The organism is Chitinophaga qingshengii (genome assembly GCF_014529935.1).
Taxonomy (GTDB): domain Bacteria; phylum Bacteroidota; class Bacteroidia; order Chitinophagales; family Chitinophagaceae; genus Chitinophaga; species Chitinophaga qingshengii.
The window spans coordinates 344394-402064 of the sequence record NZ_JACVFC010000006.1 but is presented as its reverse complement, the minus strand read 5'-3'; the positions used below and the strand labels follow the sequence as shown (position 1 = coordinate 402064).

Annotated in this window: 47 protein-coding genes (2 of these 47 cut by a window edge); 29 read left to right on the top strand and 18 right to left on the bottom strand. The window is 48.3% G+C overall.

The features are described from left to right. A protein-coding gene (locus ICL07_RS31100) for a WGR domain-containing protein (RefSeq protein WP_188091950.1) crosses the window boundary here: on the bottom strand, positions 1–3886 show its 5' portion. The gene continues 464 nt to the left of window position 1, outside the view; 3886 of the gene's 4350 nt are visible here — the first part of the coding sequence; it begins with the start codon at positions 3884–3886; its stop codon lies beyond the left edge, outside the window. A 561-nt stretch (positions 3887–4447) separates the two neighbouring features. Between ICL07_RS31100 and ICL07_RS31095 the strand changes: the two genes are divergently transcribed. From ICL07_RS31095 to ICL07_RS31075, 5 genes are all read left to right on the top strand, one after another. Then, positions 4448–7063, top strand: a complete 2616-nt coding sequence (locus ICL07_RS31095; RefSeq protein WP_188091949.1) for a zinc-dependent metalloprotease — start codon at positions 4448–4450, stop codon at positions 7061–7063. A 33-nt stretch (positions 7064–7096) separates the two neighbouring features. Further along, complete coding sequence (locus tag ICL07_RS31090) at positions 7097–10468, top strand: SusC/RagA family TonB-linked outer membrane protein (protein ID WP_188091948.1); 3372 nt, start codon at positions 7097–7099, stop codon at positions 10466–10468. Between the two features lie 11 nt (positions 10469–10479). After that, the gene (locus ICL07_RS31085; protein ID WP_188091947.1) at positions 10480–11814 is read left to right on the top strand and encodes a RagB/SusD family nutrient uptake outer membrane protein; all 1335 of its coding nucleotides are present in this window, start codon (positions 10480–10482) and stop codon (positions 11812–11814) included. Between the two features lie 89 nt (positions 11815–11903). After that, positions 11904–12770, top strand: coding sequence for an AraC family transcriptional regulator (locus ICL07_RS31080; protein WP_188091946.1), 867 nt, complete (start codon positions 11904–11906; stop codon positions 12768–12770). Positions 12771–12832: 62 nt separating this feature from the next. Continuing rightward, positions 12833–13435: a short chain dehydrogenase gene (locus ICL07_RS31075; protein ID WP_188091945.1), complete on the top strand. Its 603-nt coding sequence runs from the start codon at positions 12833–12835 to the stop codon at positions 13433–13435. 4 nt (positions 13436–13439) lie between these two features. On the opposite strand, the gene ICL07_RS31070 is transcribed toward ICL07_RS31075, so the two are convergent. After that, entirely contained in the window at positions 13440–14141 is a 702-nt protein-coding gene (locus ICL07_RS31070; RefSeq protein WP_188091944.1) for a metallophosphoesterase, read from the bottom strand. A 93-nt stretch (positions 14142–14234) separates the two neighbouring features. On the opposite strand from ICL07_RS31070, the gene ICL07_RS31065 reads away from it, so the two are divergent. The 4 genes from ICL07_RS31065 to ICL07_RS31050 all read left to right on the top strand — a co-directional run bounded on the left by ICL07_RS31065 (position 14235) and on the right by ICL07_RS31050 (position 15978). Beyond that, positions 14235–14504 carry a hypothetical protein gene (locus ICL07_RS31065; RefSeq protein ID WP_188091943.1) on the top strand — a complete coding sequence of 90 codons (270 nt, stop codon included), beginning with the start codon at positions 14235–14237 and terminating at the stop codon, positions 14502–14504. Then, a complete protein-coding gene (locus ICL07_RS31060; protein ID WP_188091942.1) occupies positions 14501–15082 on the top strand; it encodes a Crp/Fnr family transcriptional regulator in 582 nt (193 codons plus the stop codon). Before ICL07_RS31065 ends, ICL07_RS31060 begins: the two co-directional genes overlap by 4 nt. 65 nt (positions 15083–15147) lie before the next feature. After that, entirely contained in the window at positions 15148–15600 is a 453-nt protein-coding gene (locus ICL07_RS31055) for a DoxX family protein (protein ID WP_188091941.1), read from the top strand. A 3-nt stretch (positions 15601–15603) separates the two neighbouring features. Beyond that, positions 15604–15978, top strand: a complete 375-nt coding sequence (locus ICL07_RS31050) for a DUF4188 domain-containing protein (protein ID WP_188091940.1) — start codon at positions 15604–15606, stop codon at positions 15976–15978. Here the strand turns inward: ICL07_RS31050 and ICL07_RS31045 are convergent. Further along, the gene (locus ICL07_RS31045; RefSeq protein WP_188091939.1) at positions 15973–16701 is read right to left on the bottom strand and encodes a DUF4262 domain-containing protein; all 729 of its coding nucleotides are present in this window, start codon (positions 16699–16701) and stop codon (positions 15973–15975) included. The two genes, ICL07_RS31050 and ICL07_RS31045, sit on opposite strands and share 6 nt — an antisense overlap. A 19-nt stretch (positions 16702–16720) precedes the next feature. Beyond that, entirely contained in the window at positions 16721–16963 is a 243-nt protein-coding gene (locus ICL07_RS31040) for a hypothetical protein (RefSeq protein ID WP_188091938.1), read from the bottom strand. Between the two features lie 81 nt (positions 16964–17044). Here ICL07_RS31040 and ICL07_RS31035 point away from each other — a divergent pair, with 81 nt between their 5' ends. Together ICL07_RS31035 and ICL07_RS31030 are read left to right on the top strand one after the other, a co-directional pair. Further along, entirely contained in the window at positions 17045–17272 is a 228-nt protein-coding gene (locus tag ICL07_RS31035; protein WP_188091937.1) for a helix-turn-helix domain-containing protein, read from the top strand. A 106-nt stretch (positions 17273–17378) separates the two neighbouring features. Continuing rightward, positions 17379–18404, top strand: coding sequence for an endonuclease/exonuclease/phosphatase family protein (locus tag ICL07_RS31030; RefSeq protein WP_188091936.1), 1026 nt, complete (start codon positions 17379–17381; stop codon positions 18402–18404). On the opposite strand, the gene ICL07_RS31025 is transcribed toward ICL07_RS31030, so the two are convergent. Next, positions 18385–19008, bottom strand: a complete 624-nt coding sequence (locus ICL07_RS31025; RefSeq protein WP_188091935.1) for a Pr6Pr family membrane protein — start codon at positions 19006–19008, stop codon at positions 18385–18387. The genes ICL07_RS31030 and ICL07_RS31025 overlap by 20 nt on opposite strands. A 163-nt stretch (positions 19009–19171) precedes the next feature. Between ICL07_RS31025 and ICL07_RS31020 the strand changes: the two genes are divergently transcribed. The 5 genes from ICL07_RS31020 (at position 19172) to ICL07_RS31000 (ending at position 27093) form a co-directional block, all read left to right on the top strand. After that, positions 19172–19747 carry an RNA polymerase sigma factor gene (locus ICL07_RS31020; protein WP_188091934.1) on the top strand — a complete coding sequence of 192 codons (576 nt, stop codon included), beginning with the start codon at positions 19172–19174 and terminating at the stop codon, positions 19745–19747. Between the two features lie 84 nt (positions 19748–19831). Next, entirely contained in the window at positions 19832–20794 is a 963-nt protein-coding gene (locus ICL07_RS31015; RefSeq protein WP_188091933.1) for a FecR family protein, read from the top strand. A gap of 70 nt (positions 20795–20864) precedes the next feature. After that, positions 20865–24245 (top strand): SusC/RagA family TonB-linked outer membrane protein, encoded by a 3381-nt coding sequence (locus ICL07_RS31010; RefSeq protein ID WP_188091932.1) that lies wholly within the window; start codon positions 20865–20867, stop codon positions 24243–24245. An 11-nt stretch (positions 24246–24256) separates the two neighbouring features. After that, entirely contained in the window at positions 24257–26113 is a 1857-nt protein-coding gene (locus ICL07_RS31005; RefSeq protein ID WP_188091931.1) for a RagB/SusD family nutrient uptake outer membrane protein, read from the top strand. 182 nt (positions 26114–26295) lie between these two features. After that, a complete protein-coding gene (locus tag ICL07_RS31000) occupies positions 26296–27093 on the top strand; it encodes a M48 family metallopeptidase (protein WP_188091930.1) in 798 nt (265 codons plus the stop codon). Positions 27094–27170: 77 nt separating this feature from the next. On the opposite strand, the gene ICL07_RS30995 is transcribed toward ICL07_RS31000, so the two are convergent. The 3 genes from ICL07_RS30995 to ICL07_RS30985 all read right to left on the bottom strand — a co-directional run bounded on the left by ICL07_RS30995 (position 27171) and on the right by ICL07_RS30985 (position 29615). Next, positions 27171–27812, bottom strand: a complete 642-nt coding sequence (locus ICL07_RS30995) for a DUF5710 domain-containing protein (protein WP_188091929.1) — start codon at positions 27810–27812, stop codon at positions 27171–27173. A 103-nt stretch (positions 27813–27915) separates the two neighbouring features. Further along, on the bottom strand, positions 27916–28371 hold the full coding sequence (locus ICL07_RS30990) for a VOC family protein (protein WP_223152151.1): 456 nt from the start codon (positions 28369–28371) through the stop codon (positions 27916–27918). 161 nt (positions 28372–28532) lie between these two features. Continuing rightward, complete coding sequence (locus ICL07_RS30985) at positions 28533–29615, bottom strand: hypothetical protein (RefSeq protein ID WP_188091928.1); 1083 nt, start codon at positions 29613–29615, stop codon at positions 28533–28535. A 205-nt stretch (positions 29616–29820) separates the two neighbouring features. On the opposite strand from ICL07_RS30985, the gene ICL07_RS30980 reads away from it, so the two are divergent. Continuing rightward, a complete protein-coding gene (locus tag ICL07_RS30980) occupies positions 29821–31518 on the top strand; it encodes a TPM domain-containing protein (protein ID WP_188091927.1) in 1698 nt (565 codons plus the stop codon). Between the two features lie 58 nt (positions 31519–31576). Here the strand turns inward: ICL07_RS30980 and ICL07_RS30975 are convergent, their stop codons facing one another. The 3 genes from ICL07_RS30975 to ICL07_RS30965 form a co-directional block, all read right to left on the bottom strand. Beyond that, positions 31577–32428, bottom strand: a complete 852-nt coding sequence (locus ICL07_RS30975) for a DUF6515 family protein (protein ID WP_188091926.1) — start codon at positions 32426–32428, stop codon at positions 31577–31579. A 53-nt stretch (positions 32429–32481) separates the two neighbouring features. Beyond that, positions 32482–33435 carry an ADP-ribosylglycohydrolase family protein gene (locus ICL07_RS30970; protein WP_188091925.1) on the bottom strand — a complete coding sequence of 318 codons (954 nt, stop codon included), beginning with the start codon at positions 33433–33435 and terminating at the stop codon, positions 32482–32484. A gap of 125 nt (positions 33436–33560) precedes the next feature. After that, positions 33561–33761: a hypothetical protein gene (locus ICL07_RS30965; RefSeq protein WP_188091924.1), complete on the bottom strand. Its 201-nt coding sequence runs from the start codon at positions 33759–33761 to the stop codon at positions 33561–33563. An 812-nt stretch (positions 33762–34573) separates the two neighbouring features. Here ICL07_RS30965 and ICL07_RS30960 point away from each other — a divergent pair. Together ICL07_RS30960 and ICL07_RS30955 are read left to right on the top strand one after the other, a co-directional pair. Next, entirely contained in the window at positions 34574–35470 is an 897-nt protein-coding gene (locus ICL07_RS30960) for an aldo/keto reductase (RefSeq protein ID WP_188091923.1), read from the top strand. Positions 35471–35520: 50 nt separating this feature from the next. Beyond that, entirely contained in the window at positions 35521–36225 is a 705-nt protein-coding gene (locus ICL07_RS30955) for a DJ-1/PfpI family protein (protein ID WP_188091922.1), read from the top strand. On the opposite strand, the gene ICL07_RS30950 is transcribed toward ICL07_RS30955, so the two are convergent. Continuing rightward, positions 36173–37201 (bottom strand): fatty acid desaturase family protein, encoded by a 1029-nt coding sequence (locus ICL07_RS30950; RefSeq protein WP_188091921.1) that lies wholly within the window; start codon positions 37199–37201, stop codon positions 36173–36175. The genes ICL07_RS30955 and ICL07_RS30950 overlap by 53 nt on opposite strands. A gap of 34 nt (positions 37202–37235) precedes the next feature. Next, a complete protein-coding gene (locus ICL07_RS30945; protein ID WP_246485213.1) occupies positions 37236–38120 on the bottom strand; it encodes a lysophospholipid acyltransferase family protein in 885 nt (294 codons plus the stop codon). A gap of 141 nt (positions 38121–38261) precedes the next feature. Here ICL07_RS30945 and ICL07_RS30940 point away from each other — a divergent pair, with 141 nt between their 5' ends. From ICL07_RS30940 to ICL07_RS30895, 10 genes are all read left to right on the top strand, one after another. Continuing rightward, positions 38262–39092: an N-acetylmuramoyl-L-alanine amidase gene (locus ICL07_RS30940; RefSeq protein ID WP_188091919.1), complete on the top strand. Its 831-nt coding sequence runs from the start codon at positions 38262–38264 to the stop codon at positions 39090–39092. 201 nt (positions 39093–39293) lie between these two features. Beyond that, entirely contained in the window at positions 39294–39683 is a 390-nt protein-coding gene (locus ICL07_RS30935) for a hypothetical protein (protein ID WP_188091918.1), read from the top strand. Positions 39684–39947: 264 nt separating this feature from the next. After that, positions 39948–41747 carry a type VI secretion system Vgr family protein gene (locus tag ICL07_RS30930; protein WP_188091917.1) on the top strand — a complete coding sequence of 600 codons (1800 nt, stop codon included), beginning with the start codon at positions 39948–39950 and terminating at the stop codon, positions 41745–41747. Between the two features lie 11 nt (positions 41748–41758). Further along, positions 41759–43618: a hypothetical protein gene (locus ICL07_RS30925; protein WP_188091916.1), complete on the top strand. Its 1860-nt coding sequence runs from the start codon at positions 41759–41761 to the stop codon at positions 43616–43618. A gap of 1 nt (position 43619) precedes the next feature. Continuing rightward, on the top strand, positions 43620–44699 hold the full coding sequence (locus ICL07_RS30920; RefSeq protein WP_188091915.1) for a hypothetical protein: 1080 nt from the start codon (positions 43620–43622) through the stop codon (positions 44697–44699). Positions 44700–44744: 45 nt separating this feature from the next. Next, positions 44745–46970: a PAAR-like protein gene (locus ICL07_RS30915; protein ID WP_188091914.1), complete on the top strand. Its 2226-nt coding sequence runs from the start codon at positions 44745–44747 to the stop codon at positions 46968–46970. A 6-nt stretch (positions 46971–46976) separates the two neighbouring features. Next, positions 46977–47522 carry a hypothetical protein gene (locus ICL07_RS30910; protein ID WP_188091913.1) on the top strand — a complete coding sequence of 182 codons (546 nt, stop codon included), beginning with the start codon at positions 46977–46979 and terminating at the stop codon, positions 47520–47522. 326 nt (positions 47523–47848) lie between these two features. Continuing rightward, positions 47849–51031 carry a SusC/RagA family TonB-linked outer membrane protein gene (locus ICL07_RS30905; RefSeq protein ID WP_188091912.1) on the top strand — a complete coding sequence of 1061 codons (3183 nt, stop codon included), beginning with the start codon at positions 47849–47851 and terminating at the stop codon, positions 51029–51031. Positions 51032–51044: 13 nt separating this feature from the next. Beyond that, on the top strand, positions 51045–52463 hold the full coding sequence (locus tag ICL07_RS30900) for a SusD/RagB family nutrient-binding outer membrane lipoprotein (RefSeq protein ID WP_188091911.1): 1419 nt from the start codon (positions 51045–51047) through the stop codon (positions 52461–52463). Between the two features lie 145 nt (positions 52464–52608). Next, positions 52609–53226 carry a hypothetical protein gene (locus ICL07_RS30895; RefSeq protein WP_188091910.1) on the top strand — a complete coding sequence of 206 codons (618 nt, stop codon included), beginning with the start codon at positions 52609–52611 and terminating at the stop codon, positions 53224–53226. Here ICL07_RS30895 and ICL07_RS30890 read toward each other — a convergent pair. The 5 genes from ICL07_RS30890 to ICL07_RS30870 form a co-directional block, all read right to left on the bottom strand. After that, entirely contained in the window at positions 53223–53813 is a 591-nt protein-coding gene (locus ICL07_RS30890; protein ID WP_188091909.1) for a LutC/YkgG family protein, read from the bottom strand. The two genes, ICL07_RS30895 and ICL07_RS30890, sit on opposite strands and share 4 nt — an antisense overlap. Continuing rightward, positions 53803–55209, bottom strand: coding sequence for a lactate utilization protein B (locus tag ICL07_RS30885; RefSeq protein ID WP_188091908.1), 1407 nt, complete (start codon positions 55207–55209; stop codon positions 53803–53805). Before ICL07_RS30885 ends, ICL07_RS30890 begins: the two co-directional genes overlap by 11 nt. Before the next feature lie 8 nt (positions 55210–55217). Next, a complete protein-coding gene (locus tag ICL07_RS30880) occupies positions 55218–55961 on the bottom strand; it encodes a (Fe-S)-binding protein (protein ID WP_188091907.1) in 744 nt (247 codons plus the stop codon). Between the two features lie 45 nt (positions 55962–56006). Next, a complete protein-coding gene (locus tag ICL07_RS30875) occupies positions 56007–56792 on the bottom strand; it encodes an SDR family oxidoreductase (protein WP_188091906.1) in 786 nt (261 codons plus the stop codon). Positions 56793–56870: 78 nt separating this feature from the next. Then, positions 56871–57671 carry the 3' portion of an acyltransferase family protein gene (locus tag ICL07_RS30870; RefSeq protein WP_188091905.1) on the bottom strand. Its footprint extends 321 nt past the window's final position, so the window shows 801 of its 1122 coding nt (coding positions 322–1122); its start codon lies off the right edge, out of view; its stop codon occupies positions 56871–56873.

Here is a 57671-nt window from a genome sequence, read left to right as displayed (position 1 = left end):
GGGCGTCCTGTAGCTGTTTCTCCGCCTGTTCCAGCGTTTCCAGCGCCTGCGGGTAGTGATGGCTGTCGATCAGCAGACCGGCTTCGCGCATACGATCGTTAAAATCATCGCGGCTGAATTCATATACATCTCCTACCGGCGGCAGCTGGAAGTTATCGTAGGGGTATGTGAGCCAATATTCCTTTTCTATCTTTTGTGTTTTAGCCAGGTCCTGCGCCTGGCGCCAGTATTCATTGGCTTGTTTAGGGTCGCCTTCCAGATGATGACTCCAGCCAATATAGTAGAGCGCCTGATGCCGGTAATGGTCCCGCACTTCCGCTGCTTTTTCCACTGCCAGCAATTGTTGGCGGGCATTAGTGTATTGTTGTTGCAGTATCAGGCCCAATGCGAGATTTACCAGCATCATATCTTCGTATAGCTGGCTGGTATGATTTTTTAATAAAACAGGGAAAATAGCAGGATAAAGTTCATAAGGAACATATTTCAGATAAGTGGTGTTGCTGAGTATTGCCTGCCGGCAACGTTGTTCCGTACGCAGGGCCAGCGGTAAAAACCGGATATTCTCCGCATCGCGGGTCATGGCTAGTTGACAAACTTTTTCCGTGCGCATCGCCAGCGGCACATATTCAAGGGCAGAACCATAGTCCTGTGAACAGGCGATTTCACACATCGCTGGGTGGACAAACTGCTTCGGTACGAACTGAAAATCGTAGGAGTTACGGCTGACAGCAATATCGCAGATCTGCTGTGTAAGATACTGTGGTGGCAAGCCATAGATCCGTTCACTGGCATTGGGCTCATGGGCAGTCAGGGCGCTGATGATAAATGCTTCATCCCAGAAACATGCCCATACTTTATTGAAGGTGTCGTAATCAAATTCCTGCGGCTGGTCGTAGGTAAATTGTTTGCGTGTGTCCCAGGCATGTTGTTTTACCTGTTCGTGGAAGCCCGGTTGATCGCCCAGGTATTTTTCGATGTAGGCATAACGTTGCTTGTCAATGCTTTCCAGGTTGTAATATTTAAATACATCCATACCATAAGTCAGGATCGCTTTACCGGTTTCTTCTACATCATAGCGGGAGCCGTAGCGCCAGCGCTCGCGGTTAAACCGATCCACGATAAAAGGCCATTCCGGTTGTTGGCCGTATTTGCCGGCCGCATAGGTATATATTGTTTTATCCACGAACTTTGCCGGGATGCGTTCTATCACATGTATATCCAGATCGATAGCTTGCAGGATGTATTCGCTGGTATAATACATGGATGGCAGCACTTTGCCGGAAGTATTACCCAGCACGCCACCCGCAATGAGCGCGACGTTCATCCGCTCGTCCCTGAAAGCAACCGGTACCCGCTCATAGTTATACTGATTGCTGCTTACCGCCAGGAAACAAAGGTCGTAGGTTTTTCTTTCTTCCGGAACATAAGTCAGGTCAATACTCCTGGGATTCGCCTTAAAAACGGCATCTGTGAGCAGCGCGGCGGGAATATACTCATAATGACAGGGTGATTCCCGGCTAACAGCCGACAAGGCTATTTCCGGAGTGATCAGATCTGCACGGAAGTACTGTAATATACTACCTTCTACATCATACACGCCCAGATACTGATGTTGCATCAGGGTAGACAACATGCTGCCGGTGCGGTAAGTGTCGGGTATGGTACTGATTTTATGCGTTAGCCATTGGGAGGGGAATAAACCGGTCCTTTTATACAGATCGGGCCCATACTGTTGCATAGCATCAGAGAAGAACTGCTCCCAGTAAGCCTGATCTTTTACGGCAGGAGTGGGGCGCTGGGTATCCCAATTCAGGGTAACGGGTTCCCCGTATATGTAAGAGAGGTTGTTGTGTTCCTGGTATGGCCTTGCTTTCTGGTTTTTCTCATAGGCAAGCCGGTAATAGGAATCGGCTTGTTGTTCATCTCCCTGCAGGTGATAAATTAAGCCCAGCAACCAGTTGTTGGAGAAGATAGGTTTAATGGCAATAGATTTTTCCAGGTAATCCTTTGCTTCGTGTAGCCGTTGCTGATATATCAGCACTTCGGCGATGATTCTTAGGGAGAAGTGTGCCGAAGAAGACTTTTTTACGGCCATTTCAGCCCATTCCAGGGCCTTATCGTAAGCGCCGGTGATCACTGCACAGAAAGCTGCTTCCTGCATACAGCCATACTCATATTCGAGTTTTTCCGGTGTATGGGGAATCCCTTTTGCAAAGAATTCCATAGCCTGGGCGTATGCGTTCTGGTCGCTGAGTACTTTTCCGGCCATGAAATAGGCGTCGTAGTAAGCCGGTGCTGCGGCTATCGCTTCTTTAAAACACTGGTAGGCGCCCCCGAAATCTTCCTGTCGCTTCAGGCTAAGTCCCTGGCTTACCAGCCGTATGCCTTTGAGCGTAACGCCGTCCAGCAGTACGGGTTGATTGTTCCGGAGCGTTTCATAAAGTTTCCCGTAGGAGATGCCCATGTGGTCGTGCCAGCGTTCACTGACAGTAGAATAAAACTCCGGCCGGAAAGCATAGGCATATTCATGCCATGCCAGCAGCGTGTTATCGGTGATATAGGCAGAGAGGTCTTCTTCATTGTACATGGCAGTGATCAGCGTTTGCGGATCAAAGTCAAAACAATGCAGGTTATAAAACCAGGAGAAGAAGTAAGGTGCGTTTATTTTCCGGTGAGGCATGGTATGTACCACCTCATCGTCCTGGCCCATGGCCAGCGCTATGTAACGCACGTTTTCCGTTCCGGCGGTTTTCTGGAACCAGTCCAGGTGGAGAAAATCGATGTTGCTGTTGCCGGCCACATAGTAAGGTGTACTGGAAGGTACCTGGCCGCGGATGGTCATATTGCCTTTTACCACAAGGAGGTCCCAGTAATCGTTGGGGAGTCTCAGATCGCCGTCAATATCGAGGTCGCCGTCGCGGAAATAGATGCGGTCCTGTGCTTCAAAATAATCGTGCTCTGATTCAAATTCATCGATATTCCAATGTCTGTCTTCTTCGTTGTCCCAGTAGTCAAAAAAATTATCGACTCCCAGTCTGTCCAGCGCTTCCTGGTAAGTGACCTTTTCCAGCCGGTATTGTTGCAGAAAGTCCTGGGTTTTGGTGTCCGGTCCGTCACTTTCATTATCCGTTGTTTCGGCTTCTTCCGGTTCTTCCGCCATTTCCGGGAGTTGGAAACTCTCTTTCAGTGCGGTCAGTGGGGCAAAGGCTGCCGCCAGTATATCATCATTTACTTCTATAAAAGAGGGTTGGATATATACCCGGTGTATTTGTCCGGCAGGATCACAGAAGAAGAACCATTTTTCTTCATCGTTCATAATCATACCCAGCATCCAGCAGTGGGACAGGAGATTTTTCTCCCGTGCGAACCACTCGCTTTTGCATCTGTAGATATTCAGGAATACCTGCAGCAGGTTATACAGGGTGGTGGCGTTTTCAGCATTATCGTTATAAGCGTATACAGCGCAGAGGAAATCACCTTTTTCAAAGTAGAAATAGCCTTTTTTCTGCCAGAAGTCTTTGAATGCTGCGGGGAGTGTAAATCCGGCTACAGCTTCCATTCGCTGGATATGTGCTTCGGAAGCGGCGTGTAGTTCCACCACCTGTTCCGGCCAATGAGCTTCGAGGTAGGCGGCCATGGCCAGGATATCGTCGTAGAGCGGTTGTGGCAGGGTGAAGTCACTTACCGGCTGATAACCTTTTTTTGTTTTCTCAGCGATGAGTTTCTCCGCTGCTTTTTGGCATTCGGCTGCGGTGGCAAAGGTCTTTACCTGTGTTTGGCCTTGTGTGCCGGCTTTACCAAAAGTAACAGTAATGTCGGTACCGTTGACATCAATATCCCAGAATTTATGCGATTTTTCGTCCTGATAGATAAATTGTTGTTTCATGAGGTGTTTCTTTTTTCGTTGTGGCAGTTCCCTTGGTCACAACTGTAGTGGGGTAGGGGTACTGAGCTACAGGGCCGGGTTTACAGCGGCGTTAAAGATAATACAAGAATTTATACATTCGGACCGTCCTCCAAAAGATAAAACCGGGCCCGCGTTAAAGTTAGTATCTACCAGGAGAGACAATTTTCTTTCTATCATTTTTTAAAAAATGTTATGAACGGCGATGCCCGTCCCTAGCTTGTTTTCCGACGATTTTTTCATCGTAAATTAAATCTTGTCCCATAAAAAACGTTTTCAAGCATACTTTTCAATAATTTTGCGCCCTCAAGGTTAAAAAAATGTTAACCTGGAAACCATTTTTGCTTGTGTAAAGAGAATGTTAGTGATCAATTGAAAAAAATTGCACCCAAACCTTTGTAGCAAGTCCGTTATTCGTCCTTTGTAGCCCGGCCCCCTGCTGGGCTTCGCTGTGGCGTTTCATCTCCTCAGTCGTACCTGTAGCAGCGGGCCGGATGGTTGTTCCCTGAAGTATTGTCTGTACAATCTTAACAATTCCTATTTATGCACGCTAACTACAGGAAACTGTTATGGCTACTGCCATGCGTAGCCCTTTTTACATCCGTTGATGTAATGGCCCAATCGAAGAAAAAACATGGCTGGCTTTTCGGCAAAAAAACGCCTGCTGTAGCCGCTGACACGACTACCAAAAAGAAACCCGATACCAAAGGTATGAAACCTTACAAAGAGGTGATTACTGCGGATGCGGTGACTGTTGATGGGCTGTTTAAAGTACACCGCGTAAAAACGGAGTACTACTTCGAGATTCCGCTGAAGCTGGCTGGCAGACAAATTTTGGTGGTTAACAAGCTGTCAAAGGTTCCCGAACAGCTCAACGATGCAGGTGTCAATAAAGGCATGAACTATGCGAACATGGTCATCACCTTTGAAAGGGACACCCTGCTGAATAAAATTTTCCTGCGTAAGCAAAATCCTTTCCTGGAAGTTCCCGCCAACAACGCCATTGCCCAGTCAGTGGCCGACAACTTCATTCCATCCCTGATCGACCAGCTGAAGATAGAAGCCTATAATAAAGACACCACTGCTTTTGTAGTGAATGTGTCTAAACTGTTCGACGGTTCCAATAACAGCATCAACAACGTATTTGAGTCACTGGGACTGCCAGGTTCTCCTATTAAGGACCTGTCCCGTATCCGTGGTATCAAATCCTTCCAGGATAACGTAGTGGCCAAATCGGAGCTCACCGCCAAAATCACCGGCGTGGAAGTATCCATAGAAACAACCACCAACCTGGTATTACTCAGCGAACAACCCATGAAGCCCCGCTTCGCCGACAGAAGGGTAGGCCTCTTCACTACGCCCCGCTGGTATTTCAGCGATGCGCAGCATAAGCTGGAACAACGGGAACTGATTACCCGCTGGAGACTGGAGCCTAAGCCGGAAGATATGCAACGGTATATGAACGGTGAACTGGTGGAACCCAAAAAACAGATCATCTATTATATCGATGCCAGTACGCCTGCACAATGGCGTCCTTACATCAAAGCCGGTATTGAAGACTGGCAAAAGGCCTTTGAAGCGGCCGGGTTTAAAAATGCCATTATTGCGAAAGATGCACCCACCGACGACCCTGACTTTGACGCCGACGATGCCCGTTACTCCGTGGTGACCTATGCTGCATCAGCGAAAGCCAATGCGATGGGACCCTCTGTTCTGGACCCCCGTTCCGGTGAGATCCTCGAAGCGGACATTATCTGGTGGCACAACGTGATGAGCACCCTGCATTCCTGGATACGTATCCAGACAGGCGCCATCGATCCGAGAGCCCGGGGCAACCACTTCAGCGATTCGCTGATGGGCCACGCCATCCGTTTTGTATCCAGCCATGAAGTGGGCCATACTTTAGGGTTGCAGCATAATATGGGAAGCTCTTACGCCTTTGATGTGGACTCGCTGCGTTCTCCGGAGTTTACTTCCCGCATGGGTGGTACGGCGCCGTCTATCATGGACTATGCCCGCTTTAACTATGTAGCGCAACCGGGCGATAACGTTACCCAGATCACACCTGCCATTGGCGTGTACGATAAGTTCGCTATCGGTTGGGCTTATCGTTATACCGGTAAAAACCCGCATGAGGAACTGCCGGAACTGAACAAACAGTTACGCGCACACGAAAATGACCCGCTTTACGCTTTCGGCGAACAACAGGATATTCGTGATGCCATTGATCCGCGCGCCCAGATAGAAGACCTGGGTAACGACGCGGTGAAAGCCAGCCGCTATGGCCTGCAAAACCTGAAACGTATTGTACCACAGATCCTCAACTGGACCCGTGAAGAAGGCCATACCTACGATGAAGCTGGTAAAATGCTCAACAGCGCTATCGGTCAGTGGAATCAGTATGGTTACCATGTAATGGCCAATGTAGGGGGTATCTATGTAACGCCGACTGTATTCGGTCAAAAACAAAACAGCTACGTACATGTACCGAAGAAGAAACAGCAGGATGCGGTGAAATACCTGCTGGAAGAAGTGTTTAACACCCCGGCATGGCTGTTTAAGAACGAGATCTACGCTAAAAGTTATCCGATTAAGGAGAGCCCTGTCGGTAATATGGAATACGGCGCCCTTGTATATGCGAAAGGGTTACAGTCCTATTTCTTCTACGACCTGCTGCGCGACGAACGCCTGTCCCGTATGATGGAAAATGAAGCGGCCAACGGTGCCGACGCCTATACAGTATCCGATCTGATGCGTGACATGCACAACGGTATTTTCGCCAAAACCATCAAAGGCCAGCCGCTGGACATCTTCGAGCGTAACAGCCAGAAAGGTTTTGTAGATGCGCTGATTGTAAGTGTCGATAAATCTGCTGCCCGTCCGGATGCTAAAAAATTACAGGACGAGTTTGCAGCACCTGTCAGCAGCAACTTCTGTTCTTTTGCCCTGCAACCGCAACCACAGTCAACAGAACGCGCTTCCCGCAACCTGAATTATTTTTCCATTCATCGTGTATCTGACGCCGTTAGTGCCAAACGTGGGGAGATGATACGTTTGCTGCAACTGCTCAATAGCCGCAAAAACAGCAGCGACCGTGCCACCGCTGATCACTACAACGATCTGATCATCCGTATACAACAAGCTTTGAACAATAAATAAAAAATCAATTATCAACCTGTACATCTGTCAACAATGAAAAAAAATCAGTTACTGGCGAAAGTGTTTTGCCTGCTGCTGGCAGCGTGTCTTTCCCCCTGGTGGGCGCAGGCGCAAACCGCGCAGCGTATCGTCAAGGGAAAGGTCGTGGATGCTACATCCGGCGAAGCCTTGCCGGGCGTGTCTGTGTATGCCAGCAATAAAACCATCGGTACCGCTACCGGTATGGAGAATGTAATCGAAAACATCAGCATCGGTGCGATCACTAATGAACAGGGTGAGTTTTCCCTGAAACTGCCCGATTCCCTGTCGGTAAAACAACTCACGATCGGGTATATGGGGTACGAAACCAAACTGCTGAACCTTACTGCCAGCAATAACTACAAGGTGGCGCTGTCTTCCGCGGGTAAAAACCTGAATGAGTTTGTGTTTACCGGTTATCAGACCATTAAAAAGAATAAATCCACTGGCGCGGTCGATAAGATCAGCATGGATAAAGTGGAAGTTGCCGGTGTGATGAGCGTAGAGCAGATGTTGCAAGGCCAGCTTTCCGGTGTGGCTATCACGCCGCAGTCCGGCGCTCCGGGTCAGGCTGCGAAGATCCGTATCCGTGGTACATCTTCCCTGCAAGGTACACAGGATCCACTGTGGGTCATCGACGGATTGCCCATTGAAGGTACCAACCTGCCAACCGCCGATGATGCCAAATCTATCGATCAGTTGTATACTACTGCTATCGCCGGTTACAGCCCTGCTGATATCGAAAGCATCACAGTGCTGAAAGATGCGGCAGCGACGGCTATCTACGGCGCCCGCGCGGCCAACGGCGTAATCGTGATCACCACTAAGTCCGGTAGGAAAAGTGAGCGGCTGAGTGTGAACTATCGCAATAACTTCACCTTCACGCAAAAGCCTGATCTCGGTCGTTTAAACCTGATGAACAGCGATCAGAAAGTAAACCTGGAGCTGGACCTGTTTACATCCGACTTTTCTTTCGGCGCCAATAACGGCGGCGTGTCCCGTATCCTGCGCAAATACAATATAACAGCGGAAGAGCTGTCCACTAAAGGGTTTGATGGTATCGATGCGGCCGCCCGCAACGAAATTAATGCACTGAGAGGGATCAACACCAACTGGAACGACCTGATTTACCGCAGCGCCTTCACACAGGAACACAGTGTAAGCGTGTCCGGTGGCGGTGATAAATCCGCCTATTATTTCAGCGGTGGTTACTACGACGAAAAAGGCGCTACCATTGGTACCGGCGCTAACCGTTATAACATCACGCTGAAAACAGATTATGACCTTACCGATAAACTGAAATTCTCTGCCGGTATCTTCGCTAATCAACGCAGCCAGACTTCCTATAATGCTAACCGTGCCGGCAACACCAACCCCGGTAAATATTCCCGCCTGGCGAATCCTTATTTGCCGGTGCTGGACGATAATGGTAATTATGTGTATGATAGAAATATCGGTGGTGACAGGAACGTGGTGGACTTTAACCTGCTGGAAGAACGTAAGAATACAAGCAATACACTGAAGACACAATCCGTGAATACCAACTTCAAGCTGGACTACGAGCTGATACCACGTTTGCGTATCAGCTCCCAGCTGGGTATTCAGTCGGATGTATCTACCGGCGAAATGTATGCCCTGGAAAATACCTATCTGACCCGCCTGCTGAAGGACCAGAATGTGCGCCGCGACCCGGTGACAGGTATACAGAGCACGTTTCTGCCAAAAGGTGGTGTGATCACCAATACCAACCAGCATATGCAGCAGTATACCCTCAAAACCATGGCGGAATACAGCTTTAACTTGAATAAACGGCATGAATTCAACTTCATGGCAGGTAATGAACTGAGAAGAGTAAAGACCAAAAGAACAGAGGTGACAGGTTATGGATTTGATGAGAAGACGCTGACTACACAGCCTGTTAAATTCCAGAGCGATAACGAAGCGAGGGAACTGTATCAGAACAAAAACCTTTATGCCGAGAATGCGTTTGTATCATTCTTTGGTACCGGTAGCTATACTTTAAACAATCGTTATACCCTGGGCGCCAGTATCCGTTTCGATGGTTCCGATCTGTTTGGTGTAGATCCGAAATACAAATACCTGCCCCTGTGGTCTGTGAGCGGTTTATGGCGGGTGATGGAAGAACCTTTCATGCGTAACGTAGGATTTATCAACAACCTGAATGTGCGTGCTTCTTATGGTTTACAGGGTAACGTAGATAAAAATACGTCGCCTTTCGTAATGGGTAACTACTATAATGTAAACATTCTGCCGGGTGATCCTATGCAGGTCATCAAGATAGGGACGCCTCCCAATGCCAAGCTGCGCTGGGAAAAAACCATCAACAAAAACATCGGTATCGACCTGAGCTTCCTGAAAAACAGGATCAGTATCACAGCCGATTACTATGATCGTCATGGTAAAGACCTGATCAACGTATATGCGTTGGCATTGGAAACCGGTTTCCAGAATATGGCTGTTAACTGGGCCGAAATGCGTAACTCCGGCGTGGAAGTCAGTGTAAGCACCCGGAATATCACCCGTAAAGACTTCCGCTGGACGACCGATTTTAATTTCTCCTATAACAAAAACACCGTATTGCGGGAAACGCTGGCGGATAATGCCTATTTCCCTTCCAGGGAAGGCCATCCTACCGGCACTATCTGGGGTATTGACTATGCCGGCATTAACGAGCATGGTATGATTCTCGTGAACCACAATGGTAAAGTAGAAACCTTATCCGAACTGCTGAAGCTGAAAGATGATTTCGCCGGAGATCCGGACCTGGGTGGTCTGTTCCCGTATTCAGAATTGTCCAATGAGGAACAGCGGGCCTTGTTCCGCAACATGGGTAACTCAGATCCGCTGTATACCGGTGGTCTGACCAATAGCTTCACCTACAAACGGTTTGATCTGTCTATAGGCCTGCTGTTTAACCTGGGGCAGAAAGTAGTGGCGCAACCGCCATTCGATCCGTTCTTTTTCGATCGTGGCGCCAATACCACTACGGACATACTGGATCGCTGGACACCTTCCCACACCCAGGCAAAATACCCGGGCCTGTTTGGCGACGGCCCTCAAACACCGGAAGATGTGCGGTTGCTGGGACACTGGCTGCAGGACAAGAGTTATCAGTACGGCCGTCTGGGTATGTGGATCCGCGACGCAGGATATGTGCGTGTACGGAATATCACCCTGGGTTACCGTCTGCCGGAAGATGTATGCAACCGTATCCGTCTGAAAGGGCTGAAAGTAACCGGTGAAGTACGCAATCCGTTTGTATTTGGACCTGACTATAGCGGCTATATGGACCCGGAAACAATGGGTAACATCTATGCACAGCCTATCCCCAAAACATTTACCATTGGCTTGAATGCTACCTTCTAAAACAGTAACTCATGCGTAAAGTAATATATACCACCGGACTGATCGCAGCCATGACTGCTTTCTCCTCCTGTAAAAAATACCTGGATATTGTACCGGTAGGAAGAGTGGTTCCTACTACGGTGGACGATTTCCGTAAGGAACTGGATGCCGCCTATCTGATCACTACCCTTGACAAAGGACTGGCCTCTTACCGTGGCGATGAAATAAAAATGAATGAAAGCCGTTCCGGCGATGTGAATCAATTGAAACCCAATTATTTCTGGAATGAAAATAGCGGCACTGTCACTTCCACCTATAACTGGCGGGCAAATTATGAGCAGATATTTTATGCCAATCATATCATTGATGCCGTAGGCGGCGCCAGCGAGGGGAGCCAGGAACAGAAGAACCAGTTGGCCGGAGAAGCATTCTTCATCAGGGCATATGCCCACTTCAACCTGGTGAACCTGTACGGTAAGCCATACAACGAAGCAACAGCCGCTATCGATAAAGCGGTGCCGGTTATTACGAAAGTAGATCTGGAAAAGGCCGGTCCGCGCAATACCGTCAAAGAAACCTTTGATCAGATTATTGCCGATATAGAAGCCGGTCAGGCGTTGATCAATGTGGAGCAGTTTGAAACGATCACCTCTTTCCGGTTTACGAAGCTGGCCGGCCAGGCGTTTGCCGCACGGGTGTATCTCTACACCCACCAATGGGAAAAATCGCTGGCTAACGCTAAAGCAGTACTGGAAAAGAAGTCTACCCTGATAGACTTCAACAAATCCACCAGCTTGCCAACGATGTATAATTCCCCGGAGTCTATCCAGGCGTTTGAGCAAGCCTACAGCACTACTGCTTTCCAGGGCGCCCTGGTATCAGATCAGCTGTATGCAATGTACAATCCCACCGGCGATCTGCGACTGAAAATTTTCTACGGGAAAGACAGTAAGCAAAACAATATCATTCTTAAAACTTCCGGCAATAACAACTTCCGGCAATCATTCCGGGTGGCGGAAATGTACCTGATCGCAGCAGAAGCGGCAGCTCACCTGAACCAGGAAGACCAGGCCAGAAATTATCTGAATGAATTGAAGAAGAACCGCCTTACACCGGTGTTCTATCAGGCAGAAGTGATCCGCCTGTCGACACTCAGCGGCAATGACCTGCAGAAAGAAATCCAGGATGAACGTTTCCGGGAGCTGGCTTTTGAAGGGCATCGCTGGTTCGATCTGCGCAGAACAACACAACCGCAGATAGTGCACAGTATCAAAGGACAGACCGGCACGTTGCAGGCCGGTGATCCGCGGTATACTATCCGGATACCATCAGATGCTATTGCTAATAATCCGGCGTTGGCGGATTAACGGTGAAGGTTATAGGATAAAAGAAAGCCCCCGGTGATGAGCCGGGGGCTTTTTTGTGCGTGTAAAATATATTGGTAAATTCGGGTATTATGTTCCTCCGTTTCCCACCCATATCCGCTCCCGTTTCCGATCCTTTTTTCCTCACCGGCAATGGCGAAATATTCGCCCGGCTGAAACAGGAAACCAAGGCCGGTAAAAATACCGTTCTCCTGACGCAACACATGCTCATCTTTGTAACAAAAGGGATAAAATTACTGCACCTGCCGGGTAAAACGGTAGAAGCCGGACCGGATACCGTGATACTGCTCAGGAAAGGGATATACGTGATGGCGGAATATATAGAAGAAGGCCTGAGCTTCGAAGCTCTGATGTTGTTTTTACCAATGAAATTGTTGCGGGCAATCGCCGCTGAACCTTTCTTTCATCGCAGCCAATCATCTGCTACGGAGCCTTGTATGGTATTTGCCGGTAACGGGCTGATACGGGCTTTCAAAACACAACTGCGCCTGTATTTCGATCAACCCGTGCTATATACCGATCAGTTGCTGGCCATGAAACAAAAGGAGATACTGCTGTTACTGATGAATGGAACGCATCAACGCGAAGTGGTGGACTTTATCACCACCGCCATCAGCACTGAGCCGGAAGACCTGGAAGACATCGTTCGCCGGTATCTGTTACAGCCCGTTACCCTGGAAGACCTGGCCAGCCTGACGAACCGGAGCCTCGCTACTTTTAAACGCGATTTCCAGCGTATCTACAACATGCCTCCCCGGCAGTGGATCAATGAACAACGTTTGCAACAGGCACACCTGTTGCTGGGCAATACCATGCTACCCGTAGGCGAGATCGCCAGCCAATGCGGTTATGATAACCCCTCCCACTTTATCCGCATCTTCAAAAAGAAATACGGACATACCCCTCAGACATTACGAGCCGAAATGACGATAGATTGAGCCATCCTGACTATCCCGCCGAAGCCGCCGTCAATAATTTTGTGTTATAAAAATCAGCTAACATGAAAATAATATTGATCGGTGGTCAGGGCACTATCGGCCGAAAAGTAGCAGCGGCACTCCTGCCAAAGCATGAAGTGATCATCGCGGGTCGTAATAGCGGCGATCTCCGCGTGGACATCACTTCCGAAACATCTATCGAAAAAATGTTCCAGGAACTGAAGACGGCAGATGCTTGTATTTGCACCGCCGGTACCGGTTACTACGGCGATTTCGCCACCATGCGGCAACATCACCTGACAACAGGCATCCAGGGCAAATTACTCGGACAGGTGAACCTCGTGCTGATTGGAAAAGATTATCTCTCCGAAGGAGGCTCTTTTACGTTAACATCCGGGATAGCAGCAGAACACCCCGCCAAAAACGGTACCTCTGTGGCAATGATCAACGGCGCGGTAAACAGCTTTGTACTCGGTGCCTCCCAGGAACTGAAAAAGGACCAGCGTATTAATGTGATCAGTCCCGGACTGGTAGCCGACAGCCAGGAGCGCTATGGCGCCCTTTTTCCGGGATATAACCTCGTTCCCATGGAGAAAGTGGTGAATGCTTATTTGCTGAGCGTGGAAGGGGCGGTGAATGGGAAGATTATTAAGGCGTATGCGTAGGGTATTACGCCTCATACAATTCCATGATGGACACACATCTGAAAGTGATACCATCTTTCTCTTCTGTATGGGATTCATGATAATGGCCATAGTACCACGTTTTGCATCCCGCAGCGGCAGCCTGGTGATAAATGTTGCTCATTAGCTGCCGCTCATTTTCAAGTTCAGCCAGGAGATCTCTGCCTGCCGCCATTTCCTTTACAATAAAATGCTCCACCAACGGATTGTACGCATAGGGCCATGCTTCCTGGGGAGCGATGTGACTGACAACAATGTCTATACCATCCTGACAGGCATAGGTTAACAATGTTTCATCGTATGCCACTACTTCATCAGGCCAGTAACTTTTGCCGGTGGTCCGGTTGATCCGGTCTATAGAAATACCGCCGCCAACAAACAATACCCGCTGCCGGTTTATTTCTAGCACTGTATAGTCCTTTACCAGCTTGACGTTAGATAGATTAAAGGAATGGCTATTGTCCCAGAACCATTTATTGTCGTGGTTGCCCCTGATGATGTATAGTTGGTTGCCACGGTCACGCATGAACGTATCTATTTGCGAGAGGGTTTTCAGATCGTCTGCTACTGGCTGGAAGCCCAGCCCCCAATCGCCTACCTGGATAAAGGCGGTATCTTCCAGTTTGAACTTTTTGATCCTGGAAAGTAATTCGGGGTAACCACCGTGGAGATCGCCAATGATAATCATACCGTATTATACTAATTTATGTTGACATTCTTGTACTGAATACTTGTTCCTTTCTTTCAAAACAGGTAATTTTAGTGACACATTATTTAGAATATGTCAAATGATATTAGATTCGAATTATATGATTTGGGTGACTTTGAGGATTCGTCGGATTACCAGTTTTTTGAGATGATTGGTAAGAGGGCTGCCGCTAATGCTATTAATGAGAATAAAGCATTGGGATTACCTGTAACTTATCTCAAAGAAAAATGGGTGGTGCGGGAATATACGGATGGAAGGATAGAAAAAATTGTAAAAATCGAATCCGAGTCACGACTTAGGGAGTTTAAAAAAGGAGAAGTTATACATATCCCCAAAAGATGACAGACCTCCACACCTTCCAACAAGCGCTCTACAAATTCTATCCGCTTTCCCCGGCGGAATGGGAGGATTTCGCGGCTACACTCATCATCAAAAAATATCAAAAAGGAGACTACCTGACCCGCGAAGGCCAGGTGGAGAATTATATCTATTTCCTTTGTAAAGGCGCTACCCGTAACTACTTTATCAAAGGCGGCAAAGAGTTTACAGTCGATTTTCATTTTGAAGGGGAGATGGTAACTGCCTACTATTCCCTGATTACCCGGGAGCCCAGTACTATTTTTATGGAACTGCTGGCAGATGCAAAAGTGATCGCTATTCCCTTTCGTTTTCTGCAGGAGTTTTACAACAAATATCACCATGGGGAACGGATAGGCCGACTCATAGCGGAATATCAGTATATCAGGAGGTTAAAAAAAGAAATGGACCTGCTTTCCCTGACGGCGGAGCAGCGTTATGTAGCCTTACTGGAGCGTAACCCGGCACTGGTACGGCAAATTTCCGTAAAACACCTGTCTTCTTACCTGGGCATCCAGCCGGAGAGCCTGAGCCGTATCCGGAAGCAACACGCCGGAAACTAACATACATCATTTGCCGGGGGAGTAGGATGGCAGAATTTTGTACCAGACAAAAGACACACCATTACATGAAACCTATTATCATTCTGATTGCAGTATTTGCGGTGACCTTGCTGGTATCCAAACTCATCACGGGTAGCTGGCAGTTTATTCTCAGCGGTAACCTGGGTATGTGCTGTATGTTATGTTTTACGGCGCTGGGGCATTTCCTTTTTCCTAAAGGTATGACGATGATGTTACCTCCGGGGATACCGTTAAAAACGGAGATGATTTATGTCACCGGGGTGATGGAAATCGTCATGGGTATCCTGCTGATGGTACCTGCCCAGCGGGAGAAGACGGGCATTATCCTCATTCTCTTTTTGGTGCTCATTTTTCCGGCTAATATATACGCTGCCGTTAAACACGTGAACCTGGGAAAAGCCACGTTTGACGGGCCGGGACTGGCTTATCTCTGGTTCAGGGTACCTGAACAATTGTTGTTTATCGCCTGGGTTTATTTTTTCTCCATCAAACGGTAGCGTATGTACGAAGTAGATGTTACCAACGGGGAAACCGTGGCGTTTGTAAACAGTATCCGGGCGCGGAGCCTGAAAGGTTTTTGCTGGCTGTGGCTTAATCTGCCCGGTATTATCCGTTCTGTAAAACAGCATTATGGCGCTTATGAGTGTATTCCTGCACTGGTGAGCCCTGTGCAGATCGTGATGGTCAGCTATTGGTTGAGTTACCGGGAACTGGGAGACTACCACCAAAGCAAATTTCACCGGCGTTTTATGGTTTTTGTAAAGAGAAATCCTGCTGCGCTCGGAATGTATTTTGAAAGTTACGCTCCCGGGAAGTCGGGGAAATATATCAATGGGGAATTCGGACTGGCAAAGAATTTCCGGAGAAAGTTATGAGCGTTCCCATGCATCTTCCGGAGTGGCGCGGGTGGCATGTTGCCCGTAGGATAACTGATGCAGTTCCACTATGCCGGGATCTATCTTTACAATCTGCGCAAGCGCTACCAGCCGGACATCTTCCTCTATAGGTTGCTGTTCACTATGAAATTGCCAGTCGCCTTCTTCATCGTGATACACGTATAAAATAGGCTTGCCTTCCAGTACCTGCCGCGTGGTAAATACGCCCAGGTTCCTTTCTTCCTGGAACATAAAATCGGTATTCCGGTCCAATAGGGGTTGTTTACGGAGTAAATTGGGGTTAAATCCGGTCTCCCAGGGAAATAGCGACTGTTTGTCCGGCCATACCATTTGCAAAACGGGGAACTGCTGCGTTAAATAGAAATAACAGCCCACCGCAGGGTAATAAGGATAGTAGGCCTGGTCCACCCCTAAAAAGCGAACCGGATGATTGTTCAGAAATTCATCATAGGGAGTATCCGTTGTAAAAGACGCACCTTGCCTGATTTCTTCACAGGCGTTGTTTAACAGGTCGCCCATCAGTTGCAGGGGTAAGCCAAAACAAATGATTTCGGGATGGCCGAACCGTTGATGTAGCCCAACTGTATAGGCAAAAGAGGGAGAATAGTCATCTTCCGGCACCTGCACAATAAAGCAGCCGTATTGATCAATATTTTCCTGTATGTTTTCCCGGGTGATGGGGGAGCAGTGATCATTGGACATGATATAAATGTACTGATAATCAGGACAACAAATACCATGATTCCTCACGATGATCCCCAAAGAAAGCGAGATAAGCCTCATTCTCCAGCAGTATACATTCCAGCGTATTGGCTACTGGATGGGAACGGATGCCAACCACCTGGATGCCTTTTGCTTCACAAAGGTCCATGAAACGGAATAAATGCCCTGGTGAAATATGAAATCCGCCATGGGCGATGCCTTTAAAACCCTTTTGCCAAAAACTAATATCGGTTTTTTTCATGATGTAATTTTTATTACTTACCTATAGGTGATTGTTGTTTTGTCGGAGCTTCCCGAACTTCATACTTTCCTATAGGTGATTATGAAGAGCAAAATTGATTTATACGTCATTCAGAAAGTCAAAGAAAAAAGACTGATGATGAACTTATCTCAGGCAGATCTTGCCAATGAGCTAGGTATGTCCGTCGGGTTTATTGGTAAAGTAGAAAGCGCTCATTATCCTTCCCATTATAATATCAAACACCTCAATGAACTGGCGCATATTCTGCAGTGCAGCCCGCAGGACTTCATGCCAAAGAAGCCATTATAACTTCATTACTAAGTTAAGGGAAAAAAACAATCACTCTCCTATAGGTGATTAATTATTTTGAGATTTTTTATCTCAAAACCGTATTTTTATCCCAAACAGTGAACATATGATGAAATGGACTTTACCATTGCTGCTCCTGCTGCTTTCCTGGCAGGCGCAGGCGGCCACCACGTTAAAAGTATTACAGTTCAATATCTGGCAGGAAGGCACCGTGGTCCCGGGCGGCTTTGAGGCAATCGCCGATGAAATCATCCATACCGGCGCGGATATCATCACTTTCAGCGAGGTACGTAACTACAAACAAACCCGCTTCTGCGACCGGATCAGGGAAGCGCTGGCCAAACGCGGCCGTACTTTTTATGCGGAATACAGTTATGATTCAGGTATCCTGTCGGCTTTTCCTATACAACATTTTGAAACGATAAGCCCGGAAAAAGATGACCATGGTTCTGTATATAAAGCGGTGATCCGGGTAGATGGTTATAACGTGGCCGTATATACGGCGCATCTCGATTATTTACACGCGGCCAATTACCTGCCCCGCGGTTATCATAGCAGCAGCTGGAAAAAACTGCCGGCGCCGGTCGCCAACGCGGACAGCGTGCTGGCCGATAACCGTGCCTCTCAGCGGGATGAGGAAATCGCATTATTCCTGGCGGATGCCCAAAAAGAAACGGCTAAAGGCAGCCTGGTGATACTGGGCGGCGATTTCAACGAACCGTCGCATCGCGACTGGACCGCCGCCACCAAAGACCGCTTTGACCACCACGGTGCCATCATCCCATGGAATGTAACCCTGGCGCTGGAAAAAGACGGTTTTACAGATGCTTACCGCCAGCTGTATCCCGACCCGGTGACCCATCCGGGATTCACTTTCCCCGCCGGCAATCCCGCTGTGCCCATAAATAAACTGGCCTGGGCGCCGGAGGCGGATGACCGCGACCGGATCGATTTTGTGTTCTTCCGGCCCGATAAAAGAATAAAGCTGAAAGATGCAGCCCTCGTAGGTCCCCGTGCTTCCGTAGTATATGGCGCTATGCAGGAGGAGAAGACTAAAGATAAGTTGGTGGCGCCGCAGGGCGTATGGCCTACTGACCACAAAGCCCTGCTGGTTACTTTTGAGCTGCGGTAAGATACCTGCTGATCCAAATGAACAACAGTGATAATAATAAAAACACACCGGCAATGCCCAGCGCATTAATCAGCGCCTGCGTGATCCCTATCTTGTTCACCTCAATGAACGGATAGGGATAAAAGCCGGTGAAAGCGCCTCTCCCCAGGATAAACGCAAAATAAATGGCAGGGTACCATAGCCATGCCCAGCACTGGTTCCAAGCCATCCGCCGCCGGGCGGCAAACAACGCCCAATATAAAAGAAACAACACCGGTATCACACTATGCAGCAGCTCGTCCACCAGCCACTGTAAACCTTGTGGCTGCCATAACCAACGCAGTACGGCATTATAAATAAGCCCCACTACCAGGATGTATACGGTGATGGCCGTTTGGGTACCGGTGCGGGAAAAGAAATGATCGCCGGGATACAGCCACAGTGCGGTGTTACAGATCGCCACCAGCAGGTTGGTTAAAATGGTGAAATAGCTGAAAAAACGAATAGTCAGTTCCCCTGCTGGTAAGCTCCCGTTTTTAATCATCAGATAATACTGGGCTATCACAGCAAACCATCCCAACAGGGAAAGGATGGCAGGGTAAAGACGAGGACGTTTTGTTTCCATAGTATAAGTATACGTATTTTTTCATATTTGCTTATATCATACAAACTCCCTACTTTCATCCGACTGTACAATCCACGTTATCATGATATTTCAACCAGAATGCTGCTATTCAAATGCTGACTATTAACATTGGCGTAATATACCAGATATATTTTTGCGTGCTATGAGCCTCCCGCAAAACGTAGATATGGACCTGTGGCTGTCTGTCCGTGAGGGCAACAGAAATGCTTTTGATGCTATCTATCACCGCCATGTGCAGGCTATCTTCGCCAGTATCTATAAAATGATAGATTCCCGGCAGGATGCGGAAGATATTGCCCAGGAAGTATTCCTGGACCTGTGGGTAAAACGTGACCGGATCGAAATACAGGCTTCGTTATTCAATTATCTTTTCAGTGTAGCCCGTTACAAAACGATCCGTCACCTGAAAAACAAATCACTGCTGCCCAAAAGCCTGGACCTGCTGCTGGAACATGCGGATGCGGAAGACCTCCCGCTGGATTGTGTGCTGCCCGGTGATGCCGGCCTGCACCAGGCCGCGGCGGTATTTAACCAGGAGGTGAGCCAGCTGCCACCCCAGATGAAAAAAGTATACAGCCTGTATACAGATGAACAAAAAAGCGTCAAGGAAATAGCTTCCATCCTGGATATTTCTCCCAATACCGTAAAAAACCATCTGGCTAAGGTAGGGCGTCGTTTACGCCTTACCGTTGGCCGTCTGTACTTTCTCTTTTTTTGACACCTGTACCGGTGAAAAATTTTTTTTAGACCCGGGTAGTCCTTTCGCCCTTTTTTATACACTATACTATTGAAGCGATCTGATATGCCGCAATCACCGTTCCCGTCCTTACTGGAAAAATATCTTGCCGGAGAATGTTCTCCTGCCGAGCAACAGCAGGTAGAAGCCTGGTTTAAATCCGGCGGCGATACTTCCCGGACGGATATGACACTCACCGGGCAAGACCAGCGGCGGCTGCTGAACAATCTCCACCGGAAAATGGACGGCGCGGATAAAAAAGTCCGCCGTATATGGCCATTACAGCGGATAGCCGCTGCCGTTATATTCCTAACGGTAATGGCTGGTGCCGGAATATGGGCAAGCCGCATCTGGCAAAAAAAGTCCGCTCTGGAATGGGTGGTGGTAACCACTCCCAAAGGAAAAGTGCAAAAACTGGTATTACCAGACCACTCGGAAGTATGGCTCAATGCCAACTCTGTGCTACGTTATGCAAAAAACTTCCGGCAAAACAGGAGGGTCACCCTGCAGGGAGAAGCACTGTTTACGGTCACACATGATGCCGCTGTGCCGTTTACTGTCACCGCCAACGATATCGTCACACAGGACCTGGGTACCACTTTTAATATCAATGGTTATTCATCTACCGGAAAAACGAACATTACAGTGGTCAGCGGTAGCGTAGGCGTGAGCTCGGGTAACAGCCAAATGCAGGTGCTGAAACCGCAACAGGCCATTATCTACGATCATCAGCAAAGAACCTTGACACGACTGGACAGCGTAAAAACCAGCGGCCTCACAGACTGGGTAAACGGGAAGTGGGTATACGAAAATATGCAGGTGCAGGACCTGGTCGCCCTGTTGCAACACCAGTATGATGTAACCATACATACCGGTCAGCTGAATGCAGCAGCGCTTCGTGCCGGCATCAATGTCAACTTTAGCAAAGAACAGTCGGCCCTGGAGATTATCGAGATCTTCTGCGCATTGACCGACCTTCAGTATAAACAAATCAGTAACCGGGAAATTAATATCTATTCATCCAAATAAAAGTAAAACCAACACTCCTCCGCCGGAGGCAACCGCGAACCTATTCGTTATTCTAAAATAAATTCTGGTTATGCAAACTAATGGACGTGATGCACGTTCCGGGATAACTATGTCCCTGGCTTTTCTATGGTTGTTGACCGCATTATTATTGCAGTCAACGACAATGAGGGCACAGCAGCAACAGCAGCAGTTCTCTCTCCGATTTGAAAAACAATCGCTGGAACAGGCACTGGTACTGCTTCGCAGTAAAACCAATGCCAGTATCGCTTTCAACAAAAACGAAGTAGACGGCTACACGATCGCCCCGATGGTGGTAACCGGCAAAACGCCGGAACAGATACTTCGTTTACTGGTGAAGGATTTGCCGATGGACGTACTGCAGAAAGGTACTGCCTTACTGCTGAAAAAGAAAACGGCCGGGCTGCAGGAAGAAGCACCCAAACCCACGCAGGAAAAGACAAAACCCGATTTCTCCGGTACCATTACCGATCTAGAAACCGGTGATCCTATTCCTGGCGCGGTGGTGCGCGTGGGCGGCAAAAGCGTGGTGACAAAGGAAGGCGGGGAGTTCAGTTTTCAGCTGTCTCCCGGTCAGTACGATGTCACCGTGAGCCACGTGAGTTATAATCAGCAACATTCCTTCATTGAGGTGAACGGTAAAAGGCCGGTCGTACTTAATCTCCCCATGGAAATCACCAATTCCAAACTGAATGAGGTGGTGGTAGTAGGCTACGGTTCCCAACGTAAAGTAACCCTTACCGGTGCGGTATCATCCATCAAAACAAAAGAAATTAAACAGTCGGCGGTATCCAACCTCAGTAACGCGCTGGTAGGCCGTTTACCCGGATTGATTGCCCGTCAGAGCAGCGGTGAACCCGGTGCTAACGGCTCCGCCCTTTTTCTCCGTGGTAAAGGAACTTTCGCCGGCAGCACCAGTCCGCTGATTATGATCGATGGCGTACCCCGTGATGGTTTTGAATACATTGATCCTAATGAGGTAGAATCCATCACTATCCTGAAAGATGCGTCGGCTACGGCTATCTATGGTGTGCGTGGCGCTAACGGGGTGGTGCTGGTCACTACCCGCAGAGGTTCCGATATGTCTAAGCCACGCGTACAACTCAATGTAGAACGCGCCGTACAGAAACCTGCCAATATGATGAAGTATCTTAATTCCAAAGACTATTTCACATTGTACCGGGAAGGCCTTATCAATGACGGACGTACGGCAGATGCGGCTATTTATACAGATGAATACATCTCCCGTTATGATAAATCCCTCAACTGGCCGGATTCACTGGAATATGACTACCTCTATCCGGATGTGGATTGGGTGGATTATATGCTGAAAAAACAATCTCCCCGTACCACGGTAAACCTGAACGTTTCCGGCGGCAATGCCAAAGTACGTTACTTTATTTCCGGCTCCTACCTCGATGAAGGCGGTATCTACGCCCATACCAGCGATGCGGACGGTTACGACCCGCAAGCCTGGGAGAAACGTTTTAACTTCCGTTCCAATGTGGACATACAAATAAGTCCCTGGTTGCGTGGAGAGCTGAATCTCTCTACGGTGGTGCGTAAACAAAACTATCCGGGCCCCGATGCCAAAGATTATTTCGTCAACCTGAGACTAACGCCTTCGTATATATCACCGGTGTTTAACCCCGATGGTTCCTATGCGGAAGTAACAGGTACCAACCCTTATGCACAGCTGGTAGCCAAAGGGTATAAACGATATTATAAATTCCGGCAAAACGGAACGGCCGGCGTAACGGCCGATCTGCGCAGGATTACCAAAGGATTGTCTGCCCGCGTACGTTTTTCCTATGATGCCTACAATGCCGGCGGTTTTAGCCGCTCTACCAACTATTATTCCTATACCTATCAGGGGCAGGGTAACTACCAGTTAAAATCTACCGGTCAGGATTTCCTGAACTACGAAACCAATACCGATGGCTGGTCTACGGTTATTAATCCTGAATTCTTTGTGAACTACGACCGGGCCTACGGAAAACATAACTTCTCCGGCCTGCTGCTGTATCGTTTCTCTTCCAAGAGTGAACGGAGCGATGATGCCGTAGGGGCGTTACCGTATCGTGATCAGGGGGTGGTTAGCCGTATTGCTTACGGTTATGCAGACAAATACTTTGCAGAAGCCAATTTTGGCTACAATGGTTCTGAAAACTTCGCTAAAGGTCGCCGTTTCGGGTTTTTCCCCAGCGTGTCTGCTGCCTGGGTAGTCAGTAAAGAACCTTTTATGGCAGGTACTTCCAAATGGCTGGATCTGTTGAAAATCCGTCTCTCTGCCGGTAAAGTCGGTAACCAGGACCCTGGTACACGTTTCGCCTACCAGGGCCGCTGGAACCTGAGCGCAGGCTCTTATACGTTCGGCGACAACTACCAGAACAAAATGTCAACCGCCACGGAAGCCGTGACAGGCAACCCGGAGGTAACCTGGGAAACAGCACTGAAATACAATGCCGGCCTGGAAGTGGGGCTGCTGGACGGTTTCCTGTCCTTCACCGGCGATGTGTTTTATGAACACCGTACCGGTGTGTACATGAACAGCGCCGCCATGGCCTCCGGCCTCATGGGCCTGGTGACTTTCCCCAAGATCAATGCCGGGGTAGTGGATAACAAGGGCCTGGAGCTGGAACTGACGCACCGCCGCCGCCTCAATAAAAACTGGTACTACGAAGTGAAAGGCATGTACACCTTCGCTAAAAACAAAATCGTGGATTACCTGGAAGTACCCATGCCGGAACGCCCCTGGCAATCTCGTATAGGCCGCCAGATCAATGACATATATACGTATATCAGTCAGGGTTATTTCCAGTCTAAGGAAGATATCGCAAAAGCCGCTTCCCAGAGCCAGTTTGGGGTATTGCAGCCTGGTGATATCCGTTACCTGGACGTGAACGGCGATGGGGTGATCGATTCCTACGATCAGTCCTATACCGGGAAAAACGGCGAACCTACGCAGATCATCGGTCTCTCCTCACAGGTACAGTTTAAAGGCTTCGACCTCGCGATGTTGTTCCAGGGCGCCCTGGGCCGCTGGACTTCCATCCGCGGCTATACGATGTTCGGCTCCAACTACGAGTTCCGCCAGATCATCGAAGACTATAAAGGCAATTACTGGACGCCGGATAATCCCAATGCGAAGTATCCCCGTTTGATGAGCCAGAAAAATGATAATAACACCATGGCGTCCACGCACTATCTCAGAAGCGGTGACTATCTGCGCCTCAAAAACCTGGAGATCGGTTATACCCTGCCACAGCGGTTTACCAAAAGAATGAAGGTGGCGCAAACACGTATATACGCCAACGGTAATAACCTGGTTACCTGGGATAAACTGAAACTGTATGATCCGGAAGAAAATGACGGATCACCCACTTATCCGCTGATGCGTACGTTCAACTTTGGCCTGAGTATTACTTTTTAATGCATTGAATTATGAGAACTGTGTCTATACGCCATTGCGCCTTACTGTTACTGGCGCTGATTTTGGGAGGTACTGCCTGTGAGCGGTCGCTCGATGTAGTACCGAAGGAATTCTATCAGGAGTCCGATCTCCTGGCCGATATCAAACAGGCTGAGAAAGAGGTCACCAGGCTGTATGCCGCCCTGCCGTGGGATTTTCTGCCTTCCACCGGTTCTTCCAACGGCGTGGTGTTTTCATCCGCCAGCGATGAAGGTTATGCCAACTGGAACCAGAGCAATGCCCGTAAGTATGACGGTGGTTCCTGGAATTCCAACGACAACCCCTTGGGTAATTTTAACGATGTATACCGTAATATAAGAGTGGGCCTGCATTTCCTCCAGAATGTAGATAAAGTTCCCATTAAGAATGCTACACAGGAACAAATCTATCGTACCGTTATTATTCCACGTTACAAGCTGGAGGTAAAGTTCCTGATAGCATTCAATTATTTTGAGCTGTTTAAACGTTTCGGACCGGTACCCATCGTCGATCGCTACTACGAGGCTACCGAAAATCCGGAAGTGTTGAAAAAGCCCCGCAATAGTGTAGATGAAGTGGTGAATGAGATCGTACGTTTGTGCGATGAAGCTGCTGCGGGGCTGCCGCTCACTTATGAAGCCCAGGATGTAGGACGTGCCACCAAAGGCGCTGCCCTGGCACTGAAAGCCAAAGTCCTGTTATACGCCGCCAGCCCGCTGTTCAACGGTGGCGAAATAGACGGTATACCCGTGTCCGTTAATGGCAATAATGTAAAAAGCTCGCTGCTGGGGGTAAAAAACACCGATGGCAAAACCCTCTTCAACACCACCTACGACAGGGAAAAATGGAAGAAAGCCGCCGATGCTGCGAAAGCAGTACTGGATATGGGTGTATACAGCCTGCGCCCGGTGCAGCAGGAGCTGTTCTACAACCGCGACTTCAATGAGTTCATCTTCTGGACACAAGGCGGCGGTACCAACAACTTTGAAAATAGTATCACGCCCAATGGCGCTGACTATGGCGGTACAGGCTCCCTCGCCGCTACACAGGAAATGATTGACTCCTATGAAATGAAAAACGGGTATCCCATCAACGAACCCGGCTCCGGCTACGTGGAAACCGGTTATGTGGACACCACCATGAAAGTATTCCGTAACCGTGTATGGACTACCGTTAAGGTGAAAATCCGCAAAATGTATTTTAACCGCGATCCCCGTTTTTATACCGACCAGTTCTTTGATGGCATGCCCTACCTGGGCCGTAATATCATCACCCAGTTTGTGACCAATGTAGGCTCCAATAACGACGGCTGGGGCGGTAGCAAGGCCACCGGGCAGAACACCCGTACCGGCTACTACGTACAAAAATGGGTAGCCCCCGCGCATAATATCAAAGACAACCCTTCTACCAACTACCGGAACTACCCGCATTTCAGGCTGGCCGATGTATACCTGTGGTATGCAGAAGCCATGAATGAATACAATGGGCCTTCTGCTGATGTATATGCCGCTATCAATGCGGTACGTAACAGGGTGGGTATGCCTTCGCTGCCGATTATCGCTTCAGATAATAATAAAGAGGGGCTTCGCGCCAGGATACAAAACGAACGCAAAATTGAAATGGCGTATGAAGCGCAGCGCTGGTACGATATCCGCCGCTGGCTGATTGCCCATACGCCTGCCTGTACTTCCGTCACCGGCATGAATATCAACGGTACCGGCGAAACTTTCTTCCAGCGTACGCCTATCCTGGCCAATGGCAGGGTATTTAAGGTACAACACTACCTGATGCCTATCCCGGTATCGGAAACTTCCATTGCACCGGCACTCGTACAGAACTACGGCTGGTAAAGCCATACAGGATGGCTATTGAATTGTTTTAAGTATAAAAGCCACGAAATGAAAAAGCTCCCATCACCGGATGGGAGCTTTCTTTTTTGAATGACCATACGGTAAAATAAAAAGTGAATAGGATATTTCCATTATCTTCGCCGCATATTGTTAAACCTGATTCCTAATTAAACAGTTTTTTTATGTTTGTTTTTACTCGCTGTAGCATTGTTTGTGCTATCACCCTTGCATTGGCTTCTACTGCCAGCGCCCAGTTCAAACTCAATTCCAAAACCATTGGTGCAGGCGTGAAAGCTGCGAAAGCAGTAACGCTGAGCGATGATGAAGTCATCAAATACACCAAAGAGTATATCCAATGGATGGATGAACACAATCCGGTGGCTCCTGCGGACGATGCCATGGCACAACGTTTGGCTCGTCTGACGGCTAACGCGACCAATTACCAGGGCATGAACCTGAATTTTAAGGTGTACCTGGTAAGAGACATCAATGCTTTTGCCTGTGCAGATGGTAGCGTACGCGTATGCGCCGGTTTGATGCAGGTAATGACAGATGATGAAGTGATGGGAGTGATTGGTCACGAAATTGGCCATGTAAAAAACAAAGATTCCAAAGATGCCTTTAAGACAGCACTGCTGACTTCTGCACTGAAAGACGGTGTTTCGTCCCAGGGCGGCGCTGCCGGTACGCTGAGCGATTCCCAGCTGGGCGACCTCGGAGAAGCGGTAGCTAATTCTGCTTATTCCCGCGGCCAGGAAAGCCAGGCGGATAGCTATGGCTATGATTTCCTGAAAGCCAATAAACTGAATCCATGGGGTATGTCGACCGCTTTTGAAAAACTGTGGAAAGCTTCACAGGAAGCCAGTGGCGGCGATAAGAAAAAGAAAGGTTCCCAGTTATTCTCTTCTCATCCGGACACTGAAAAGAGAATGGTGACCATGGCGGAGAAAGCGACGAAAGACGGTTACAAGAAACCCTAATCATTTAATTATTTGGCCATTTGATTATTTAAATAATCAAATGGCCAAATAACCAAATAATCAAAATAACCAAATAACTAAATAATTGTCTGGCTGCGAACGGCAAACTCATTAATCAGTCGCAGGTTATCGTTCATATTGTAATCTGCATCGATGTGTGGTGCGTATTTAAACGGGAAAGTCCGTAAGGTAATAGCGGTAGCTGCTTCGGCGCTGGTAGGGTTAAAAATGCTGCCGGGATCTGCAAAAAGCGCTGCATCGTCAATCGCTTTACCACACTGTTCACAGTGGTTGCACCAATAATAACCATCGGCGTTTCGGGCAGGCCCTTGCTTATAATGCGGGTAATTGTCCCGGAAAAAACTGAACAGATGGGCAGAAATAACAGATGTCTGCTGAAATAACGCGAAGAAATCCAATTCAAACCATACCAGTTCATCCCGCTCATTCATATCCTTTTCATAAAAGAACTCACTACCGATCGCAATCACCGGTGTGGATTGCTGACAATGCGAACAGGTATGCCTGGCATGGGCAATAATCAACTCATCAGACAGGATGATGGCCGTGTCACGGTCGGTGATCCATTTATCGACCTCCATGATATGATCATAATTGATATCCGGCAGGTACCAGGTTTGCAGGTTGGCGTCCCACAAAGCCCCTTTTGACTTGGCTTCGGTTTCTTCCGCAGCAGGAACATTCAGTAGTAATGACATAATCTTGGAAAATGTGGTCACTGAATTTAACGAAAAAAGCCCACTCTTACCCGTATTTTTTTAGGGAGATGACCAGCCATTGTTTACCAGCTGCCTGGAATACCTAGTATTTGTCGTCGTTTATCTCAATCCAATAACCATCGGGGTCGCGGAAATAGATCTGCTGTACGCCATCCACCCTTTTATTGATAGTATTGGGTTTGCCTGGCCAGTCTTCATATTGAACCTGATGTTGCGTCAATACGGCAATAAAATCCTTCATGGAAGGCACGCTGAAACAAAGATGGGTGTCTTTGGGATGCACCTCCGCTTTGGCTGCACCGGAAATAATATGCAGCTGGCTGTGGTCTCCTACCTTAAACCAGCTGTGCCGCCCGTCCTTAAACGGTTCGTCCATCACCTCCAGGCCAATCACGTCCCGGTAGAAGTTGGTGCTGCGTTCGAGGCTGACTACATAAATTGCGATATGGTTCAGCGAAGGATATTTTTTGGTCTGTGCGTGTATGCTCGTGGAAATTCCCATGATAACAAAGAAAAGAAGAACGATTGTCTGTTTCATACAAACAAGATAAAAACATTTTGGGATTTTTTGATTTACGGATTTACGGATTTTGGGATTTAAAGAAGCGAAGATATGAGCAAATAAATATTATCGATTAGATCTCCTCTTCTTTAAATCCCAAAATCCGTAAATCCGTAAATCAAAAAATCCGTAAATGATCAGTTGCTTTTAAAGGCAACGGATTGTATGATCACGTCGAGTTTCTTTAATACAGGAAGGTCGGAACGGATGATTTTATCACCTGTTACCTGATCGTATTGTTTAGGATCGCCGGTATTATTGGCTTTGAGCAGGATAGTCACATTTTTGCCTGCCAGGGCGCCGCCCTGCCAATCGTTTACCAGGCCGCCGTTGGTCCATTCAAAACCATTGATACGGAAAGGCCGGCCATTCACTTTAATCAGTTTTTCCAGGGGATCACCGGCTTTAATGCCATAAGGAGATTTCCATTTGGAAGGGAAGTGGGAGAAAGTGAGGATGTTCCCGTTGTCGCCGTCAAACTGTATTTCCAGTTCATCGTCGGTATCAGGATAAATCACATAGGCTTCGCCTTCTTTGGTACCGGCAAGGTCAGTGGCATCGCGTTGGGTGACGTTGTCTTTACCGTACATCTCCACCAGTTGTTCGGGAGTACGTACCTGGAACAGCGGTTTTACTTCCCAGCTACGTGTATCCGCCACAGTAGGAGCGGGGGCCGGCGCTGCGCCTGCTGTGGTGGCGGCGGTAGTGCCGGCAGCGGCTGCTTCGGAAGTGGTAGCTGTTGTACCTGCGGTAGCGGATGCCTGGGCAATAGCCGCCGGCGCCTGTTTACCGGTCACCGGACCGGTATACGTTTTCAGGAAGTCGCTTTTATCTTCCAGCAGGGCTTTGGTATCGTTCTTATATTTGTTGGCAGTATAGGTAGCCAATGGAAAAACGCTGTTGGTCTGCAGATTCATGCTGCGCAGGTTGCTGATGAACCGTTGCCGGTTACAATCGCTGTACTGGTACAGGTATTTCAGGGCTGCATCCAGGGCAGGAAGGTCATTTTTCAGGTTGAACATGGTGGAGTCGATGTCCAGCCCGCCGGCGCCACTGCGGGTCAGTTGCTCTGCGATATAACCGGAAATAGAGTCATGCTGTAACTGGTAATGATGAGCCACCCGGTTGGAAAAATCTTCTGCAACAGTTTCCGATAGCTTGGTCTGTGCGCTTAAAGCCAGCGGAAAAATCAGGGCGACCAATACAAAAAACCTTTTCATGTGCGCGGTATTGAATGATAGTAATAGTGATAATGGTGACTGCTTGAGCATCACTAAATTATATAATATTTGCCATTGCCGTTGAAAATACTGCGGCAGCAGCTGGAATAACTTAAACGTACAGATACTAAAATATAGTATTTTTAAATCCGCCCGGGCCTCCGGCCCGGCTATTTTTTGACCATTGCCAGAATTACCCGTTGTTATGCGAAATGTCTTATACCTGTTGTTGGTATCCCTGTTATTGTCCTGCACCGGAAAACAAACGAAATACTCGGTGTCGGACGTACCAGACCCCAAAAAAAGTGATGGCGGTTATATCAGTAACCCGGATCACCTCTTGTCAAGTGAAATGGTGAAGAACCTGAACGACAAACTCAGTTCCCTGGACCGGGGCGGTAAAGCCCAGGTAGCCATGGTACTCCTGCACACTATCGGCGAAAATGAACCGCGCGATTTTGCCCACAAACTGTTTAATTACTGGAAGATTGGTGACGCCGCTACCAACAATGGCCTGCTGGTGCTGCTGGTGGAAGATGCCCACCGCCTGGTATTTGAAACCGGTAAAGGCCTGGAAGCGGATATGCCCGACGTGATCTGTTTCCGCATCCAGCAGGATTACATGATACCGTATATCAAAAATGCCAACTATGATCAGGCTTTTGAAGAAGGATTAAAATCGATCTCAGCTCAGTTGTATAACGGTAACTATGTACTCAACCAGGAAGTGCCGGAGGCAACAGTTGTGGAAGACCGTTCCCTCATCGCCGACAAGCCGGCGCCGCCTGAGCCGCGGGGAGTTGTATCGGCTCCGGCAGAACCACAGGGACTTGTATCGGCCCCCCGCCCGGCAGAACCGGATACCGATACCGATCCGGGTGAAGCCGCCAATGCGGCCCCGGTGACTTTAGCCGGTGACGGGGAAGTTACTACTGCGCCTTCCTATGCTGCTACTGCGGAGTCCTATTTTTTTGATGTCCCTAAATTCGGCGGAGGTACCTTTTTCGCTGTATTTATCTGGCTGGCTGTTTCGGCAGCGATGATGAATGTGTTTTTCGGTAAAAAGCCTAAACAGAAAAGAAAGGATGATCCTATGCCGGTAAGGATGAAAGACCTGCCCAACGATTTTCTGCGTCCACGGTTCCTGGGGCTGCTCCTGATTCACCTTTCCGTACTGTTCTCCTCACCGTTTCTCGCCCGCCTGATAGGCTGGCCCATCAACTTTTTCTCCACTTTCGTCATCTACTACGTAGTATGGACCATCTTTATGCACGTGGCGATATTGATCATGGAAGCACGGGCCAAGGTGGTGCTGCGCGGCAAAGACCGGCACGATCAGTGGCTCAGCTACGCCCGTGCGGCTTATAGATTGAGAACGGCTAAATATGTTTTTCCGCTGCCTTTTCTCTGGTTCTACCTGGTCTGGCTCAAACGCCGGCTGGACCGCCTGCGGAACGAGCCATATGACTGTCCGAACTGTTCCCATGTCATGCATAAACTGTCGGAACAGGAAGAAGATGTTTATCTGAAAAAAGAACAGGTCATAGAAGAAGACCTGATGTCGGTAGACTATGATGTATGGAAATGTGATGCCTGTGGTAACCGCCTGATACTGGATTATACCAATGTAAACACTGCTATGGCGGAATGTCCGCACTGTGAGCATGTTTCCCTGGAGCGCAAACAAACGGTGACTAAAAAACGGGCTACCACCAGTTCAGAAGGCTGGGGTATTACCACCTATGCCTGTGCCATTTGTTCCTATAAGCATGATTATCGTTTTACGATACCGCGTGTCAGCCAAAGCTCTTCTTCGTCGTCATCATCCTCTTCATCGTCTTCCTCTTCTTCCAGCTGGGGAGGCGGTTCTTCCGGGGGCGGTGGCGCCAGCAGCAGCTGGTAACAGCGCATAAAAAAGGCGTACCATCATCTGGTACGCCTTTTTATGTTGTTCCTTTGTATTATTGGTCTGCGTCCATTTTACCGACTACCTGGTACCCGGTACCGTTATTGGTATTTACCTGTTGGTAATACATACCGTCGGGTGACAGGAAGTACTGTTGTCCGTTGATCTGTACGGAACGGCTGCCGGAAGGAAGGTCCTTGAGGATATTGCCGGGAACAGTACCGGAGCTGTTGTCGGGTGTGTCATTGTTCTGTGGAGTCACCACAGTATCGCCGATCTTACCGTCTTTACCCACTACTTTAAATCGCCGACCGTTGTCGGTCATAACTTCCTGGTAGAAGGTACCCTTCAATTCGTAATAACTGTTACCATTTACCTGCACTTCGGAAGCGCCATCAGGTAAGTCCGGAACGGCAGCGCCCATCGGCGGATCTACTACCTGGTAACCATCATTATTCTGATTGGATTCATAATAAACACCACCGGAGTAATAAACGGGTCCAAACTGAGGTCCGAGGGCAAAATAGCCATACGGCAGGGTAGAAATATAGAATCCAAGCGGAGGATAGTAGAACGGACGATAGTAACGTCTGTAGCCTCGTCCATACCAACCATGGCTGTAATAAACGCCTCCATGATATACCGGCCCGTGATAACCACGGTAAAAACCTCTGTTTACAGGTGCTACCCGTTGCGGAGCGTTAAAACTGCTGCGCGGAACGGATACGCGGGGAGCTGACATGCTTGGTGCAGACATACGGGGAGCACCACCAAAGTGTCCACCGCCGCCGCCGCCAAAATGTCCGCCGCCACCGCCACCCACACGATGTTGGGCAAAAGCGCCTGTTGCTGTGGTTGTGCATAACAGCCCTATCAACACAAACAGCATATAAAATCTGTTTTTCATCTTCTTGCGGATTATACTGTTTAGACTAATACCAGATCAAATAGTTTAAGCGATTATCCTGCAGAGGGCGTACTCAGCGCATCTGTGAATTGTTGTGACAATTCAATGATTTTCGCGGATTTGGCGATGCCCTGAACCCAGTGCGCAGGAATGCCGTCCAGTCCGTAATGAAGCCCTGCCGCAGCTCCTGCTACGGCGCCGGTAGTGTCGGTATCGCCTCCCAGGTTAACAGCCCGGAGTACGGCGTCAGCATAATTGCTTGTATTTAACAGACACCAGAGCGCGCTTTCCAGCGTAGCGATCACATAACCGGAACTTTGGATATCATCTTCTGTCAGGTTGGTAATGTTATCCTTCAATATCCGGTCGAAAAGCCGTACTTCAGCAGGATTGAACTGCTGCGCGAGAATAAAATCATTCACTGCTGCCTGCATTACCTGGTAAGATTCCTGGATATCCTTTATGGTTAAAAGATTTCTTAAAAACTCCACATATATGAAACAAGCCAGCACAGAACGAAAATGCATATGGGTAATGCCAGACACCTCTTTAACAATGTGATAACGTTGCTGGATGTTCTCTTCCTTGGCCAGGTAAAGGGCTATGGGCATAACACGCATCAGGGAACCATTCCCGTTTTCAAACTCTTCATACCCACCGGAAAACAGGGGAGAGGTACCTGTCCCAATCCGGTGTAAGGCATGGCGGGTAGTGTTTCCGATATCAAACACCTGGTCATGCGCACCCCAGTGACCATCTGCATACCACTTCAGAAAAGTATGGGCCATATGGGTGAGATTATATCCGTGAGTAAGGCTTTCCGCTGTACAAAAGGTAAGGGATGCATCGTCTGAAAAGGTCCCCGGAGGCTGGTTCCAGCTTCCGTAGCCAATAAAGTCCTGTATAGGGTTTTCCCGGAGGTAGCTCCTGGTTTTAAATTCAACCGGAACACCGAGCGCATCGCCGATGGCGGTACCGAGAAAAGCGCCTGTGATCTGTTGTTGCATAGAATGGGGATTTATATAGTATGTTATATAGAAAAAACGTGCCAACAAATGTTTTCGGTATGTGAAAGCCGCTGTTTGTTCAACTTGTCCAGCGGATGACGGTATTGTTCAGTCCTGTTCATTCATTAAATGGCCTGTGTGACCGGCTCTTTGTACAGTTGGCGTTTTATCTTTGCATGGTAAGAATTCATACTGATACCAGCATTCACCCAATAGAATTTCTGGTAACAGGAAAGGATAAACGGAGATACCCCCAATGTTGACCTGGCAGCTACTACCCTTTTTTGTTTGTTGTAGGTAGATGCCCACCCAAAAACCAATACCATATGCACGCTTTTTTGTTCAACAGGAAAAACAGGACATGCACTTTCCTCGGGAAATATCATCATTGCTTTTTTGCGCTATGCTGGCCTAACTAGCCAACAATGTCCTTAACCGGCCATTACTACTGATGCAATAGCTCAGATGGGAATAAGGTGGATGAAAAGGACTGCCTGTCCAGGTGGTCCTTCCGGAAAAAAATTTCTGAGTCCAAATGCAGGTATATATAAGATGAAGGCTGATGGGACTGCCTTTCCAGGCGGTCCCCTTCAGAAAACATCCTATTGCCCTGATCCGGACCGTCACATAAATGTTGGAATGCCATGTAATAGAAGGAAAAGCAAAACGGACCATCTGTCCAGATGGTCCCGGTTTTCCCCGCTGCAAGGCCTTCGTAAACAGACTTAAAGTGCCATATGAACACCTGTGGACGGCTGTGTGTAAGTCGGCTTGTTCGCAGTACGATTGATTCAGCTTCAGGGACGGTCTTTCCAGACAGTCCCCTGTCAGACAATTCAGGTTGCCCGCGCAACCTTCATCATACATCAATGTGCTCTATTCATAAGCGAAACGGTGGAATAAATCACGGACCGTCTGTCCAGACGGTCCACTTAAAAGAATTTCAATAAGGACGGATTGAGAATGGTAAGATCAATATCAGTATGGGCTGCCTTTCCAGGCGGCCCTGTATCATACTACTGATAAAGTCATGGGTTTAGCATTTCGGGGTGTTTGTTTAAACTGCCCCGCTTTTATACCTTCGTTAGGTACCCTTCTCCTGGAAACAGGCGGAAAAGAAGGCTAAAACCCGTTTTTTATGCAATATCATCAGTTAGGCAAATCAGCGCTGCATATCAGTGAAATCAGCTATGGCTGCATGTCGCTGGGTAGTGATGATGCAGGCAATGCCCGTCTTATTCAACAGGCTATCGACGGAGGCATCAACTTCTTTGATACTGCCGATCTGTATGATCACGGGCAGAATGAAATCACCCTGGGAAAAGCATTACAGGGTAAAAGGCAACAGGTGATCATCGCCAGTAAAGCCGGTAACCAGTGGCGGCCGGATGGCAGCGGGTGGGACTGGAACCCCCGCCGGGAATATATTTTGTCCTCCGTGGAAGAAAGCCTGCGAAGGCTCAATACAGATTACATTGACCTGTACCAGCTGCATGGCGGTACGCTGGAAGATCCTACAGACGAGACCATCTCCGCCTTTGAAACCCTGGTGCAACAGGGCAAAATCCGTTACTACGGTATCTCTTCCATACGTCCTAATGTGATCCGCACTTTCGTTGAGCGCTCTCATATCGTGAGTGTGATGATGCAATACAGCCTGTTGGACCGGCGTCCGGAAGAAAGTGCTTTCCCCCTGCTGGAACAGCATGATATCGGAGTGCTCGCCAGAGGCGCCGTGGCTAAAGGGTTGCTGGTCAACAAAACACCGGAGCCGTATCTGAACTACAACGCTGACGAAGTGGCGCAGGCTGCCGCAGCTATTCAGCGTTTATCCACACCCGATAGAAGTCCGGCTGCAACGGCGTTACGTTATGTACTGGCGCAACCGGCAGTAACTTCGGCTGTAGTAGGGATGCGTACCGCGCAACAGGTGCAGGACGCCCTGGCAGCGGCCCGCACTACCCCGCTGTCAGCCACTGAAATACAGCAGTTACAACAGGTGTTGCCAGCCAATAAATACGAACAACACCGCTAGTGACTGTGCAGCAGAATCGCTTATTATTGTAAAGAACCAAATCCGTGTATATGCAGCAACTCAAAATAGGCATGCTCCTCTTTCCGGACATGACCATACTGGATTTCACCGGCCCTTATGACGTATTTGTGAAGGCGCGCTGTTTTGATGTGGTGTTGCTGGGAGAAACAACCAGTCCGTTTAAAGTGGAAGGCGGTCTGACAGTACAGCCGTCTGTCGCGCTGGCCGACAGCCCGCAGCTTGATATCCTGTTTGTACCCGGAGGTAAAGGCATCAATCCGTTGCTGACGAACCGGACGGTACTGGATTTCCTGCGGAAACAGGCGCTGGGCGCCAAATACATTACCAGCGTTTGTACCGGTGCGCTGGTATTGGCCGCCGCTGGGTTATTGCAGGGATATAAAGCCACTACCCACTGGCGTTCGCTGGAGCTGTTGCGTATGCTGGGAGTAGATGTGGTAGAAGAAAGGGTGGTGAGAGACCGGAACCGGATTACCGGTGGTGGTGTAACGGCCGGTATTGATTTTGCGCTGACGCTCACCGCTATGATCGGCGGGGAGGAACAGGCCCGCATTGTACAGTTACAGCTGGAATACAATCCTGCACCGCCTTTCCGGGCAGGCTCCCCGCATACGGCGGGTACGCCTGTATTACAGGCCACCCGCGAACTAACGAAACAAATGCTGGAAACCCGGAGAAATATTATCCGTGAATTGCTGCAGGCGCACGGAATGCCTGCTGCGCCTCAGTCCTGATAGAACATATTTCACGCATACCGATCATGCGGTTACGCTCAGGGTCCCATACTTTCAACCGGAAACAGGCGCGGATATCGCGGAGGCGGAGGGAAGTAGTGGTTGCCTGTTGTAATTCTGGAAACGCCTGCATCACTTCCGGCAGCCGGTAAAAAGGAATACGGGCATTCAGGTGATGAATATGATGATGACCGATATTGGCGGTAAACCAGGCCATTAGCGGATGCATCAGCATATGGCTGGAACTCAGCAGGGCCGCTTTGTCATAACACCAGTTGTCATTATCATTAAACACCACCCCCGGGAAGTTATGCTGGGCATAAAACAGGTAGGCGCCAATGCTGCAGGCGATGGTAAACGGAATGAGTATAAAAAACAACCAGCTTTGCCATCCCAGGAAATAGCAAACAGCTATGCTGCCGCTGATATGCAGTATGATAGCCAGTAAAGAATCCAGGTGTTTTCGCGGACTGCTGGCGAAAGACTGCCAGCACATACCAATCAGGAACATAAAAAGGTAGCCGGCTGCAATGGTGGCCGGGTGGCGGGTGAATAAGTATCCCCTTTTTTCTCCCGGTGTCATTTGCTCGAACCTTTGCCGGGTAGCGATCGGGTAGGAGCCGATGCTGGCGCTGAAAAGTTTGGAATTGTGTTTATGGTGATAGTCGTGCGAACGTTTCCATATGCTGGTAGGTGCCAGCACATAGATGCCAAACAGGGTCATGATAACATCCGCAATTTTGGAATTATGCAGGATCGCATGGTGCTGATGATCGTGGTAGATGACAAACATCCGCACAATCAACAGTCCCGAAAGTATGCTGCCGGCTATCCGGAAAGGTAGTGGCAACAGGAGGGTACTGGCCAGTGCCAGCAGTAACAAACATAAAGTAGTCAGCAAGTACAGCCAGCTTTTGGCCCTTTCTTCACATGCATAAGGCTTAGTAGCCAGAATCAGATCTTTCCCTTGCAGCATAATAGTTGTAGCATTTCGTAAAAAAACAGGTTAGTTATTGTTGAACGGCAGACCGCTTGTGTTTCCAGCGTTTATGTGACCATAACCAGGTGGAAGGTTGTGTAATGATGTCTGTTTCCAGTTGGCGTGTATGCAGTGCCGTGATTTCACCTTCTTTTTCAGTAGCCGGTGAAGCAGTCAGAATATGTGCTGATACAGTATAGTAACCTCTTTTCTCCCGTTGTACGCTTACATACACTACGGGGTAGTTTAATTTTTGCGCAATTTTTTCAGTGCCTTTGAATACGGGCGTATCCTGGTGCAGGAAAGTCATCCAATGCGCGGTTTGCGGCTGTGGGGCCTGGTCGGCAATGAAAGCGGTGGCACTCACATGATCGCGGTTTTTAACCATATCCCGGAAAGTGTCCTGCATAGCGATGAGTTTGGTACCAAAGCGGGTACGCATCTTATACATCAGGCCATTGAATTGTTTGTTGGCCAGCGGGTGATAAATCACATACAACTGTTGCCGGCACAGGATGCTGAAAGTATTACCCGCCCATTCCCAGTTGCCTTTATGCCCCATCACCAGCACCACGCTCTGCTTGTCGGCAGCGAGCTTATCAAATAACGCTACGGTTTCATCCGTAAAACGGCAGTGTTGTATCATCGCATCCCGGCTGATAGTCAGCGTTTTAAACGTCTCCAGGAACAGATCGCACAGGTAATGGTAAAATTCCTTGCAAATCTGTTTAAGCTCGGCTTCGTTTTTGTCAGGAAAAGAATTGCGCAGATTCTGCATCACTACCTTTTTACGGTAGCCCAGCAGGTGATACAGCAACATATACACTATATCACTAACGAAATACAGTATAGGAAAAGGCAATAGCGACACAGTGTAAATCACCGGCAGCAAAAGGTAGTATACTATAACAGGCAAGACAGCGTAGGTTTTTGTTACTCTAAAGAGCATTAGTAAAAATGTAAATATATAGGAATGACGCCATTTTTCATAGCATCGCCTTAAAAAACAAGGTATTATCTTTATCCGTGCATGTTTTATAAACTTTAATATATACAGATGAACACTATCCGACACCTGACAAGATGGGGCAGCCTGGTTGCTGTTATTTGTTTGTACAGCTTCTGCGCCCGCTCTCCGTATGCGGCTACCAATAAAATTTACCGGCAGAAAGCCAAAGGTTATGCCCATGTGATCCGGGAACAACCGGGTACCCTGCCGGGTGAAAACGGTATCAGGCCCGCATGGTGGGCCGGTACCATTAATTATAACCTGCGGAAACCGAATATGGTCATTATTCATCATACTGCCCAGAATTCATGTGAACAAACGCTGAAAACCTTTACCCTGGAGCGGACCCAGGTGAGTGCACACTATGTGGTGTGCCGCGACGGCGCTATTCATCATATGTTGAATGATTACCTGCGTGCCTGGCATGGCGGTGCTTCGCGCTGGGGCGGTGTTACCGATATCAACTCCAGCTCCATCGGCATTGAGCTAGACAATAACGGTGCCGAACCTTTCTCTTCCGCTCAGATCAATAGCCTGCTGATCCTTCTGGATACGCTGCAGCACCGGTATAATATCCCCCCCACAAACTTTGTCGGACATGGCGACATCGCTCCCGGCCGTAAAGTGGACCCCAGCGCGTATTTCCCCTGGCAGCAACTGGCCGCTAAAGGATTTGGCCTCTGGTACGATACCGCCCAGGTGGTGGTACCGCCCACTTTTGATAAATGGCAGGCCCTCCGTATCATCGGTTATGATCTGAAAGATACTACCGCCGCTATGCAGGCCTTCAAACGGCACTTTATGCCCCAGGATACGCTGGCGCCTTCACCGGATGCTGATAACAAAGTGTTGTTCAGCGTGATGAAAAAATACCAGTAACCTGCGTCATAGCCCGGCCGCCGAAGCTATGACACTTCAGCGGCCGGATACCCCTACGCGGATACGTTATTTTATTTTGTAGTGTGCGTTAAATAGAGTATTTTAATAATGAGTGAGATCGAACAATAACCAAAATCTGAGACCCAACAATCACAACGGCGTTGCTATCACCTATTCCTTGTTATTATAATTTCTCTTGCCATGAAACGTACACTCCCTTTTTCCGTATTGCTACTGGTAACAGTCGCTTTATCCCTGCTGGCTGCCCGTCAACAGCCCGCTTCGGCAAAAATCCACTGCCAACCGCTATCAGACACCACCTGCCTCGTAAAACATGAAAACACCTACGAGTTCCCCGACAGCCTTCGCAAAAAAATCAATGCACTCATCGAAGACCAGGTAGCCGGTGGTATCGAAGAAAAAGGTGTGGTCACCTGGGAAAATTCTCCCGATGCCCCCGAATATTATCAAATCGTGCTGCGGAAAAACAAAGTCACCATTAAATACAAAGGCACTATCTGCGAGGATAAAATGATAGCGGAGAATATTGATAAGTGCACGGCGGAGCTGAAAAAGCTGCTGAATAAATAGCTGAAAATTGTGATGATGATTCGCTGAACAGGGAAGAAACCGCGCTGTGTTTATAGTATCCACGGTATAAACACAGCCGGCCCTTTTCACGGCCAGTGAAAAGAATGCCTTATTGGAAAAACACCAAATTCACTGATCTGATTAATATTTAATATTACTGTTTGTATATATGTGGCAATTGTTTTTGTAGCTGGATAAATTTCGACAGCAGGTTGTCATTTTAAAATTGACTATCTTCATAGTTACCCAAACCTGTTAACCTTTATGTCTCAGTTAACTACTCCGTTGTTTAGTGTTAATGGAAAACCGTTGACTATATTCAGTCATTTTTCTCTTTCACAAACTATTTTTGACCACCATCTTTTTACGTTGACATGTCCTTCAGAGGCTATAGATGGTATTGCTGGCCTCTTTACCAATTCCCGCGACATGATCGGCACCTCTTTTGGCGCCAGCATTGCAGGCGTTGGACTGGATGGGCATTTGCAGTTTAAGGGGATTATTACCGGTATTGAAACCTCCCGGGAGGCCGGTCATCACCAGAATGTGGTGATGACCGGTTACAGCATCTCCGTGATACTGGACAGCGGTCCGCATTGTAAAAGCTGGGAAGAAAAAAGCCTCTCAGACATTATTCAGGACGTACTCCGTTTCTTTCCCCAAAACTTGCTGGATCCACAGGTACAGCCCCTGTCTGCCGCACGGCCTGCGTATTTTGTACAGTATAAAGAATCTGCCTGGGCATTCTTATGCAGGTTGACTGCCACCTACGGCGAGTGGTTGTATTGGGATGGCAGCCATCTTGTTATTGGTCCTCCGGGTAACAAAAACAAGATAAATTTGAGTTACGGTAGTTCACTGAACAGCTTTAATCTTGCACTACAGGCCAGACCAGCAGCCATGCAATACCTTTCCTGGGACTATTGCAGTAACCAGGTAAATACCAGTCAGCCTAAAGACGTGGAACAAAAAGCCGGCGCCAATAAATTAGGAGGCCAGCTGCTGAACGTTTCCCGGAAAATGTATGGCACCCAACCCAAACAAACCAGTTATGTCTATAACAATAAAAACCAGCTGGATGATATGGTTACCCTGAGAAGTGCTATAGAATGCAGTAAAATGATCCATTTCAACGGCAAAAGCGGACATCCGGGATTGTCTCTGGGAACAGCTATCACCGTTACCGGCGCTAATGTATTCGGTGGTAATGCGGAAGATTATGGCGAGTATCAGATCACTTCCATCGAACATTATGTAGATAATTATGGGAACTACCGGAATGAGTTTACTGCTATCCCCGCCAGTCTGAAAGTACCTCCGGTAGATATTCCGTCCGAGCCGGGATGTGAAACCCAAAGTGGGGTCGTAACAGATAATAACGACCCGAAAGGAATGGGGCGCGTGCGGGTGAAACTACACTGGATGAACGAGTCTGAAAAAACGCCCTGGATAAGAGTAGCAGCCGCTCATGCGGGGGGAGAGAAGGGGACTTTCTTTATTCCTGAAAAAGGAGAAGAAGTTATCATAGGGTTTGAAGGAGATAATGCTGCCAGGCCATATGTGATTGGCAGCGTGTATAATGGCAGGGATAGCAACAGCTTCAGCAATGAAGGCAACGATATCAAAACAATCAAAACCCGTAGTGGTCATGTCATTGAATTCAGTGATGCGGGCAACGGAACACATATCATTATCAGAGACCCGGGTGGAAATGAGATCCGGATGGATACACGGGGAAAAAATATTACGATCACCTCTCCCGAAACCATGACCCTCAACGCCAAAAATATGAAACTGAATGTGACGGACAATATGGACGTCAGCGTGGGGAAAAATAAAACGGAAACCGTCGGCCACGACGCCACCCATATCGTTAACAATAAAACCTATCTGCGCTCGAATGAAGTCCATAATGAAATAACCGAGAAAATGAAGACCGTGGTGATGGAGAAAATAGAGGAATATACACAGATAAGGGAAATGCATGTAAATGGTACCACAGATATCATCAGCACCGGTCTGATTACCATCAAAAGTGGCAAAGGTGTTGATTATGGCGAATAAAAAGCAGGTCTATGAAAGCAAAAAGTTCTAACGTATTTGTTAAAACAGCCGGTACCGCTACAGTAGCAGCGGTTACCAAAACCAAAATCGCCCTGCACTTCAGAAGACACCCCGATTGGACCGGGTACATGAACCTCGCCAACGATAATGCAGAGATGGAATATGGCTTCGACTGGCTGGGCGACAGTGATTTTGATTTTGAAAAGGCGCCTAATACCCAACCGGCCGCCCATAAAACCGACAGCCGCTATGAGTTTATAGAAAAACATAGTTACAATCCCTCCCTTGATATTTCGCAGACGGGGAGTGTGGAAACAGTCAATACCGACATGTGTGATATCAAGGAAGATGTAACATTTACGCTGAAAAATGTTCCTGCCGGAACACCTAAAACAACTACGGCTCCGGCTACCTCAAACACGAACGACGGGCATTCCAGCATTTCCACCACTTCCAGTACAACAACCGTTCGCGGAACAGTCAATTCCGCCTACCTGGAAGAGCATAAAAGAATCAGGGGGCTGAACAACATCGCGGGAGATGTCAGCAACCTCAAAAATGAGTACCAGAAAGGCGCAGCGCTGACGGTCCTGGGTGGCAATAAATATTATCCAGCCTACCTGAACGTCCGCTATAATAAAACCATTAAGATTATTGCGGGCATCAGACATCTCGATAATCCTGTTACTACTCATTTTGGAGATAACAACGATGAGATACATCTGGTACCCAAAGCCGGATCGGAAAACAAATTCTCCATAATACCCAATAAAATCACCAAAGCAGAACTGGCCGCAGGACCTGTTGAAATTACCATAACCAATATCACGGCCTCCCTTGCTGCTGATACCGCCATACTGGCCTATCATATCGATAGCGATACGCCTAAAGATAAGAATGGCAACCCGGTTATTGTTGCTAATGCAAATAGGGTAGGGGAACTGATTGTGCTGGCCAATAAGAAATACTATATGGCCGAATGCATGTTGATTAAAGTGAAACGGGCCAGTACTGCCGCCACGCCAACGCAACCGGCTGTTGTACATACCGATTTTACTACCGGTACCAATAACTTCAGTACCTATGACAGAACTAAAATTGAAAAAACGCTGAGCCGGATACTGGCCCAGGCCAATATTGCCACTACTATTACGGACAAGGAGTTATTAAACTACAGCGGGCCGGATGTGACCAGCAACGAAAGTTCGTTCACCGAAAAAACACTGAAAGCCTACCTGGAGCAGGAAGTCCCCGTCAATGTCACAGGCGCTGCCCGGACAACGGCCATCAACAATTTGAAAAATGCGCGAACAGTTTATATCTTTCTGCATGATTACAAGATGAATGCTTCGGGGAACGGTCTCTCCATACTGGCCTTTGCGCCCAGGGAACCTTACCCGCAACCAAAACGTGGTTATGCCAATGCTGCGATGGTGTTTGGTAATGCAGATGCTGCGTCGCTGGTCCATGAACTGGTACATAGTATGGGCTGTGATCATACGTTTATTTCCATTGAAAAAGACAGGGTGAGTTTTGGTGGTCCAAACAATGCCACGATGAATGCCGTTTATTTTCAACAAAGAAGTAAAGACCAATTCCATATCTTTCAGAAAGGACGTACGGAAAACCTGATGGATTACTCATATGGCTGGATGTATGACGGGAATATTACCACCATGGCGGCCATAAACCCATCCTCATCCAGTAGCGGCGGACCTTATGCAACCTATCTGTGGGAACAAAAACACAAATGCTACAAAGCCGCCCCGAGCTTTTACAGGAACCCGAATACACTCGTGGGCCTGTTTAAATGGCAATGGAAAGTAATGCGGACTGATGACGAACTAATCGTAAAAACAGAGCCGGTTTAATATGCAGTATATCATACTACTCTTTATCACTATGATCTGGAATTCATTGAACGCCCAGCCGGAAACAGTAAAATTTCCGGCCGGAAATATTGCCTGGATACGGGACAGTCAGGGAACGATTACTCTCTATAATCCACAAGGGAAGCCCCGCTGCATTGTAACACCCGCCCAAAGGACTATTTTCGACTGTATGACCCGCGAAACCGGTTACCTGTACGACAGCCTGGTTAATATTCCTCCCAGCAGAAGTAATTGCAGGATCAAATACACTTACAATAATCTGGGTTTAAAAATTAAAGAAGACCGCTTTCAATGCAGCTCCGATGGCAAAAATGAGGTGTGGCACACCGCTTACGATAAATATGGTAATCCGGACGACCCCGCCTACACTTACGACGGCTTCGGCAGCATAACGGAGATACGGCGCGATGCCGATGAAATAACCTTTGCCAATATAAAACTGATGTTATCCAATCTGGGAAGTCTTACCAGAAATCTGTTTGACAAACAGCATTATCTCATTCGTCAACTGCATTTCCAGGGCAAAAAACAGTTTGCAGCTTCCTATGTACAATACGACGAACACCACCGGCTGAAAGAACGGTTCACCTATAACCACATATTGAAATGCATATCCGATTACCGTTGCTTCTATTATGCCAATGATACCACCACCGTGCCTTCCCTGCAGTTCAAATATGAACCCGGCTGGCAGGAGAACGTGTTATGGATAGAAGAAAGACACCGGGAAGGTTTAACGGAAACCCGCTCGGGCTATAATGTGTCCATCGCCGGTTATCACCTGGCCAAAATGACGGTTGAAGATTTTAGGGAAATGATCGCATCAGAAGAAAAAAAATGGGCGAATAACAAACCCATTCCCAAAACAATATGGACGCTTCTCTTCGATAACAAAAACCAGGTGACTGAATATAAGCTCTCCTACCCGCAAATACAGGGACAGGATGCCAGAACGGTCTTCGAAAGAGATCAGAACAACCGGATTGTCAAACAAACGGACTACGATGGCGGAAACAGGATAACCGATAACTGTCGGATGACCTATAATAGTATTTTCTAGATCAATGTTAACTCCCGGGGTACACACCCTTTAAACAACTGTAATATGAGTGATCAGAAAAAATTTGTACTGGATGGCGCTGTTTGCAAATGTTCGCAGAGCAAGGTCAGTGCAATCCTCAAAGTGACCTCTCAAACCAAAGTACGGATACAGGGTAAGTTAAAAGCCACAGAAAAGGACCTTCAGTTTATGCCGCCTTTTTTCGGTAATTGTAATAATGATCCCAAAAAGTCCTGTACACCGCAGTTACAGGCATGGCAACAGACTACCGCCACCACTACTTTTGGTGGTTCCAGTCAGTTCCTGCTGGAAAGTTCTTCCTGCAAATGCAGCCAGGGAGGCACTATTACCATCGATGACCACAAACAGGTGGACAATCCCGTTGAACCGGATCCGGTAGAAAACACCATCTTTATTGGTTGTATCCGGTTTTACCGGTCGGCCGACAATGCCGGTGGTGCATTTGGCATGAAAGACAATGGTTATAACGGGGAATTTGGCTTCGACGCCTTTAACAAGGCTACCTGTGCAGAAGGATTGATAGGGGAATACCAGGAACTTATTGGAATTACCCCGGCAGAGGATGCCATCAGCGGCGTGGCCAAATACCTGTGTCCCTACCTGTCCATATGGCCGCCGGATGTGGAAGGAAATACAGACAACAAAAAAAGCACCGTTACCCTGTATGTAAATGCACAAAAGGCATCTAAACTACTTAAATCCGATGCAGACATTGTTTTCTCTAGCTCCAACGCCAATATCACACTTAATACTACTACCCTCCATTTAAAAATTGATGATCCGGCTGTGCCATTGACCATCACCTGTAAAGGCCCGTTTGAAGAGGATGTGGCCATTACTGCTAAAGCAAAGGGTGAACCACAGGTGTTGGGAAAGCTCATCATCAAAGCCAATGCCGTACGCTACAAAACCATTATACAGCCGGTAGAGTTGAGCTTTGGCGCTCAGGCATCGGCCGCGATCAGCGCAATCCCGCATACACCGCTGATTAATGACCTGATCCGGTTTTTTAATACCCATTCCTTTAACCAGGCGTACATATACGGAGTGCCAGCCAACGATACCAAAAAAGTGACTTTCCAGGTAAGTGAATTTGAAAATGCCGGATTGCTGCTGCAGAAAGAAGATGGTAACAGGTATTTAAAAAAAGATACAGAAAATGATCCCGATACCGTTAGGTATAACAGGATGGTGGAACAACGGTTTGCCGCCTACCTGGTGAACCAGGAAAAAAAGCAGGCTGCCAGGGAAGACATGCAAAAGAAAGCGATAGAGGTATTGAAGCGTTTTGATAAACATTTTGAATTTAAAACGGGAAGGAAATCGCTTCAGTATACCTTAAAACAATATGAAGACAAGATTGCCTCCAAAGCATGGAATCATCCTGATGTACAAAAAGCATATGCTGATTATTCCGCTGCCAAGACATATTACGATACTATGGGCAGTGCGGATACGTGGCTGAAAAAAGATAAAATACTTTATTTCTTCTATACCAATGATATTTATGCCGCCAAAAAACCGGATGCCAAGGTGTTGGCATACTCGGAGACATTTTCCGGGGTAGCCCATATTTTTCAGGCGGCACTGACAGATACCGATGTCAACGGAGTCGTTATGCACGAACTGGGGCATGCGTTAGGGCTAAGGCATACATTTGACGAACAGGCCTTAGGGACCTATTCCATTAAAGAGCCGGGAAAAACATACAGAGATGATGTGAACGAAGAAATAAGGAGCAAAAAGGTGGATGTACATACAAAAGAGGGAATGGTTGAAAGAATGAAAAAAGACCAGAAAGCCGCGTCGAAAGAAGGATTGTCTTCCGCCCAAGTAGAAGGATTGGGACAAATGGAAAGTGATTACAGTTCCCTCGAAACTACTGTGAAAAAGTCTTTTGTGCCCAACCTGGATGATTTTGTTGCAACGGTAAATGATACTATACAAAAAGAAAATGGTACTTTTCAGCATACAAACTCTGGTGTAACTATAACATCTATTGAACAGGAAATAACAAAACTGGAAAGTGAAATAAAGGTATTGGAGGGTACAGCAAAAAGCGCAGAGAGGACCATGCTGCTTAAAAAGGCCAAAGCGCAACATTCAACAAAAGAGAATTATCTGGATTATTCGCAGGACAGCCAGGGAAACATGAGCCGCGATTTTAAACGAAAGACCTTTTATCAATGGCAATGGCAGTTTATGCAACTGGTGGGTAAAAGCAAAAGATATTTTGAAGAAATAAAATAACCGGCTATGAAACCTTATGCATTTTTATTTTTGATATCGATGGGGTTGGCGTCCTGCAGTAAAACCTGCTATTATGCCTTTACAGGAGGCGATGACTACGCTTATTGTACCATTGAGTATAATCCAAAGAAAAAAACGACTATCTACAGAGGATACGCTACAGATTATTCCTTTTCTCGTATCGGTTATTTGTATATAAAAAGTAAAGATAATGTTTCCCGGAAAAAAGAGCTGGTCATCACCCGGCCCATGGAGATTTATTATACCACTGATGGTTTGGACGTAGATCATTTTGACTATCTCCCCGATTGTCAAACGCCATTGAAAGATACTCCCCAGGGAGCTTTTATTAGTTATGCCGAAGAATACAGAAAGGATACGCTAGACCTGATGCCACATAATAACACCCCTTTTTTTGAAACAGAACCTTGTTATAAACGTTTAGGGCTTCGTTGGATGCCCCCATATATGGTGCCCGTTAAAAAAATAGATTATTCCAGGTTCCCTAAGCAGGTACAGCATCTTCACCTGAAAGACCCTGCCAGGCATTGATTCAGGCCTCCCTTCCTTATGTACATCAAGCTATATATCAAACACTTATTATCAACAAGAGATCTTCGCCAGTCAGCGTAATCAGCAATAATCCTATAAATCATAATTCTGTTTAGTCTATAGAATTTGTAGATTAATAAAACTTGATTATTTTTGCGCCGGATATCTACATATATACATTATGCGCACGCGGTCATTTTTTTTGTAACGACCGCACGCTCATGCCAACATCATGCACCAACGCTAAACCAAAACCAAATCGGTAGTAACGGAAAAACCATCGTTGTCCGCCATCGACCAGAACTGTTTTAAATCTCTCATTACGAATGAAGTATGTACAACGGCTACTCGGCCTGTTGCCCGCCTTATTGTGGCTACAGCAGAGCTTTGCCCAGGAAATCAGGGTAAGCGGGGTAGTGACCTCCCGCAATGATGCACAGCGTATACCCGGCGCCGTTATACGCGTCAAAGGCTCATCGCACGGCACACAAGCTGATGCAGATGGTAAATACGCCATCCAGGCACACACTACCGATACTTTACAGGTGTCTTTTATAGGCTTCCAGACAGCATTGATCCCGGTGGGTAATAACCGCGTGGTAAACATAGCCCTGGAAACGGCTGACAGCAAATTACAAGAGGTGGTGGTGACGGCATTAGGTATCTCCAAAGAAAAAAAATCGCTGGGATATGCAGTACAGGAGCTGAAATCCAAAGACATCGCGGAAGCCAGGGAAACCAACCTGGTAAACGCGCTCTCCGGAAAAATAGCCGGCGTACAGGTGACCAACAGCCAGGGTAACCTCGGCTCTTCCCGTATCGTTATCCGCGGGGAAACTTCCATCGCCGGAAATAACCAGCCACTGTTCATCCTCGATGGTATCCCGGTAGACAACAGCCAGCTGGGCATCGGCACGGGTCGTGACTTTGCCAATGCCATCTCCGATGTAAACCCGGACGATATCGCTTCCATCAGTGTGCTGAAAGGTCCCAATGCTGCTGCATTGTACGGTTCCCGCGCATCCAGCGGCGTGATCCTCATCAAAACAAAAACCGGCAAAGATGTGAAAAGCAGACTGGGTATCACCGTCAATTCCAACGCTACTTTCGATAGAGTACTTATCTTACCCGACTTCCAAAACGTATACGGACAAGGCGCCGGCGGACAGTTCTCCTACAAGGACGGTAAAGGCGGCGGCCTCAACGACGGCACCGACGAAAGCTGGGGACCTAAAATGGACGGCCGCCTGATCCCACAGTTCTTCTCCAATGGTGAAGCGGTTCCCTTTGTACCCCATCCCAACAACGTGAAAGATTTCTACGAGACCGGCTACACGCTAAACAACGGGCTGGCTGTTGGCGGCAGCTCCGAAAAGATCGACTATCGCTTTTCCTATAACAATACCAAACAGGTGGGTATCCTGCCCAATACCGGTATTAGCCGTAATACTTTCACCGCCAGCAATACCTTCCGTATTGCACCTAAACTGACACTTAGCACCTACGCCAATTACATCCGCAGCAGCGCAGATAACCTCCCCGGTGTGGACGGCAGAAGAGGTAACAGCGTAACGCTCCAGTTCATCTGGTTTGGCCGCCAGGTAGATGTATCCAAACTGCGGAATTATAAAAATCCCGATGGTACAGACTACAACTGGAACCACAGCTATTACAGCAACCCTTACTGGATTCAATACGAAAATACGGTAGGCCAGCTGCGTAACCGCTTCTTCGGAAACGCCCGGCTGTCCTACGAAATATCCAATTGGCTGACTGCTAATCTCCGCATCGGAACGGACTACTACCAGGATAGAAGAAAATATAAAATCGCTTATTATACCAACGGTACGCCTTTCGGTTCCTACACGGAAGATGCCTACGCTGTCAGTGAAACCAACGGTGAGTTTACGCTGAATGCAAAAAAACAACTGAGCCACGATTTCAACCTCGATGTACTGGCAGGTGGTAATATCCGTAACAACCGGTTCGAACAAAACTATCAGCAGGCGCCTAAACTGGCCGTGAAGGACGTTTACACACTTAATAACTCCCGCGATCCACTGCTCTCTACGAGTTATTTTTCCCGTCAGCGGGTATACAGTACCTTCGGTTCGGCACAACTCGGATTCCGCAACTACGCCTTCCTGAACGTCACTGCCCGTAATGATTGGTCTTCTACGCTGCCGGTAGAAAACAATTCGTATTTCTATCCTTCTGTTAATGGAAGCCTCGTATTGTCTGAAGCTTTCAATATCCAAAGCAAAGCGCTGACACTGCTCAAAGTCCGTGGTGGATGGGCGCAGGTAGGTAAAGACACCGACCCGTACCAGCTGATTAATACTTACCCGTTTAATCAGCCATTCGGCCCCAATCCGTTACTCACGGTGTCTGATAAATTCCTGAAAAGTGACCTCAAACCGGAAATTACCAGTTCAACAGAAGTGGGTCTGGAAGCAGGTTTTATAGATAACCGCATCCGCCTGGACCTTACCTGGTACCAGTCAAATAGCCGCAACCAGATACTGTTGGCCGATGTGAGTCCCACTACCGGCTACCTGAAAAAACTGATGAATGCCGGTGAAATCAACAATAAAGGTGTGGAAGTAATGCTGGGACTAACACCGGTGTCTACACGTTCCGGCTTCCGCTGGGATGTAAATATCAACTACGCCCGCAATGTGAGCAAGGTGGTGGAACTGGACAAGGAAGGTTTCCTTAACAGCTACGTACTGGGCAGTACCGGTAATATGCAGGTGCTGGCCAGCAAAGGCGAACGTTACGGCGCCCTCTATGGTACAGGCTATCTGCGCGATGCGCAAAACAGGATCATCGTCAACGCCGATGGTACGCCTGCTATCGACCCCAACAAAAAAATACTGGGTTACTATACGCCGAAATGGACCGGCGGCATCTACAATACTTTCACCTTTAAAGGTTTCAGTCTGGGCTTCCTGATTGATACCAAGCAAGGTGGCTCCATGTATTCCGGTACCAACTATACCGGCAACTATACCGGTGTGCTGGCTACCACGCTGCCGGGCCGCGACGAAGAACATGGCGGCTTGCCTTACTACCGCAGCGGTCAACAGAATATACAGCTGCCCTCGCATTCCGCTACAGCGCCCGGTGGCGCAGAAGTGCACCACGATGGTATTATCTTCGACGGCTATACGGCAGATGGCAAAAAGAACAATGTCGTTCTGGGAGCGGAAGACTATTATAAAGCGGTATACAACAGCAGTCTGAATGAAAGTTCGGTGTACGACGCTTCCTTTATCAAACTGCGGGAGATCAAACTGGGTTATACACTGCCTAAAACATTGACCGACCGTTGGAAGATACAAACTGTCAACATTGCACTGGTGGCGAGAAACCTGGGATATCTGCAAAAACATGTGCCCAACGTAGACCCGGAAACCGCCTTTAATACCGGCAATGGCCAGGGGTTGGAAACGCTGCAAATACCCACCACCCGCAGCATAGGCATTAACCTGAATGTTTCATTTTAATTACGCACCGGATATGAAAAAAATATTTCTGTTGTTAGCCATCGTGCTGCTGGCATCCTGCCGTAAAGAGCTGGAGCGGATCAACAAGAACCCGAATGAACCTACTACCGTGCAACCCGACTATCTGCTGAGCAACGGCATCAAAGCCAATGTAGATACCTACTGGGGACCGGATGCGGCGATGGACGGCTCTTTATTATATGTTCAGTACTGGTCCAAAATACAATATACCGATGCCGACCGGTACATCGCCGGCGCTGCCGGTACACAAACCGTATGGAGTAATTTTTATGCACAGGGCATCGAAGACTTCACTACCTTGGCGCAGCTGGGGGATAGCCTGCATAACCCCAATTATAAGGCGGTCGCGATTATCATGCGTTCCTGGATTTTCCAGCAGCTTACAGATCTCTATGGTGATATCCCTTACAAACAAGCTGGTCAGATTGCCAGTTATCTTACACCGGTGTATGACAGCCAGAAAGACGTGTATACCGGCCTGCTGACCGAACTGAAAGGTGCCGTGGCCACGCTCACGCCCGGTAGTAATAATATTGACGGCGATATCCTGCTGGGCGGCGATATTACCCGCTGGCGACAGTTTGCCAACGGTCTGCGCCTGCGTATTGCATTACGTATAGCCGACCGCGATAATGCAACTGCCAAAGCCGTGTTTGATGAAGTGACCGCCGCCGGCACGGCAGCCTTGCTACCCAAAGATGCTGTGGTGAAACTCAATTACCTCGCTTCTCCCAATCAAAACCCTGTAGGCCGAAACCGGGAAACGCGCAACGACTATCGTATCAGCAAATCCATCGTAGATAAACTGAAAGCGCTGAACGACCCACGGTTAAGCATATACGCTACGGTGCCCAAAGATACCAACGTGATCATCGGCGTTACCAACGGGCTACCCAGCGATTCTGCGGCCCGGCTGGGCTTCAGCAAAACTTCCGATGCGGGTGCTGTATTCACGGCTACCACTGCCCCGGCAGTGCTGTTCAGCTATACCGAACAGCAGTTTATCCTGGCGGAAGCCGCACAGCGCGGTTTGACCGCCGGCACTGCTGCTACGTTATATAACCAGGCTGTCACGGCTTCCTTTGTGCAATATGGCCTTGCCGAAAACGTTGCCCTTGCTTATCTGGCGCAACCTGGCGTGCTGTACGACGCGGTAAACTTTAAGAAAAGCATCGGTGAGCAGAAATGGCTCGCGCTCTTTGGACAAGGCATAGAAGCTTTCACAGAGTGGAGAAGGCTGGATTATCCTCAGCTGACGCCTGCCTATGCCGGTGCATTGGGAGGTAAGATGCCGTTACGGTTCAAGTATCCGTCCAGTGAGCAGTCGCTGAACGGCGCCAATTACAAGGCTGCTGTAGCCCGCCAGGGAGCGGATCTGTTGACCACCAAGCTCTGGTTTGACGTGTACTAGTTGTATAGTTGCTGATAAATTAAAAGCCGGCGTGAAGGTTCATGCCGGCTTTTTTATTATAATTTTTTAAAATATACATATAAAAATTTTACATATAATACGGAAAATTTTTAATTTAGCCGGCGATCAACAGACCGGGAATGTTATGCAAAGAGTATTTTTATCCTTATTGATGCTATGTGCCACCGCTTGCCATCATCCTACTACTGAAGATGAACCCACCGCCGTACCGGCTCCCTCGGAAATAGCGCTGACCTCTCTGGAGGAAGAAGATTCGGTGCAGAAAACACATGAAGACATTGACTGGAAAGAGATAGAAGCGTTACCCTTTTCAAAAGCGCTGATTGATAATAAAGTGCCGTTACACACTACTTTACCCCGTTTTAAAGCAGTGCTGGGAGAGGCGGACAGCCTGGTGAAGCCCAATATGGACTACCTCTGCGGTACCCAATTCGACGACGAATTCCAGTACTTCTATAAAGACGGCTCCCGCTACGAACTGCACAACGATACCCTGTTATGCAGCGAGTTCCGGCTTACACCGGAGCACAGTATTGTGTACAAGGGTATTACCTTCAGTCAGGCTACCACCTGGGCGGATATGAAAAAACATTTCCCCAGGGCGGTACAACAGGCGGAAAATGGTGGTTATACGGACATGATCACCCTGCGGGACGCGGATGTGGAAGACAGTGACAGCAGTATACATTGTTATTTTGAAGACGGGAAACTGGTACGCATCGTCTATTTCGTTCCTTGCTAGGGCAATAAGTATACACGCAGACTTCTGGCGCCTTGCGCGCCATGTACCAGCACGGCGCCGATATCAGCGGTGGCGGATGGTCCCATCATAAAACAGCCATAGGCGGTATCTTCGAGGTGTACCCGCAGATACGCGTCGTACATATCTCCTACAATAGCCTGTGGCGATAACAGGATAACCAGGTGTTGTGACAGGAACCCCAGCGCATTGACTACCAGGTCTTCTTCGGTAAGCCATACCATCCCATTTTCAGCCACGCCAAAACGGGCGCGGATAACGCCTACGGCTACATCGGCCAGTTCATGCGGGTTTTTAACGGCATGGATGTCACGATCACCGGTTATTTCAGGGGTTGCTGAACAAATGATTCCGGCGTCTGCATATTGTGATACCAGCAGAGCCTGCGCAGCGGCGGCATCTGCCAGGTGGAACACCTCTCCGCCGGCATCTTTTACACGGTCTTCAAAGGCGGCGAGTAAATCAGCTGCGGTACGTGGAAAATCCGGTATTTCCGGATACGCAATTTTGTGAGTGGGCATCTGGCGCTCCACGGCTGCCAGTACCTGACTACGACTGTTATGTTCCATGTTCATTGTTTTTGGCCTTGTATTGTAAATACCATTCCCGGAATGTTTGTCCGGCGAAATGGGGTAACTCACGGTGACGCCCCCACGGATTTAATACCCGGTTGTACAGCAGGAAGTTGGGGGTGAACTTCAACGCTCCGCTGGCCATGGTTTCGGCACTGCGGAACAACTGCGGATGTTCGAATATTTTACCGGCGGTGCCAAATGCCAGCCGGCGCGCTGCCGGCAGATATTTTTTGGCGGCCATCACTTTCCGCCATTGCAGGATCTGATCGCTGATATTGATCTTCACCGGGCATACTTCTGTACAGGAACCACATAACGAAGAATGGTAGGGAAGTTCACTGTATTTGGATTCATCGAAAGTAGGATCGAGGATAATACCGATAGGGCCGGAATAAGTGGCGCCATAGGCCAGTCCGCCACTGCGGCGGTATACAGGGCAGGTGTTCATACAGGCGCCGCAACGGATACATTTCAGGGATGTCCAAAACTCGGGCATGCCTAATCGTTTGCTCCGGCCGTTGTCGGTCAGGATGATGTGCAGTTCGCCGCCTTTGCGTGGTCCGCTGAAATGAGAGGTGTATTGTGTAGCCAGCGTACCCAGTGCGCTGCGCGATAACAGGCGGATAAAAATGCCGAGGTCTTTTACTTTGGGCAAAAGCTTCTCAATGCCGATGCTGGCAATATGCACGGGCGGTACCGATGCACCGATATCGGCATTGCCTTCGTTGGTACATACTACAAAACTGCCTGTTTCCGCAATGGCGAAATTGGCGCCCGTCATGCCGGCGCCGGCTTCCAAGAAACGTTTTCGCGCATCGTTGCGCATGGCTTCTGTAAGATAATGCGGATCGGTGTTGGCGGGATCGGTACCAATGTTACGGGCAAATAACTGCGCAACATCTTCCCGGGTTTTATGGATGGCAGGCATCACGATATGACTGGGAGGCTGATCGTCCAGCTGTTGGATACGTTCTCCCAGGTCCGATTCAGTGACAGTGATACCGCGGTTTTCCAGGAAAGCAGTCATGCCGCATTCTTCCTGCAACATAGACTTGCTTTTGATAACGGAACTGATATTTTTTTCCCGGAGGATGTCCCACACATGTTGATTGTGTTCTGCTGCGTCCCTGGCCCAGTATACTTTAGCGCCACGGCTGGTGGCATTTTTTTCAAATTCGGTGAGGTATTGGAGTAGATGGGTGAGGGTATGTTCCTTGATCTGAGATGCCAGCTGGCGCAGTGTTTCCCATTCCGGTACTTCCCGGGCGGCGGCATCCCGTTTCATGCGGGCTGCCCAAAGGTTTTTATCGTGCATGGGTTCATGCACCTCGTCCTGTGCCAGGAAGGCGGCGGCTTGAGCGGCTACATCTACTTTTTTATCATCTTCCATAAAAAATATTAAAAAGGACCTCCGTTCAGCACTTGTGCAATATGCAGGAATTTCAGGTGAATGCCTGCTTTGCGGGCAATACCCTGTTGATGCATGAGACATGACATATCGGGGGAAACAACAAACTCGGCGTCGTGCCGCAGATAGTCATGTACTTTGTCGATGCCCATGCTGGCACTCACCGCTTCGTCAGTTACACAGAAGGTGCCCCCGAAACCACAGCATTCGTCCGGCCGGTCCATAGGTACCAGTTCCAGGCCTTCTACCATCTGTAATAGTTTGGCTGATTTATTAAAAGGAGTACCCATGATTTCAGAGGAACGGGCAATGCCCAGTCCGCGGATAGAACTACAACTATTATGCAAACCCACTTTATAGCGGAAATAGGCCCAGGGAAAGGCTTCTACTTTGAGGATATCGTGGAGAAATTCCACCAGTTCGTAGGTCCGTTCCCGTACATGCAACACATCGGGATCTTGCGGAATAGCGTCCAGATGATATTTTACATGTTTTACGCAACTACCTGCCGGGCCTACGATATAATCAAACTCCCGGAAGTTATTCACAAACAATTGTTCGGCAGCAGCGGAATGTTGCTGGTCGCCTTCATTGGCCATAGGCTGGCCGCAACAGGTTTGATTGAGCGGATACACGATTTCCACGCCGAAGCGCTCCAGCAGCTCCAGCGTGGCGATGCCGGCTTCCGGATAGATGGCATCAATATAACAGGGAATAAACAAACCAACCTTCATACTTATGCTTAACAGCTAAGTGACAGTATTGGTTGACCGTCATCTTTAGGATACCGGTGTTCTGCCGCCATCTACGGCGATGCTGGTACCAGTTACGTATGAGGCGGCCGGTGAGGCGAGGAAAGCAGCCATAGCGGCTATTTCATGTGCTTCGCCGAATCGTTTCATAGGTATTTCTTCCCGCCATTCTTCGGCTATTGTTTCGGAAGATACCTGCCTGGCCGCTGCGCTATTGTTGAATAGTTTATCCAGTCGTTCGGTGCGGGTGGAGCCGGGCAGTACATTATTGACCGTTATACCGTACTGAGCCACTTCATTGGCCAGTGTTTTGGCCCAGGCGGCCACAGCCCAGCGGATGGTGTTGGACACGCCCAGGTTTTTCAGCGGTGTTTTTACGGAGGTGGATATAATATTGATAATACGGCCATAGCCTGCCTGTATCATACCGGGTACCAGGGCTTGCGCCAGTACCTGGTTGCAGAGCACATGCTGCGAAAAGGTATCGGCAAAGGCGGAAGTGGAGGCTTGTAGGATGGGACCGGCAGCCGGTCCTCCACTATTGTTTACCAATACATGCACCGGGCCTTCCAGGGCCAGATCGGCGGCCAGGTCGGTAACGGCCTCCAGGTCGGCGAAGTCGGAAACAATATAACGATGGGCTTGTCCGGTACGGGCCGGTAGCAGGGCAACAGCAGCCTTCAGCTTTTCTTCATTCCGGGCGGTGAGGATACAGGTAGCGCCCAGGGCGGCAAGTTCTATGGCCGTAGCAAGACCGATACCTTGTGAACTGCCGCATACCAGTGCGGTTTTACCTTCTAAGGAGAGATTCATATTTTTTTATTTAGATATTTAGCTATTTAGGGAGTCTTTAAATAGCCAAATATCTAAATAAAAAAATGGTTAAATAGTTTATACGCGGACGTAGATTTTCCGTTTGTCAAGGAAGAAACCTACTGTCCAGCAGAGTAGCATAAAGGTGAGGGAGAATAGGAGAGACCCGAATTTGCCAGGTGACCAGGACTGGAAGAACTGATCGTTGATCCACTGGTACAGTGATTGGTCGCCTATCCGTATAAAATAAAATAGGATGGCGAGCACTTCAGATAACAGGTAGAGAAACAAGGGGTTCTTACCAAATACGGTAAAGAAGCCGGTCCCTTTGGTAACACCTGCCATATCAATCAGCTGTATCAATACAGATAATAATATCAGGTCGATGCCTACCGTAAGTAACACATAGGAGCTGGTCCACAGTTTTTTATTAATCGGGAAAACGGTGTTCCAGGCATAGGCCAGTATAATCAGCAGTGCGCCGACAGCAACCATCCGCAGCAGTCCCTGCTGTGTGCGGCCATGTTTTTGCACAAAAAGACCGGCGTAGTAGCCCGCTATCACGTTTACCACAGCGGGTAAGGTGCTGAGAATACCTTCCGGGTCGAAGGCAAAACCTTCTCCGTGGTAGAGGTGGTTGTCGCCCAGGATCATTTTATCCAGTGTGAGTCCGGCATTGCCGTGAATACCGTATTGATCGCCGGGAGTGCCGCAGAACCAGAGAATGGCCCAATAGCCAAACAGGAACAGGGCGCTGACAGCCCACACGCCTTTTTTCGGGAGATAATGAATGAGTAGCGAACCGATACCATAACATAGTGCGATGCGTTGCAATACCCCCAGTACACGGGTATGGCTGAACGGTTTGAAGGCCAGTCC

Coding starts and splice junctions, on each gene's coding strand:
- ICL07_RS30965 (WP_188091924.1), bottom strand. CDS start 33,761: ATGGTATTGGTTTTTGGGTGGGCATCTACCTACAACAAACAAAAAAGG.
- ICL07_RS30910 (WP_188091913.1), top strand. CDS start 46,977: ATGAAACCTTATGCATTTTTATTTTTGATATCGATGGGGTTGGCGTCC.
- ICL07_RS31095 (WP_188091949.1), top strand. CDS start 4,448: ATGCACGCTAACTACAGGAAACTGTTATGGCTACTGCCATGCGTAGCC.
- ICL07_RS30905 (WP_188091912.1), top strand. CDS start 47,849: ATGAAGTATGTACAACGGCTACTCGGCCTGTTGCCCGCCTTATTGTGG.
- ICL07_RS30995 (WP_188091929.1), bottom strand. CDS start 27,812: ATGTCATTACTACTGAATGTTCCTGCTGCGGAAGAAACCGAAGCCAAG.
- ICL07_RS30875 (WP_188091906.1), bottom strand. CDS start 56,792: ATGAATCTCTCCTTAGAAGGTAAAACCGCACTGGTATGCGGCAGTTCA.
- ICL07_RS31090 (WP_188091948.1), top strand. CDS start 7,097: ATGAAAAAAAATCAGTTACTGGCGAAAGTGTTTTGCCTGCTGCTGGCA.
- ICL07_RS30880 (WP_188091907.1), bottom strand. CDS start 55,961: ATGAAGGTTGGTTTGTTTATTCCCTGTTATATTGATGCCATCTATCCG.
- ICL07_RS31075 (WP_188091945.1), top strand. CDS start 12,833: ATGAAAATAATATTGATCGGTGGTCAGGGCACTATCGGCCGAAAAGTA.
- ICL07_RS31035 (WP_188091937.1), top strand. CDS start 17,045: ATGAAGAGCAAAATTGATTTATACGTCATTCAGAAAGTCAAAGAAAAA.
- ICL07_RS30970 (WP_188091925.1), bottom strand. CDS start 33,435: ATGCAACAACAGATCACAGGCGCTTTTCTCGGTACCGCCATCGGCGAT.
- ICL07_RS31015 (WP_188091933.1), top strand. CDS start 19,832: ATGCCGCAATCACCGTTCCCGTCCTTACTGGAAAAATATCTTGCCGGA.
- ICL07_RS30985 (WP_188091928.1), bottom strand. CDS start 29,615: ATGAAAAGGTTTTTTGTATTGGTCGCCCTGATTTTTCCGCTGGCTTTA.
- ICL07_RS31050 (WP_188091940.1), top strand. CDS start 15,604: ATGTACGAAGTAGATGTTACCAACGGGGAAACCGTGGCGTTTGTAAAC.
- ICL07_RS30885 (WP_188091908.1), bottom strand. CDS start 55,209: ATGGAAGATGATAAAAAAGTAGATGTAGCCGCTCAAGCCGCCGCCTTC.
- ICL07_RS31045 (WP_188091939.1), bottom strand. CDS start 16,701: ATGTCCAATGATCACTGCTCCCCCATCACCCGGGAAAACATACAGGAA.
- ICL07_RS31025 (WP_188091935.1), bottom strand. CDS start 19,008: ATGGAAACAAAACGTCCTCGTCTTTACCCTGCCATCCTTTCCCTGTTG.
- ICL07_RS30890 (WP_188091909.1), bottom strand. CDS start 53,813: ATGGAACATAACAGTCGTAGTCAGGTACTGGCAGCCGTGGAGCGCCAG.
- ICL07_RS30930 (WP_188091917.1), top strand. CDS start 39,948: ATGTCTCAGTTAACTACTCCGTTGTTTAGTGTTAATGGAAAACCGTTG.
- ICL07_RS31085 (WP_188091947.1), top strand. CDS start 10,480: ATGCGTAAAGTAATATATACCACCGGACTGATCGCAGCCATGACTGCT.
- ICL07_RS30980 (WP_188091927.1), top strand. CDS start 29,821: ATGCGAAATGTCTTATACCTGTTGTTGGTATCCCTGTTATTGTCCTGC.
- ICL07_RS30955 (WP_188091922.1), top strand. CDS start 35,521: ATGCAGCAACTCAAAATAGGCATGCTCCTCTTTCCGGACATGACCATA.
- ICL07_RS31005 (WP_188091931.1), top strand. CDS start 24,257: ATGAGAACTGTGTCTATACGCCATTGCGCCTTACTGTTACTGGCGCTG.
- ICL07_RS31065 (WP_188091943.1), top strand. CDS start 14,235: ATGTCAAATGATATTAGATTCGAATTATATGATTTGGGTGACTTTGAG.
- ICL07_RS31070 (WP_188091944.1), bottom strand. CDS start 14,141: ATGATTATCATTGGCGATCTCCACGGTGGTTACCCCGAATTACTTTCC.
- ICL07_RS31055 (WP_188091941.1), top strand. CDS start 15,148: ATGAAACCTATTATCATTCTGATTGCAGTATTTGCGGTGACCTTGCTG.
- ICL07_RS30960 (WP_188091923.1), top strand. CDS start 34,574: ATGCAATATCATCAGTTAGGCAAATCAGCGCTGCATATCAGTGAAATC.
- ICL07_RS31040 (WP_188091938.1), bottom strand. CDS start 16,963: ATGAAAAAAACCGATATTAGTTTTTGGCAAAAGGGTTTTAAAGGCATC.
- ICL07_RS30935 (WP_188091918.1), top strand. CDS start 39,294: ATGAAACGTACACTCCCTTTTTCCGTATTGCTACTGGTAACAGTCGCT.
- ICL07_RS31010 (WP_188091932.1), top strand. CDS start 20,865: ATGCAAACTAATGGACGTGATGCACGTTCCGGGATAACTATGTCCCTG.
- ICL07_RS31020 (WP_188091934.1), top strand. CDS start 19,172: ATGAGCCTCCCGCAAAACGTAGATATGGACCTGTGGCTGTCTGTCCGT.
- ICL07_RS30915 (WP_188091914.1), top strand. CDS start 44,745: ATGAGTGATCAGAAAAAATTTGTACTGGATGGCGCTGTTTGCAAATGT.
- ICL07_RS30925 (WP_188091916.1), top strand. CDS start 41,759: ATGAAAGCAAAAAGTTCTAACGTATTTGTTAAAACAGCCGGTACCGCT.
- ICL07_RS30990 (WP_223152151.1), bottom strand. CDS start 28,371: ATGAAACAGACAATCGTTCTTCTTTTCTTTGTTATCATGGGAATTTCC.
- ICL07_RS31000 (WP_188091930.1), top strand. CDS start 26,296: ATGTTTGTTTTTACTCGCTGTAGCATTGTTTGTGCTATCACCCTTGCA.
- ICL07_RS30940 (WP_188091919.1), top strand. CDS start 38,262: ATGAACACTATCCGACACCTGACAAGATGGGGCAGCCTGGTTGCTGTT.
- ICL07_RS30975 (WP_188091926.1), bottom strand. CDS start 32,428: ATGAAAAACAGATTTTATATGCTGTTTGTGTTGATAGGGCTGTTATGC.
- ICL07_RS30895 (WP_188091910.1), top strand. CDS start 52,609: ATGCAAAGAGTATTTTTATCCTTATTGATGCTATGTGCCACCGCTTGC.
- ICL07_RS31080 (WP_188091946.1), top strand. CDS start 11,904: ATGTTCCTCCGTTTCCCACCCATATCCGCTCCCGTTTCCGATCCTTTT.
- ICL07_RS30950 (WP_188091921.1), bottom strand. CDS start 37,201: ATGCTGCAAGGGAAAGATCTGATTCTGGCTACTAAGCCTTATGCATGT.
- ICL07_RS30900 (WP_188091911.1), top strand. CDS start 51,045: ATGAAAAAAATATTTCTGTTGTTAGCCATCGTGCTGCTGGCATCCTGC.
- ICL07_RS31030 (WP_188091936.1), top strand. CDS start 17,379: ATGATGAAATGGACTTTACCATTGCTGCTCCTGCTGCTTTCCTGGCAG.
- ICL07_RS31060 (WP_188091942.1), top strand. CDS start 14,501: ATGACAGACCTCCACACCTTCCAACAAGCGCTCTACAAATTCTATCCG.
- ICL07_RS30920 (WP_188091915.1), top strand. CDS start 43,620: ATGCAGTATATCATACTACTCTTTATCACTATGATCTGGAATTCATTG.